Origin of the sequence: Streptomyces canarius, from assembly GCF_014650735.1 — a bacterium.
GTDB lineage: Bacteria > Actinomycetota > Actinomycetes > Streptomycetales > Streptomycetaceae > Streptomyces > Streptomyces olivaceoviridis.
Genome location: NZ_BMVN01000031.1, coordinates 57,672 through 110,121 on the forward strand (window position 1 = coordinate 57,672; position 52,450 = coordinate 110,121).

Here is a 52,450-nt window from a genome sequence, read left to right on the forward strand (position 1 = left end):
CCGACCCCAGCGCGGTCTCCTGGTGTGCGCCTGCGTAGGAGTCGCCCGGGAAGTACTCGACGACACCGGCGGGCTGGCCGCCACTGTTGGCGGGGGTGGCGTGGTTGGGGCAGCTCCCGGTGCCTTCCCACTGGTACTCACCGGTGGGCGTGGCGCAGACCATGGTGATGTCACCACCGGACATGCCGTTCTCCGCCGTGTCGTTCCCCGGGCGGGGGTCCAGACCTCCCCAGCTGAGCACGTCCATGAACCGGTCGCGGAAACCCAGGACCATCGAGCCGTCGCGGCCGAAGGCGAGGGAGGACAGCTCCGGCTGCGGGTCGATGAAGACGCTGCCCGCCTTCCGGTCGTCCCACGTGCCCAGGCTGGTGTTCCACGGGTTCCAGTGGGTGGCCTTGTCGCCGGAACCGAAGACGCTGCCGCGTTCGTACGTGAGCGGGTGGCTCAGTACCGTGGTGAACCGCTTGCCGTCGTAGGTGGAGACGTATGCCTTCAGGTCCGCGCGCTGCTGCGTGCTCTCAGCGCTGCACACGCCGCCCACGTACAGCGTGTTGTTGTGGAACTGGAGACCGAACGGCCGCCAGTCGTCGGAGCTCGCGCACCCCGGGTCCGGGATCGGGACCGTCGACTTGGGCGCCGCGGCGGTGGCCCCCGTCGCGTCGAAGCTCACCAGGCTGCGGGTCCGCAGGTTCACCGCGTACAGCGTGGAGCCGTCCTCCGACAGGGCCAGGCCGCCGATGCTCTCCTTGCCCGGTGCGTCGGTGAACCCGGCGTCCTTGATCATGTTGGCGGTGTCGTGCGCCGTCACCGTGGCGTCCGGTACGTGCGCGAACAGCTGCGGCGCGCCCGAGCCGTTGACCGGCACCGTGTAGATCGCACCTCCGCCCTGCGGCCCGTACGGGGCGTACCGGCGGGCGAACGCGCTCTGGAACAGCCGGGTCCGGTTCGTGTCGTACGCCAACCCGAACGTCGTGCCCACCTGGTCCTGCGTGGCCAGCGTGGCCGGGCACGCCACATCGGTGGGACACGTGCCCCGCACCTTCGTCCCGAACGCCACCAGCGCCCGGTTGTCGGTGCTGTTGGGGCCGCTGTGGACCGGCACGAAGTACCGCGAGTCCGGCAGCGCGTAGTCGGCCGGATCCCACACCCCCGTCACCACGGATGCGTTCTTCCCGTCCGACACGTCCACGAACGACGTGAAGCTGTCGAAGTGGTTCTCGCTCGTCGACGCGGGCGCCGCCCGCAGATAGCCGTTGTACGGCGCCGGGACACTGACGTCGACGCGGTACCGGCCGCCGCTCAGCACGGCCGACGGCGGAACCACGACCTTTCCGGTGGCATCCGTGACGCCGTTGACGACGCGCCCCTCGGGGTCGGAGATCTTGACCTTCATGCCCCGCTGCGGCACGTCCATCGTCGTGTTGATCACGCCGGTGCCGAAGAAGTCGCGCAGCACCTGAACCGTCAGCGTGCCGTCGGCGTCCGAGGCGGAGGCCGGTCCAGCCGTCGCTCCTACGGCGCCGCCCGCCAGCAAAAGAACGGATAACGCTATGCGGGCCGGCGGCTCCGCGAGCCTCCAGGGTAACCGGCGCGAGTCTCTGCCGATTCGGTTCATGGCATCACACTCCACACTTCTCTCGTCGTGGAAACGAAGGGAACGGCACGGAAGAAAAAAATGGCCCACTGCTGTTGCGTGGACCGCTTTGCGGTGATCATATGAGGAATTTGTGGGTGAGTTGTAAGCGCCGTCGGCCAGGAAGAGCGAACGCGCGTTCACGACCTCGGGCGGAACCGCCCCGCGTTGCGTGTCTTTCCAGCTCAATCACGATGCTTTCGCCCCCGCCCCCGACCTCGCCGACCGCCTTCGCGTGCAGCGCGCGATATCCTATCCCCGGAGTCTCGCCGCCACCACCAGAACCCCGGAACCCCTCGCATCCATCGGAACCCGCGATATTTTCCGAGCGCTCGGACAATGGCGACCGGAAGAATGTTCGGCAGCCAAGTGATGGCCGAATCTGGTCCGTTCAGGTCCGCGATGTCCGGATGACGCGTCCGGGACGTGCTCGTCACCCAGGGGCGTTGCGCGGTCGAAAATGGGTCCGGTTCGCTTGCTGCGCGAGGGACATGGCCGATAACTCGTATGCCGCGCCGGCTCAGCGACGATCTCGACGGCGAGGGCGACTTCGGCGCGGTGGACGGAGCCCCGGACGATCACGGGGTGTCGCCGGCCCAGTCGAAGCGGGTCGGGTCGCCGGGGCGCGGGTCGTACATCGCCCGGCCGCCGGCGCCGAACCGCCCCAGCTCGGTGGCCAGTGCGACGCCCGTGCCGACTTCTTCATGCGGCCGGCCGGTGATGTCGAGCAGCAGGCCGTCCAGCGGCCCGCCGACCAGTTCGGCGTAGCACCGGTCCGGCCGCGGGCCCGGATGGTCGTGGTCGGCGCCGTAGACCCGGCGGCGTAGCAACTGCTCCTCATAACGGTCCATCCGTTCAGCCTCGCATCCGCCACTGACAGCGCGGGCTCTCCGGCGTCAACCGCGAGCACATGAGCGCCAGTTGCCGTCGGCCCCTGGCCGAGCCGGCGCGTCCCTGGCGTCTCCGCGGGTCCACGACGGTTCGGTGAGTGCCGAACCGTCCGGCCCGTAGCGTGCGGAGTCCTGTGCGGGAGATGCCCGCGCCGATGACGCCGGAGGCCCCTATGACGGAGACGGACCTGAAGCAGCAGATCGTCGAGCGGTTCCAGGAGGTCAACGGCGACCATCCGATGACCGATGCGGATGACGTGTACGTCAGCGCGCAGTTCATCGCCCTGGAGGACCTGTGCGCGGTCCATGGCCGGGAAGCCGATGCGGTCCGCCGGCTGATGCTGGGGCGGCTTCTGCCGCTTCCGGGGTATCTGCGCTCCGACGGCGCCGAGATGGTGCCGGCCGACCTGTTCGCCCTCGCCGACGAGGCCGGCGGCGTGGACCGGCTCGAAGCGTGGTTCACCGCTCACTGGGCCGACCCGGTCACCGGTGAGGAGGAGTGGGACGCGTATCTCAGCGGACAGTACGTGTGTCTGCACTCGGTGACCCCGGCCGCCATCCAGCGCAAGGATCACCTGACGACCGCGATCGGTGCCGCGGCGAACGAACTGGACGCCGGTTCGGCGCGGTGCCCTGAGCGGCTGCACGCGCTGGTCGACGAACTCGACGCCCTGGTACCGGCGTTCACGGCCTACGACCGTCTCCGGTTCGGCGGACCCACGTCCCGCGACACCTGCGTCGACGCCATGCGCGCCCGCTTCCCGCGCCCGTGACCGGGAAGCGGTCAGGCCGGGAACCGTCTTGCGCCACAGACAGCCCTTGCCGGCCGCTGATGTGGCCGGTTCGGCCAGTTGGCCGACGCCCCGCAGGCGGCGAGCCCGGCGCGTGCTTGTTCGGCACGGGAGGATGCCATCCGCGCCGCCTTGGTGAGGGCGCCGGTGCGCGGGAGCACGGCGAGGATGTCCCGGTGCAGTGGTGCAGGACCGCCGTGGAGGCGCTGGACGCCGACGCCACCCGGTGACGCCGGAGCCGACGGCGCTCGTGAGGGCGAGGGCTTCCGGGAGCGGCCCCGCGCCCGCCGTGGAACTGGACGTCTGGCGCATGAACGCGGCGTACGACAGCCCCGCCGCCCCCGCTGCCCATGACCCGCCCGGCCGGCCGCCCTCGGCGAGGTCGGTGACGGGCACGAGGCCGGGGCGCCGGACTGCCCGCACGGGGAGCGCCGGGTGTCAGCGGCCCGCCGGCGGGTCCTCCGCGCGTGCCGGGTGCGGGCGGAGGGAGGGAAGCGTCAGCTGCCACCAGTCGGTCAGGCGGTCGGTGACGACGGCCGTGCCTTCGAGCGCCTCGGTGAGGGCGCAGAGGCCGAAGAACGCGCGCACCAGGGTCCGGGCCGTGCGGGCGGGGCGGATGTGCGCGTACAGATGGCCGGCGAGCCGGGCCTGCGCGAGCAGTCGTGTGGCGGCGGCGGTCCACAGCGCGAAGGGGTCGGGAAGGGGAGCGTTGATGGTGGCGCGCTCGGCCCACAGGCGGGCGCCGGCACGCGTCACCGGGTCCTCGGCGAGGGCACGGGCGATGTCGTAGCTGAGGGCGACGAGCCGTTCGACCGGGGGCACCGCCTCGTCCGCGTAGCGTGCGGCGAGCTGCGACCAGGTGGCGAACCGGTCCTGGACGACGGCGACGGCGATGCCCTCCTTGCCGGCGTAGTGGAAATAGACGGCGCCGCTGGTCCGGCCCGACCGGGCGCTCATGTCGTTGACGCTGGTGGCCGCGTAACCCTGTTCGGCGAAGAGCTGGGCAGCCGCTTCCAGCAGTGATCTACGGGTTTCCTTCGCCCGTTCCTGCAACGTCCCGTCCGCCCTCGCTCGGTTCTTCCACCGGCCACGAATTTAGTGCGCCAGCGTACGCCTGGCGCAGAATAGGTCACACTCGCGCGGTAATTACGCATTTCTTTCGAAGGGGAACGCGGCCGAGTGGTATGGGGCGCCGCCTCGTGCAGAGTGCCGTACGGCTGGCCGTGTGTGTCAACTGGTGCGTGATGACAGTGGTGTTGACGATGCCGATCGCCGACCGCCCGACGTGGCCGCCGCACGGCCATACGCCCGGATCCCGGTGCCGTCGAGTCACTGAAAAGAGTTATTGCCCGATTTGCCGGGACGGAAATAACGTAGTCGTCACTATCTTTCCGATTCCTGTAGATGGTCGGAAATGTCGTACGTCATGCGTGCGGACACCTAGGAGGCACCGTGAGCACCACGGCCCACGATCTTCTCGACTGGTCGCCCGAAGCCGTCGTCTTCGACTGTGACGGCACCCTGATGGACAGCGAACGCCACTGGCAGGAGGCCCGCAACCGGGCCTTCCGGGAGTTCGGGCTCCAGCCACCGCCCGGGTTCGCCGAGCAGGCCACGGGCCTGTACTACGAGGACTGCGGCCGGCTGATGGCACAGTCGGTGCGCAAGCCGGAACTGGCGGAAGGCCTGACGGCCGCGCTCCTCGACCACTTCCTGGAGCTCGTCACCGACGACCCGGTGACGATGCCGGGCGCGACCCGGCTCGTCCGGCTGCTCTCCGCCCGGCTGCCGCTGGCGGTGGCCAGCAACTGCCCGAGAGTGGTGGTGGAAGGCAGCCTGGGACGGGCCGGGCTGCTCACGCGCTTCCAGCACATCGTCGTCCCCGACACCGGGGACCGCCTGCGGCCCAAGCCGCACCCGGACCTCTACGCCCAGGCGGCCCGGCTCTGCGGTGTCCGCCCGCACCGGGCGCTGGCCGTCGAGGACTCCCTCACCGGTGTGGAAGCGGCCCGCCGCGCCGGACTGCGGGTCCTGGGCGTCGGCCCCCGGCCGCCGGGCGACGGCGCCACCCGGGCCGACTGGTGGTTACCGGCGCTGGACGCCCCCGAACTGCTGGCCTGGGCCGACGCCTGCGACACCCCCGGGGCGGCGCCGGAACCCTAGTCCGGCGGCCGGACCGGCCAGAGGTGGACCCGCGTGTGAGACCGGTGCCCGGCGGAATGTCAGGATAGGGGCATGACGACCAAGGTCTACTTCGATATCACCATCAACGACGAGCCCGCCGGGCGGATCGTCTTCAACCTGTTCGACGACGTGGTTCCGAGGACGGCGGAGAACTTCCGCGCCCTCGCGACCGGCGAGAAGGGCTTCGGTTACGCGGGCTCCTCCTTCCACCGTGTCATCCCCGCCTTCATGCTCCAGGGCGGTGACTTCACCCGGGGCGACGGCACCGGCGGCAAGAGCATCTACGGCGAGAAGTTCGCCGACGAGAACTTCACCCTCAAGCACGACCGGCCGGGCCTGCTGTCCATGGCCAACGCCGGCCCGAACACCAATGGCTCGCAGTTCTTCATCACGACCATCGTGACCGACTGGCTCGACGGCAAGCACGTGGTGTTCGGCGAGGTCGCCGACACCGCGAGCATGGACCTCGTCAAGAGGATCGAGGCGCTCGGCTCCTCCCCCAGCGGCCGTACCTCCGCGAAGATCACCATCGCCGAGTCCGGCCAGCTCTGACCCTTCCGCCCGGGGCTGCCGAGGGTCGCTCGCGCGCGACGTCCTCGGCAGTCCCGGCGGCCCGTCCCCGGGCGCCGGCCGGTACGCCCCGGCGCGATGGGGTCCTACAGGGACCCGCACAGCCGCCGGGCGTCGAGGAGCGCGGCGTGGACGTTGCGGTGGGCCACCGCGTCACCGATGCGGAACAGCTGGTAGGTCCCGCCCTCATGGGTCACCCGGTCCTGTGGCCGGCCCTCGGCCAGCGCGGTCACGTCGGTCTCGCCGAGGTTGCGGGAGCCCGCCCGCAGTTGGTGGTACAGGTCGTCGGCCGGCGTGGTGCCGTGTTCGACGACGACCTGGTCGACCGTCCGCTCGCACACCGCGTCGGTGTAGGCGTTGGCCAGCGTGGCCACCAGTGCGCCACCCTCGCGGCGGACCGCGCGCAGGAGATGGTCCGGGGTCAGCACCGTGCCGTGTGCGTACAGGGCGCGCAGGTAGTCCGGGTAGAGGGTACCGGTCACATCGGCGCCGACCGTGCGGTCGGGGGTGACGAGCTCCACGTGCGCGCCGGCGGTGGCCAGGTGCTCGGCCGCGGTCAGTGCCTGCTCCCCGCCGTGGTCGTCGAAGATCAGTACCCGGTGGCCGGGCCGGGGCCTGCGGCCGAGTACGTCCCAGGTCGAGTCGACCAGTTCCTCCCCGCTCTGGCCCACGGCGGTGTTCGGGAGCCCGCCGGTGGCCACCACCACGACGTCGGGCCGCAGAGCGAGGACGTCGGCGGGCTCCGCGAGGCAGCCGCGTCGGACGGTCACCCCCAGGTGTTCCACCTCCTTGGCCAGCCAGTGGACGATGCCGGCCTTCTCGGCGTGCCGTGGGGTGCGGGCGGCGAGGATCACCTGCCCGCCGAGCCGGTCGGCTGCCTCCAGCAGCGTGACCTGGTGACCGCGTGCCGCGCACACGCGGGCGGCCTCCAGTCCCGCCGGACCGCCGCCGACCACGACCACCCGCTTGCCGACCGGTGCGGGGCCGACCAGCTGCGGGATCACCTCTTCCCGGCCGGTGGCGGGGTTGTGCAGGCAGAAGGTCTCGACGCGGGAGGCGCAGTAGGTGGCGCCGACGCAGGGGCGGATGCGCTCCTCCTGTCCGGCGCGGAGTTTGGCCACGATGTGCGGGTCGGCGATGTGCGCCCGGGTCATGCCGACCATGTCGGCATGACCGCCGTCGAGGGCGTGCCGGGCGGTGGGCAGGTCGGCGATCCGGCCGGCGTGGAAGACCGGAATGCCGCCCGCCGCCTCGCGGATCGCCGCCGCCACCGGGAGGTGGGCGCCCAGCGGCCGGCCGAAGACGGGGATGACGTCGGCCAGTTCGCGGTCGGTGTTGCCGGAGCCGTAGACGACGGACAGGAAGTCGAGCTTGCCGGTGCCGGCCATGGCGGTGGCGATGTCGGCGCAGTCGGCGGCTGTGAGGCCGTCGGCCACGCCCTCGTCGCCGGGGACGCGCATGCCGACGACGAAGTCGTCGCCGACCTGTCTGCGGACCTCTTCGAGCACCATGTGGCCGAAGCGCAGCCGGTTCCGCAGGGTTCCGCCGAACTCGTCCGTGCGGTGGTTGGTGCGCGGCGACCAGAACTGGTCGATCAGGTGGCCGGCCATGGCCGCGATCTCGATGCCGTCCAGGCCGCCCTCGCGCGCCCTTCGTGCGGCCGTGCCGTAGGCCGTGACGATCCGTTCGATGTCGAAGTGCTCGATCTGCTTGGGGAAGCTGCGGTGGGCCCGCTCGCGCACCGGGGACGGGCCGAGGGCGGGCAGCCACTGGTCGATGTCCCACTGGGAGCGGCGGCCCAGGTGGGTGAGCTGGATCATGATGGCGGTCCCGTGCCGGTGCACCCGGCCGGCGATGGAGCGGTAGAACGGCAGGATGGCGTCGTCCCCGGCGTTGATCTGGTCGAAGACGTTGGCGGAGTCCGCCGCGACGTTGCTCGAACCCCCGATGATCGTCAGGGCGATGCCGCCCTTGGCCTTCTCCTCGTGGTACAGCTCGTACCGCAGGCCCGGCACGCCGCCGTCAAGGTAGCCGGACGGCGCGTGCCCGGTGCTGTAGATCCGGTTCTTGAGGATCAGGTTGTTGATCCGCAGGGGTTGCAGGACGGGGTCGTTGACACGCACGGGGCTGGACTCCTTCACCGGATCGATGGGGGAATGGGCGCGGGGTCAGGGCAGGCGTACGGCCTGGCCGGTGCGGGCGCTGGTACGGGCGGCGTCCAGCACGGTGGCGGTCTCCACCGCGTCCCATGGATCGACGGGCACCGCACCGGTGCCGCGGACCGCCGCGGCGAAGGCGGGGTAGAACAGGTCCCACCGGCCGCGGGCGGACGGGACGGGCTCGGCGTGCGCTCCGCACAGCACCTGTCCCCAGTGGTCCTCGGGCTCGGTCCCCCAGCGGTCGCCCTCCGACGCCGGGCGGGCGCCCGCGACCAGCAGCGCCTCCTGCCCGTCCGTCCGGTCGACGACGTAGGTGCCCGAGGTGCCGGTGGCCCGGACGCGCGGGCCCGGGGCACCCTGGCGCCAGCTTCCCCACAGGTGTGACTGCACGCCGTTGTGGTGCGTCAGCGTGATGAAGACGTCGTCGTCGAGGCCGCCTGCGTCGTCGCGGTGGTGCGTCTGCGCGTACACCCGCTGGACGGGCCCGGACAGTACGAGGGCCTGGTCGACCAGATGACTGCCGAAGTCGAGCAGGGTGCCGCCGCCCGCGGCGGGCGGGCCCGGTTCGGGCTCGAAGCGTTCGAACCGTGACTCGAACCGGATCAGCGTGCCCAGCCTCCCGTCGTCGACCAGCTGCCGCAGCGTGCGGAAGTCCGAGTCCCAGCGCCGGTTCTGATAGACCGTCAGCGGAACACCGAGCCGGTCCGCCAGCCGTACCGTCTCCCGCGCCGACTCCGCGTCGAGCGCGAACGGCTTGTCGCAGACCACCGCCAGGCCCAGCTTCAGCGCCTGCCGCGCCAGTGTCACGTGGGTGGCCGCCGGCGTGGAGATCGCGACCGCCTCGGCGCCGGCCCGGGCCAGCTCATCGAGCGAGGCGTACGCCGGCCGGTCCAGGTCGCGGGCGACCTGGGCGCGGCGCTCGGGCGACGTGGTGACCACCCCGAGGAACGCGCAGTCCCGCGCGGAGGCGATCAGCGGCGCATGGAAGTACCGGCCGCCGAAGCCGTAACCGACCAGACCGATGCGTACGGGCGTGGTCATGTGTCGTCCTTCCTGTGGTGGGGCGGTGGTCAGCGGAAGCGGCCGGGCCTGAACGCGGCCAGCAGCGGGCTGCGCTCGCCGGTGGTGATCTCGTCGGCGAGCAGTTCGCCGGCGATGAGGGCGAGGGTCGCGCCGCTGTGCGTGAACGCGACGAACAGGCCCGGGAGCTCGTCGAGTTCGCCGAGGACCGGCTCGCCGTCGCCGGGGATCGGCTTGCGGCCCACGCCGTAGGAGTCCAGCTCCAGCCGCGGACCGCCGGCCAGCACCGCCGTCGCCTCGCGCAGCAACTGCTCGACGGTGGAGTCCTTGACCTCGTAGCTGCCGTCGCCGTGGTCGACCACCTCGGCCGCCGAGGCATCGGAGTCCATCACCAGCGCCCCGCCCGGGGCGGGCCGCAGCGCCACACGCGGGGTGTTCAGCGTGGCGCGCAGGGCCGTGTCGACCGGCTTGGTGCGCACCAGCAGCGCCTGCGGCGTCGCGTCCGGGATCCGGACCCCGTAGGGGCGCACCATGCGCGGTACGTCGGCGCCCGTCGCCAGCAGGACCGCGTCGACGTCGATCCGCTCCCCCGCGCCCGTGCGCACGGCGACCGCCCGGCCGCCTTCGACGACCACGTCGGCGGCGCCGCCACCGGCACGGATCACGCCACCGGCCTCGGTGAACACACCGGCGAGGTGCCGGACGAGCGCGACCAGATCCACCCAGCCCTCACCGGGGTTGAAGATGGCGCCCTCCTCGGGGACCGCGGCCGGGTTCACGCCGGGTGCCCACCGCGGGACCTCGTCCCGGGTCAGCCACACGGCGTCGTAGCCGTTGCGCCGCATGTGCTCGAACGCCGCGCGGTGCGTGTCCTCACCCGGCGCCGCCCAGGTCAATCCGCCGTCGAACCTCAGGAAGTCGGAGGACGGGACGCGGGTGGCGAAGGTTCGGTAGCGGTCGATGCCCAGGACCCGCAGGTGGTGGTAGGCCTCGGAGCGCATTCCGCCGAAGGAGTTGAGCCAGGACAGAGAGCGGCCCGACGCCCCGTCGGCCAGTTCGGACTCGGTGACCAGGACGACCTGTGCTCCGCGGAGGGCGAGCCGCGTCGCGGTCGCCACCCCGATGACACCGCCGCCCAGGACGGCGACGCGGGGGCGGGAAAGGGAAGTACGCATGGAGAAACCTCTCGGTGTTCGGGAGAAGGGCATGGACGAGACGCCCGGGGCGCGGCGCTTGCTCGTGGGTCGGGTGCGGTGCCCCGAAGGTGTTCCGGCCGACGACTCGGGTGCGGTGGATCGGCCGGGGGCGGTACGGGGATCGGCCGGGGGCGGGGTGCGGTGGATCAGCCGGGAGTCGCGGTACGGGGATCGGCCGGGGTCGTAGTGGCTCAGCCGGGAGTCGCGGTACGGGGATCAGCCGGGGTCGGAGTGGCTCAGCCGGAATGCTCGCGCACGCCGTGGCCGTGCTCGGCGGTGCTGGAGCGGACGACCAGTTCGGTCGGCAGCACGATCCGCTCGGCCGGGCGGTCGTCGCCCTTGATCCGCTCGAAGAGGCGCACCGCGGCGGCGCGGCCCATGTCCAGCGGTGACTGGGCCACCACGGTGAGCGGCGGATCGACGAGCGTGGTCCAGTCCAGGTCGTCGAAGCCGACCAGGGAGACGTCCGCGGGGATCGCCAGTCCACGCCGGCGTGCCGCCATGAACAGGCCCTGCGTGGTGACGTTGTCGGTGGCGAAGACGGCCGTGGGCGGCTGCGGCTGCGTCAGCAGGGCCTCCGCCCTCCGCTGGGCCTGTGCCGCGTCGCTGAGCGGCGTGTACTGGATCAGCTCGGCCGAGGAGGTCGCCCGGTGGTCGTCCACGGCCGCCAGGTAGCCCCGGATACGGTCGATGGACGGGCGGGCGGCGCCCCGGACCGTCAGCCGACCGGTGCCGGTCCGCGCCACCAGTTCCGGGCCCTCCGCGGGGTCGACGCACGCGAGCAGACCGACCCGGCGGTGGCCGAGGCCGAGCAGGTGCGCGACCGCCTCGTACGCCGCCGCCTCGTTGTCGATCACCACGCTGTCCGCTTCGAGCGCACCGATGTGCCGGTCGAGCAGGACGATCGGCACGCCCAGTTCCTTCGCCCGCTCCAGGTGGGCGAGGTCGGTGACCGAGGTCGGCGCCACGACGATGCCCTCGACCTGCTTGTCCAGCAGGACGCTGACCGCGGCGCGCTCCACCTCCAGCCGGTCGTCGCTGTTGGCGAGGATGGGCTCGTAGCCCTGTTCGCGGGCCACGTCGCAGAGGCCGCGCATCGCGGTGGCGAAGTAGGGGTTGGAGATGTCGGCGCCGACGAAGCCGATGCTGCGCGTGCCGCCGGAGCGCATGCTGCGCGCCACGGCGTTGGGTGAGTACCCGAGCCGTTCCGCGGCCGCCTGCACCTGCTCGCGCAGGTCGTCCCTGACCCGGCCGTAGTTGCCCAGCGCCCGGCCGGCCGTGGCCACCGAGACACCCGCCTCGCGGGCCACGTCGGCCACCGTCGGACGCCTGCGCCCCGGCGCGGCTCCTGTGCCGGCCGGCATCACAGCACCTGCGACAGGAAGGTCTTCAGCCGCGGCGAGGAGGGCGCGTCGAAGATCTGCTCGGGCGGCCCGGACTCCACCACGACTCCCGCGTCCATGAACACCACCGTATCGGCGACCTTCCGGGCGAACCCCATCTCGTGGGTCACCACGACCATGGTCATGCCGCCCCGGGCCAAGTCTGCCATCAATTGGAGGATGCCTTTGACCAGTTCGGGGTCGAGCGCGCTGGTGACCTCGTCGAAGAGCATCACCTGCGGCTCCATGGCCAGGGCCCGCGCGATGGCGACCCGCTGCTGCTGACCGCCGGACAGCTGGGTCGGACGGTGTCCCGCGCGGTCGGCCAGGCCCACGTCCCGCAACCGCTGCCGGGCGATGGCCTCCGCCTGTTCCTGCGGCATCTTCTTCACGTGCCGCAGCGCGAGCATGACGTTCTGCGCCGCGGTCTTGTGCGGGAACAGGTTGAAGTGCTGGAAGACCATGCCGACCCGCTGGCGCAGCACGTTGATGTCCATCGTCGAGGTGTCCTCGCCGCCCAGCAGGATCCGGCCCGCCGAGCGGGTCTCCAGCCCGTTCAGGCAGCGCAGCAGCGTCGACTTGCCCGAACCGGACGGGCCGATGACGCACACCACCTCGCCGGCCGGGGCGAGGAGGTCCGCGCCGCGCAGGACCTCGACCGGCCCGAACCTCATCCGCACGTCGCGGGCTTCGAGCGAAGTCCCCTCGTAGCGGTGCGAGTGGGAGGGGACCGCCACATCCGGCGTCGTCATACCAGCGCCTCTTTCGGGTCCACGAGGGACGGTTCGTCGGTTGCCGCGGCCGGGCGGGAGCCTTCGCGCAGCCGCCGGTCGATGGAGTTGACCAAGTGGGTCAGCGGGACGGTCAGCAGCAGGTAGCACAGTCCCGTGGCCAGCAGCGGGGAGAGGTTGCCGGTCGTCATCGCGTCGTCCTGACCGATGCGGAACAGCTCCCGCTGGCTGGTGATCAGGCCCAGGAAGTACACCAGGCTGGAGTCCTTGATGATGGCGATGAACTGGTTGACCATGGCCGGCAGGACCCTGCGCACGCCCTGCGGGACCACCACCAGGCGCAGCGCCTGGCCGTGGGTGAGCCCGAGGGCCCGGCACGCCTCCCCCTGCCCCTTGTCCACGCTCTGGATGCCCGAGCGGAAGATCTCGCCGATGTACGCACCCGACATCAGGCTCATCGCCAGGATGGCCACCGGGTACGGCGAGGTCAGCCAGCTGACCTGCGCGGAGAACACCCCTTCGCCGACGATGAGGATGGTCAGGGCCGCGGGCAGACCCCGGAAGAGGTCGGTGTAGATCCGGGCGGGCAGACGCAGCCACCAGCGGTGCGACAGGCCCATGACCGCCAGGACCATGCCGATGACGCTGCCCAGCAGCGCGGAGGCCACCGCGAGGACCAGGGTGTTGCGCAGCCCGTAGGTGAGCAGGTCCGGCAGCACCTGGCCGATCAACTGCCAGTCGAAGAAGTTGTGCAGGAACGCGTTCATGGCTACCCCTTGGGGGTGTAGGGGGGCAGCTGGCTGCCGGTGGGCACCGGGTCCTGCGGGAAGTACTTCTTGTACAGCTTCAGCCAGGTGCCGTCGTCGACCAACTGCTTGAGCGCGCCGTCCAGTTCGCCGGTCAGCTCGGTGTTGCCCTTGCGCACCGCCCAGCCGGCGGGGAAGTCGGTGGCCGGGAGGGTGATGGGCTGCTTCAGGTGCAGGTCCGGGTACTTCTTGACGATGCCGAGGTTGGGCCCGAAGTCATTGAAGAATCCGGCGACCCGGTTGTTCTTCAGCGCCAGGTCGGCGGAGTTGTCGTCGGGGAACCGGACGATGTCCGCGCCCGGCAGGAACGTGCCGGCGTTGGCGTCCTCGATGGACCCCTGCAACACGGCGATGCGCTTGCCCTTCACGCTCGCGACGGAGGAGGTGATCCCGCTGTCCGGCTTGGTCAGGACGCCGAAGTAGCCGGCGAGATAGCCGTCGGAGAAGTCGACCATCTTCTTGCGCGGCGCGGTGATGCCGATCGCCGCGGCGGCCACGTCGAACTGCCGGTTGCTGACCGCCGGCAGCAGCGCCGAGAAGTCCAGGGACACGATCTGCGGCTCCAGCTTGAGCTTGCGCGCGGCTGCCGAGATGAGATCGACCTCGAAGCCGGTCAGCTTGCCGTTCTCCTCGTAGGCGTAGGGCTTCATGTTGTTCGAGGTACCGATCTTCAGTACGCCCGCTCGGCCGACCCCGTGCGCCTGTCCGGCGGAGCCCGCCCCAGCGGACGTCCCCCCGGAACCGCAACCGGTCACCGCGAGCAGCAGCACGGCCACCGCGGCAACCCCTCTCTTCGCTGGACGGGCCTTCCCCATAACTCCTCCATGCATGCCGGGACACTCGCGCGTGTGCTTGAGGTCCGGATCCGACTGACCGACCCGGACGAGAGGACAGGTGGGACAACTGCCGACGAGGCCGAAGCGATGGCACGTGCAGCACGCCCCTCCCCTGCGAGAGAACGTTCTCTCGCTGCGGAGTGAGAGAACGTTCTCACTGGCCGTCGTGAGCGTCAATACCTTCGACCGGAAACCCGGGGACGGGGCGCCGCGACAGCCGCACGCGACCGGTGCCGCGATCACCGAGGGGCGGCTCGCGCGACCACCGCGGGCGGCGGGAAAGGGTTCCGTCGCCGCGGGCCAGTGCCTCGTCGAGACGGAAGCGGTCCCCGATCACCGGCGGAGCCTCCTGTGCCGTGCCCCCTCTCCATCACCGTTGGCTCGTGACCTGGACCCGGACCCGGATCTGGACCTGGACCCGGACCTCGGCATCGACGTCGCGGTCGAGGAGCCCTACCTCCCACCGGCCACCTCACCCAAGGAGCACGCCGACCGCCTCGTCCGCGCCGAGCGGGAGCCATGGAAGCCGCCAGGCCGCGCGACCACCCCCATGTCGTCGCGGTGCACGGCGTGGTCTTCGACGACGACAAACCCTGGATGATCACGCGCCGGGTCACCGGGCGCCCGCTCCTCGAACACCTGGCCAGGCGCGGCCCGTTGTCGGCGGCGGAGGCGACGCGCGCGGCCCGTCATCCGCGCTGCCGGCGCTCCGGGCCTCGCACCGGGAAGAGATCATCCACCGCGACGTGAAGCCCGCGAACGTGATGGTCGCGGACAACGGCGAGTTCCCGCTGACCGACTTCGGCACCGCCATCCACGCCACCGACACCTCGCTCACCACCACCGGCGGATTCATCGGCTCGGGCTCGCTGGAGTACGTCGCCCCGGAGCGCGCGAACGGCGTCGACGACCGTCCGGTCAGCGACCCGTTCTCACTGGGTGCCACCCTCTACCAGGCCGTCGAGGGCGTCTCGCCGTTCCACCGGGACAGCCAGACGCGACGCTCACGGTGGTCCTGATCGAGCAGCCGGACCCGCCCCGGCACGCGGGCACGCTGACGCCGCTGATCACCGCGCTCCTAAAGCGGGCGTCGCAGGTTCGAATCCTGCCGGGGGCACAGCGTTGAACAGGGCGAAGGCCCCGGAACTCCCAGGTCAGGGAGGGTCCAGGGCCTTCTTCACGCCGTCAGTTGCCACTCTGGCTACGGTCTCACTACACCCTCACTACGCCCCCACTACGGGGCTCCGTCTCCTAAAAATCCCCTAACCGATCAAGGTGAACGCGCAGGTCAGGGCGAACGCGAGCAACCCCCGCCCTCCTATGGAGAGGCGGGGGCTGCGTGTGCCGGGCCACCACAGGGAGGGGGCACTCCAGCTTGGGACCCGGCACGCCGCGAGGACGTAGTTGCTGTACGCCACCGACTGCATGTCTAACAGCTGCCATCGTCGCAGGTAATCACCCGTTCGCGTGAACAGGTGTTCGAGTTCGGACCATACCCCCAGCCCTGCGGCATATGCCAACCGAGGGTGCACAGACTGTGTGACTTCAGTGACGGAGGGAGGTTGCCCCGCCCTTATGCCCGGAGATGGGCAGGTCACTCCGCTGCCCGTCACCCCGACTCAGCCGCCTCCGCGCGCCGAGTCGCCAGAGTCTTCCGCTCCTCGGTCACCGGACGCTCACCCGGGGCGTCCCAGGGCAACCGCCCCTCCTGTGATCAGATCTTCTGGGACGGCGCCGCCAGGTAGCCACCTGCCTGGAACATGCCACTGAAGGCTCCCGGACCATGTCGATCATCAAGCCATCGGCACAGCCTGGCCGTGTCGCCGTTGATGATGGCGGCCACGACCAGGTCATGCAGGTCTTCCGGCTCGCCCGCGCCGAACTCGGCGAGCCACCGCTCGTACCGGCGGTTCACGCCGTTCTCGTACCGGCAGAGCGAGGCCACGTAGGCGCCGGCCTCACCGCTGATCCGGGTGTCCAGGTCTCCCGGGTCCTCGGCGGCGCCGAGCTGTCCGGTCACGTCCCGGTACGCCCACCACCCCGGATCGTCCGGAGAGTCGGGACTGGTGATCCCGAACCGGCTGGCGATGTAGCGGGTGATGCGTCGGGCCTCCCGGTCGCAGGCCCCTTCCATCACGACCCCCAGGTTCCGGGTGTGGTGGGCGTCGTGCGGGTCGGCCGCCGAGTACGAGCGGCCGTCCGGCCGGCGCCAGTTGATGCCGTACTGCGTCCGCGTCACCCGGCCATCGGTGAGGACGTACCGGCGCGCCGACCCGTAGTGCAGAGAGTCGTGCGCGTAGGCCCGCACCACGTCGAGCATGGCCAGTCCCGGGTCGGCAGGAATCGCCCTCCCCATCGGCCCGTACATGGTGATGAGGGCGGCCATCTGCATGTGCCGGTACCCCTGGTTGGGGTGGTGGAAGCCGCCCCAGGCCCCGGGCCGCGCCGACTCGGCTCCGACGAGCACTCTGTTGAGTGGCAGCAGCTGGTCGAGGCCGAACTCGGCGTAGCGGATGCGGGCACGCCGCAGTCCGCTACGCACGGGCGCGGTGTCGAGGTCGGCGTCTTCCCATACGTTCAGACGTTCGGCCAGGCTGCTGAAGGTGTGGGCGGCGTGCTCGCTGCTCGCGGTCAGCAGCGATGGGTCCACGCGCCAGTCGGTGAGCGCGTCGGCGACCGCCGCCCGGTTGCCGACGAGGACCTCGTTCGGGGCGAGCAGGTTCAGGTCGCCGTGGCGCTGATGAGCTGCCGATGGGAGTCCTGCATCCCGGCCGGCAGGCTGTCCGATGTGAACCATCGGGCCTCCAAGATCTCGAAGGAGTCGAGGTTGAGGGAGCCACCGACAACGAGCGCCTCATAGGCGACCTCGATGCGCAGCTTGTAGCCGCTGGTGAGGTGCACCAGACGGCCGACCTTCACATCCAGGCCGGTCTCTTCCTTCACCTCCCGCACGACGGTCTGCGGGAACTCCTCGCCCTTGTTGGCGTAGCCCGTAGGCAGTCCCCACGGCTTCTCGGGCGGCCACATGCGGTGGCGGAGCAGGAGGACCCGACCGGTGTCGTCGCGGACGATGCCGGTCACGCCGACCATGAACTTGGCGTGGGCGAACCAGAGGACGCGCCACTGGAGCGGGCCTCGGATCGCGCGCCATACGGGGGTGATGAGTCGCTTCATCGGGGGACCTTTCCGGTAGGAGATCCGCCATATTGGCGGGTATCTCCCGGTGGTGACCAATTGCCTGCGTGGGCGGGGTGGCGGCCACCCGCGGTCATGGGGAGGGCGCGGGGTGTCCGCCTCCGCAACCAGCCGGGTGGGCGCAGCTGGCAGCGGAAGTGGGGTCTCGGGTGCCGAGTTGGTGCAGGCGCGCAAGCTCCTCGGCGATCTGAACGGAAGTCATCGGCGCGCCTCTCGCACCGCGCGGACCAGCCCCAGGCCCGTCGTGCAGAGGTTGCGGTCGTCCACGCACTGCTCGCACACCTGGCTGTGCGCCACGAGTGCGTGCATCGCCTGCTCCAGGGCGCACCGGCGGCACGCTCGGGGGAACCAACTGACCCGGCCCCCGACACGGCGCAGGCGTCGCTCGCCGAGATCGACGGCCGTTGCCGGGCTGAGCGCCGCCCCGCCGTACACGCAGGTGATACCTCGCACCTGGTCCTGCGACAGCGTGTGAAACTCAGGGAGCGGAAGGACAGCGAGCCGCTGTGTCGCGGTGGTCATCCGACCCGCTTCTCACTGGTCTGCGGGCGGAATGCGTCCTGGAGCGCCGCGGCGAGTGCGGCCGGGTCGGTGAGCCAACCGTCGTTGCCGGGGCAGATACGCCAGTGCGGTCCAGGGCCCTCCGTGCGGCGGGTCGGTGGGATGGGTACGGTCGCGCCGGCGGGGAGCGCTTCCGTGTTCCCCAGGTCCCACGTGTCGGCGGTGCCCGCGGGGGTGAAGAAGTAGATCGCGCCCCGGGTCGGGTCCTCGACCACGGCACCCGCGCGTGTGCCGAGGATCTCCCTCGCTGAGAGGCCGAGCTGTCGGGGGACGCGGACGGCGTCCCACTCGGGGGCGTCCACGGGCGGAGCGGTGGACATGGTTTCTCCTCCACGGCAGGTGTGATCGGGCACACCAGACTGGCCCTGCAATTGCATCAAGCCGAGGACTTCAATAGGTCTCTTGCGGGCCTCAAAGAGGACTTTCGTTGGGACGTCCAAGTGACGACTGGCCAAGGCGAGGGCGTACAGCGACACTTGCCGCAGCGCTCGACGATGGAGGTGCAGCAGTGGCACGCCCCACAGGAAACTTCCGGCTCAAGGCGGCCCGGGTCGCGGCCGGCTACTACTCCCAGCAGGCCCTCGCGGAAGCCCTCGGGGTCGGTGTCCGGCAGGTCCGGCGGTGGGAGTCCGAACAGCCGCCGGTTCCGCAACCGGAGGTGGCCCAGGCTCTCACACGGCTCCTCGGTCAGGACCTGGAAGCCCTGGGATTCACTCCTACTGGTGGGAGACCAGCGGGCCATGCGCGCCGCACCGTGCTCGCCGCGACCGCAGCCGCCGTTGGTCTCGCTGCCGTCCCCACCCAAGCCGTCACCATGCAACCCGCCACAGCCGCCGAGGACTTCGAAGCCGTCACCCGCTCACACCGACGCCTGTACTGGTCCGTCGCCCCGGCCACGCTGCACCCGGCCGCGATCGCGCACGCCACCCTCGGCTGCGCGCTGCTCCCGGAGGCCGCCGGACAGACGCGACAGCGGATCGCTGCGGCGCTCGCCGAGACGTGGCTCCTGGCAGGCCGGATCGAGTTCTTCGACCTGCGCGATCCGGACCAGGCCGCACACACTCTGCTGCGGGCGCTCCAGGCCGCCGGTGAGGCCGACGACCCTCTGCTCGGCGCCGGGGTCCTGGCGCACACTGCGTTCATCCCCGGCTGGGACGGCCGCCGCGAGGAGGCTGTGGAGCGGATGGTGGCCGCCCGGACATACGCCCGGCGCGGTCCTGCCTCGGCGGAGTTGCTCGCCTGGCTCGACGCGGTGGAGGCGGAGTGCGAGACCCGCTGCGGCAACCCCCGAACCGCTCTGCACCTGATTGGGCACGCCGAAGACGTCCTCGCCCAGGGCAGCGACCACGCCTCTCCTGAGTGGCTGGACTGGTTCTCCCCGGTGCGCCTGGCCGCGTTCAAGGGCAACACCCAGCTGCGCGCGGGCCATCTCCCCCAGGCCCGGACCACACTCCTCCAAGTCCTCGACACGCTCGGCCCGCAGGACGAGAAGCAGACCACCGTCATCCTCGGGGACCTGGCCGCGGTCGAGGCCGCGGCCGGCAACCCCGAGGCCGCCTGCGGCTACGCAGTCCGCGCGCTCGACCAACTGGAGCGCACCTGGTACGCGATGGGCATGGACCGGGTGCGGGAGGTGCGGCGCGCGCTGGCGCCGCACCAGCACGAGCAGTGCGTCCGCGACCTGGACGACCGCCTATATGGGTGGTCTACGACGGTCAGCGCGCTGGCTCGTTGAACCGCTGGATGAGGGGCGACAGTTCGAGGAGGCTCTCCACGCGGAACGTGGGAAGCTTTTTCGCTTCCTCCGTGTTCCACTGGATCGTCGCCCAAGGCCCGCGGTGTACCAGCGCCGTATGCATGCCGGCCTCGCGCGCGGGGCGGATGTCGTTGTCGACGCGGTCCCCGACGTACAGCATCTCGTCCGCTTCGGCGGGCACTACCTCTGCGACCCGCTCGAAGAACGCCCGGTCCGGCTTTGATGCACCCCAGTCGTCGCTCGTGCCGATCAGGTCAACGTCCGGGGTGAACAGCTCGCGGAGGATCCGGCCGGCGCGGACCGTCTGATTGCCGGCGATCCCCAGCCACAAGCCATCGGCGCGGAGCGCGGCGAGCGCGTCACGGACGTCCGGGTACAGGTCGGCCTCTCCGAACGTCTCCGGCTTCCCGGCTTCGGCGCGGCGCTCGCGCTCGGCGTACAGGTCAAAGCCGGGTCGGAACTCCTGGAACACCTCGCGGTAGTCGCGGCCCTGGGCGATGACGGCTCCGAACATCGCGGCGAAGGTGTGGCGGGGAACCTGGAGCCAGTCGGCCCAGGTGCCGTACTCGGTCGTCTCGTCTACGAGGCACTCGCCGACGTCGAAGATCACTGCGCGAATCATGCGGGCAGGGTATCGGGCATGACGAAAGGGCCCCCTCCCGCCCGAAGGCGAGAGGGGGCGTAAAAGATTACGGGTACTGCCGGCGTTGCGGGTCAAGGCCGAGTACGAGTTGCCCTGACGAAGGGCTTGGGCTCGGTCCGCCGTCGGACGGCGCCCCGTCGCGGCGGCAGACGAGAGCACTCTCGTCCCAGCTCGGGTGCTGAAGGCTGTACCCGTCAGGGCATTGCGGTCCGGCCGGACCGCGCTCTCCTGCCGGGCCCTGTGGTCCAGCCGGGCCGGGCTCACCCTGGGGTCCCGGCGGCCCCGCAGGGCCGGCCGGACCAGTAGCGCCAGCGGGCCCCGGCTCCCCGTGTGTTCCGGGTGTGTCTGGCGCGCCGATAGCGCCGTCTGAGCCGTCGGCGCCCTTCTTCCCGGGTGATCCGGACGGCCCTGGAGGACCGGACGGGCCGGGCTCCGCAGGGAGACCGGCCGTGCGGATGAGGCGGCGGGCGTGTTCGCTGATGTCGAGCTGGGCGAGTTCGGCAGCGAACTTGAGCGGGCGGTCGAGGGCGCCCGTGGCGGTCTCGGCGCCCTTGGTGGCGTACTTGGCGATGTACGCCGCTACGGCCCGCTCGGTCAGCTCCTGGCCGTCGTTGAAGTCGGCGGAACGGATGGTGCGGACGTCGAGCTGGCGGCCGAAGGTGAAGGTGTGGGCGCGGCCGACGCGCACCGCCAGGCAGCCGAACAGCAACCGTCGCGACCGGAGTCGCCCGCCAGCAGGTCCCGCGTGACCGGCTGACCAGATGAGCAGACTTCGATGACCGTCGCGCCCATAGTTCGCGCAGGAGGTCGCTTCGCCGATCAGAGGATGTGTACGAGCTGCACCTCGTCTGTGCCCTTGCGTCGAATAAGCAGCTCATTGCCATCTTAGATCTGCTGATCCACAAAGTCGTAGACACTGATGGCTCGGTTGACGACGTCGGTCGACGAATCGGCGCGGCTAAGCGGTGAATCGCCTTCGCTTCTCAAAATCTAAGCCGACTGCTGGGTTAATCAGCACCCGACAGCACGGCTGAGCCCGGTGGGGGCACAGCGGGCATACCGCGCCTGATCGGTCGGCGCACCCGCCATCGTGGCTGACTGTCGTCGGCTGTGGTTCGTGCCACAACCGTGCCAGATGCAGGGGTCAGCCACGGTCAACGCCGGTGCCCCGCGGTCGAGTAGCCGCCCACTGCCTCGGCCAGCGAAGTCGCAGCTCAGCCCGCAGATCACCCAGCCTCTCTCCTGGAGAGGGACCCCGACGAACGGCCGACGGTCGAGAAGGCCCTGGCACTCCTCGACGCTCCCCCGTACGAAGGGCACGGGCGGGACGGCGCGGACAAAGGTCACGGGCGGGACGGCAAGACGAAGGCGGCGGGCAGGGACGGCAAGACGAAGGAAGCGGGGACCGGAGGCACGTCGGGGAGGACGTCCCGCATCGGCGCGACCCCGGCTGCCCGGGAACGCACGGCCCTGAAGGGCGTCGACCTGGCCACGGTGAAGGGCACCGGCAGGGGCGGGCGGATCACCGTGCAGGACGTCTGCGCCGCCGAGCGGACCACGTCGGGCCACCAGGCGTCGGCCTGGCCGTTCGTCGCCGTACTCGCCGTCCTCGCACTCGTCTTCGGCTCGAAGATCATCGAGGCCGCGAAGAAGGAACAAGTCGAACACGGGCTCCCAGCCGGCCTCCACGTACACTCCCTACGCGTCACCGGCCGCGGAATCCCACGACGTCTCGGACCCGGCCGCCGAGGAGGCGCAGCCGGATCCCGTCCCCGGCCCGGCCTGCCGGGTGGCGACCGACACGCTCCCTGGCCGCATCGACCTGATCCCCAACCCGGTCACCAGCGACGACGTCGACTCGGCCGGCGCCACCCACCAGGACCTGGCATCCAGCCTGGACCGCGCCGTGTCCGACGCGGACGCCCCGGACGCTCGGCCGTCAGTACCCTCGCCGCCGACGCCAGGGCGATGGGCGCGAGCCTCAGGGACCCGGGCAACTCCAGTCTCCACGTGGTACGGGACGGGATGTCCTCGGACCTGGAGGACCTGAGCAGCGCCTGCGAGGGCTCGTCGCAGTCCTGAGCGCGGGGAGCGCCGCCGAGGGGTGGACATGGGCCCCGCCCCTGCGGGCGAGGGGTGCCGGGCGCGGTCAGTGCGACCCGTGGATCACTCGCCCGACGCTCCGCTGCCAGGTGATCTCGCCGTCGTGCCACTCGTCGGTGGGGCCGAGTCCGGCGGCAGCGGCGACGGCGGCGGATGCCCGGTGTTCGGGGTGGATGTGGGCGATGACGGTGTGCACCGGCTGCGAGCCGAGCCAGTCGACGAGTTCCCGGGCCGCTTCGGTGGCGATGCCCCGCCCCTGCCACGGGGTCCCCACCACCCAGGCGATCTCGGCGACGGGGCCCTGGCCGGAGGCGCTGATCGTGGCCTGGACGGTGCCCGTCAGGCAGGATTCCGCACGGAGCCGGATCACCCAGTTGAGCCAGGACACGGTGGGGTCGGGAGAGCCCGCGGTCAGGCGCTGGTAGCGCGAGCGCAGGGCTTGCGGGGTGTCCGGAGTGCCGCCGATGAAGGTGTGCAGGGCCGGGTCGGACAGCACCGCGGCCATCTCCTCTGCGTGCTCGACGCGCAGCGGCAGCAGGTCCAGCCGCCTGGTGCCGAGGGCCTGGGCCGCGAGGGCGCTCACGCCGCGACCGCCTCGGGGTGTCCGACGAGCCGGCCGTGTCGGAAGCGGGCTCCGGCACGGACGGGGGCGACGCGGTGGGGTGGCACGACATCCCGGCTCCGGTGACGGCCGCGGACCGCCAGGCGCTGCCCCTGCTCGTCGCGCTCATCGGCCAACTCGGCCCGGTGAGCGCCGACTTCGGTCTCCAGCGCGGCCGGCGTCCGCCGTGGGCCGTCCCGAACAGTCTCAGCCAGCGGCGAACCGCCGCTCGGCGTCGTACGGTCCTCGTCGACCAGCGTACGCATCGGCGTGCCTTCCCGACCGACGCGGCGACATCGGCCTTGTTCGATGACCTGTCGATCGACCCGTCGGAAAGATACACCTCGAAGGGGCGACGCGGTGGGGTGCGTCCACGACATCCCGGCTCCGGTGACCGCCGCGGACCGCCAGGCGCTGCCCCTGCTCGTCGCGCTCATCGGCCAACTCGGCCCGGTGAGCGCCGACTTCGGTCTCCAGCGCGGCCGGCGTCCGCCGTGGGCCGTCCCGAACAGTCTCAGCCAGCGGCGAACCGCCGCTCGGCGTCGTACGGTCCTCGTCGACCAGCGTACGCATCGGCGTGCCTTCCCGACCGACGCGGCGACATCGGCCTTGTTCGATGACCTGTCGATCGACCCGTCGGAAAGGTACACCTCGAAGGGGCGACGCCGGACGGCCCGATGTGCCCGGGGACGGCCGGGCGCATCAGGCCCGCACGGGCCGGGTCCGGGAACTCAGATACGGCTCAGAGTGTCGACGAGGTCGGCGGCGACCTGCCTGTCGATGGACGCCGGCACCGCCTGTACGCCGGGTTCGAGTGAGGGGCTGTGGCCGGTGGCGATCGCGGCGAGGCTGCGTGCCTGGAGGGTCAGACCGAGGTCCATGGCCTCGATCGGATTGCCCTTGGCCGCCGTCAGGTTGATCATCTTCGTGTCCGCGAGGATCACGATCTCGCGGCCGTCGCGCAGTCGGTGCACGGCGCGTTCCTGTCCGCTGGGCCCGGAGCGGTGTACGGAGACGGTGTGTTCGGCGAGCGCGTTCGCGTCCACTTCCCAGGGCATGTGTCCGACCCCGGCGACGACGGTGCCGTCCCGCAGCGCCCCGATCTCCGCGGCACCGATGACGCCGGGATGGCCGGTGGCCAGGAAGAGCAGTTGCGTGCGGGGCAGCAGGTCGACGAGTGAGCCGACCCGGTGGCCTGCCATCACGGCCTCCAGCGCACGGTAGGGGTCCGTGTCGGCGACCGCCACGCGTGCGCCCAGGTGGGCGAGCGTGTCCGCGACGCCGCGTCCGCAGGGGCCGTAGCCGACGACGGTGGCACGGGCTCCCGGGATCATGAGGTTGGTGGCGTTCATGAAGCCCTGGACGACGCTCTGGCCGACACCGAACTCGTTCTCCACCAGCAGTTTGAGGCGGCTGTCGTTGATGACGATCACCGGGAAGTCCGGCCGGCGGTCCCAGGAGCGGATGCGCAGGCCCCCGGTGGTCGTCTCCTCCGTGGCGCCGACGAGGCCGGGCAGGCCGCCACGGGCGAGGACGCCCTCGATGAGATCGGCGCCGTTGTCGAGGATGAGGTCGGGCCGTGAGTCCAGGACGCGCGCGATGTTCTCGCGGTGCCGGGCGAGGTCGTCGGAGCGGTGGCCGACGACGGTGATGCCGTAGTCGCGCAGCGCGTCCGCGGTGTCCTCCTGCGTGGTGCCGGGCGACCCGGTGAGGACGATCTCGGCGCCCGCCTGGGCGAGGTGGCCGACCAGCACGGCGGTCTTGGGTTCGATGTGCAGGCAGATGCCGATACGGCGGCCGGCGAACGCGGACGCGTGCGTCCGCATCGTGGCTGCCAGCATCGGCATGTGGCGGGCGGCCCACTGGGTGCCGTCGTGCGGGACCGGGCAGCGGGCAGGGGTGAGCTGGGACATGGCGAAGTTCCTTGGCCGAGAGGGAGGGAGACAGGGCACCTCGGGTGCCGTCGAGCCGGGTCGAGGGCACACCTGTCCCCTCGACGCGAAGCCTCTTGTCAGCCGTAGAAATCGCTGCGGAAGGAATGGTCACCGAAGATCCACAGGTGGCGGCTCGCCTGACTCGTGTTCATCGGTGACCTCCTCTCTGTACCGGGGCGACGCGGGGAAACTGCTCCCCCGGGGGCAAGTTATACGCATAACCTCACTCGGGCAAGAGGTGCCCGACAGGGCGCCCTCCCGAGTTCGGTGCCCCGGCGCCCTGCGGCCCGTTACGCGCCGGCGCCGTCGGGCACCAGGAGAACGGGGATGCCGCTGACGTGTGTCACCGCGTCGCTCACCCGGGGTGTGAACCAGGCGGTGAACATGTTCCGCTTGTGCGGGGTGATCACCAGCAGGTCCGCGCCGAGGTCCCGAACCGTGTCGGTGATGATGCCGGGCACCTCACCGACCGTCCCTGCCGCGAGGTGTCCTTCGGAGCGGACTCCGGCGTCGGCGACCGACTTGACCGCGATGTCGAGGACCTGCCGCGCCGCGCCGGTGTCCTCCAGACGCACGACGGTCTGGTGCTCGATGTCCGTGACGGCGATGTGGAGCACGTGCACGACGCCGCCCGAGACCTGCGCCAGACGAGTGGCCGTGCGCAGGGCGACCGTGTCGCCCGCGCTGGAATCGACGGCGACCACGATGTTCTCGAACATGAGTCACTCCTTCGGAAGTTGAGGTGTTCTGGGAAGTTGGGATGTTCTGGGGGCAGGAGAGGGCCGCGGCGTCCACGCGAGCGGCATGGGTCCGGTGGGGAACCGGGGGTGGAGGACGAGGCCGCCCCTGTCGGGGTCGTGGGTGAGGGGCGCTCGGGATCGGCGCGCAGCCGGCGTCAGGGCGTGGCGACGGGGTTCGCACCGGTCGCGGTCGCCACGTCGGGGGTGGGGAAGTGCGGCAGCACCGTCTCGGCGAGTTCCCGGAGGACCTCCTCGACGGGCCGGTCGCCGGGCCGCAGGTTGAAGGAGACGTGGCTGACGCCGAGCCCGCCCATCTCCCGCAGGTGGTCGACCAGCGCCTCACGTCCGGTGCGCAGGCCGAGCCGGATCGCGGTCGCGGCGACGGCCGGGTCCTCGGTGAGGTCCAGTTGCATCGGCGTGAGGTACGGCTTGGGGGCCCCGGCGGTGAGCTGCTGCCACTCGCGGGTCTTCAGCCGCAGGGCGCCCAGGGGGCGGGGGTAGTTGAGGGAGGCGTCGGCGTTGCGTGAGATCCACTCCGCGGACTGCTGCGCGTGCCCCGCGATGGCGAGGGGAACGGTCCGACCCGTCGGCTTGGGCAGCACATCGAGGTTGCGATCGGCGCCGAGTCCGATGTCGGGCAGGCTGATGCCCTGCCCGCTCGCACGGGTGGCCCAGGCCTCGCGCAGGATCTCCACGCCCTTGCGGAACGTGGCACCGCGCGCCTCGAAGTCCTCGCCGAACAGGGGGTACTCCACCGGCCGGTCGCCGCTGGCCAGCCCGAGAACGAACCGGCCGCCGGAGAGGACGTCCACCGTGGCCGCGGCCTTCGCGACGAGCAGCGGCTGCCGCAGCGGCAGCACGATGGCGCCGGTCCCGAGCACGACCCGCTCGGTGACGGCTGCGAGGTGACCCAGATGTGTGAAGGCCTCGAAGACGGAGCCGGCGTCGCCGAACTGCTCGGGGTCGTACAGGGGCACGTCCCGGACCCACAGGGCCGCGAAGCCCAGGGTGTCGGCGAGGCGCGCCAGTTCGGCGTGACGGGTCAGGTCGGGGACACCGAAGGGACGGCCGGCGGCCCGGTCGGCGCGCAGGCGCGTGTGGCCCCAGTCGTTGTCGAGGGGGAGCTCAAGGCCCAGGGTCGGCAGACCCGCGGGGTTCACGAGCCGCTCCAGGGCAGTGGGAGTAGGGGACATCGGATGGACACCTTTCAAGGTCGGTTCGGCGGCTCGTACGGGCGGGTCCGCCCGCCGCGTCCGCGCGGTCCGGGACAGTCCGTGCGGGACGGTGCCAAGCGCTCCCGCCCGGGTCGGCCAAGAGGGACTAGTGGAGGCTGTCCGGGTGCGGACCGGTGCGCAGACCGCGGTCGAGGGCGGCGATCGCGGCCATCTCCTCGTCCGACAGGGTGAAGTCGAAGACGTCGAGGTTCTCGCGCATGCGGGCGGGCGTCACGGACTTGGGGATGACGATGTTGCCGAGCTGGAGGTGCCAGCGCAGGACGGCCTGCGCGGGCGACTTGCCGTGCCGCGCGGCGATGGCGGTGATCGCCTCGTCACCGAGGACGGCGCCCTGCGCCAGCGGACTCCACGCCTCGGTGGCGATACCGAGGTCGGCGTGCAGGGCGCGCAGCTCGCTCTGCTGGAGGCCGGGGTGCAGCTCGATCTGGTTGACCACCGGCACCAGGTCGGCGCCGTCCAGCAGTCGCTTCAGGTGCGCCGGCTGGAAGTTGGAGACGCCCGCGGCCCTGATCCGTCCGTCGGCGGCCAGCTTCTCGATGGCCTTCCATGACTCCCGGTACAGGTCACGGGCCGGGGTCGGCCAGTGGATCAAGTAGAGGTCGACGTAGTCCAGTCCCAGCCTTTCCAGGCCGGTGTCGAAGGCCCTGAGCGTGGCGTCGTACCCCTGGTCGGCGTTCCACAGCTTGGTCGTGACGAACAGGTCGTCGCGGGGGATGCCGGAGCCGGCGAGGGCCTTGCCGACCCCGGATTCGTTGCCGTAGATCGCGGCGGTATCGATGGAGCGGTAGCCGGCCTCCAGAGCGGCCGAGACGGCCGCGGCCGTCTCGGCGTCGGGGACCTGGAAGACGCCGAAGCCGAGCTGGGGGATCTCGACGCCGTTGTGGAGCGTGACGGTGGGGACGGGGGCGGTCATGCGCGGGAGTTCCTTGCGTGGTGACGGGTGGTGCCGGGCAGGGCCCCTCCGGTGCGGCCGGAGTGCGCCCTGACCTGTCGTGGTGCGGGCCCGGCCGATCCGTTCCGGTGGTCGGGCGCCGGGCCGGCACTGCCGGCCGGATGTCCTCAGGCACGGGATGTCCTCAGGCGAGGGCCTCAGGCGAGCGATGTCCTCAGGCGAGGGTGCCAAGTGCCGTGGCGGCGAACCCGTGGTCCTGCTCGGGGGTGCCGCCGCCGACACCGATGGCACCGATGAGGCGGCCGTCGCGGTGGACGGGCAGGCCGCCGGCGATGAACAGCAGCGGCCGGTCGAGGGCGGTGGGCAGGGTGTGGAACGGGCCGCCGGGGTTGACCAGGTCGACGAGGTCGGCGGTCGGGGCGTTGAGCTGGAGCGCGGTGTACGCCTTGCGGGTGCTGGTCTCCCCGGAGATCAGCACGGCGCGGTCGTCGCGGCGGAAGGCGATGAGGTGACCGCCGGCGTCGAGCACGGTGACGCTGACGGTGACCCCGGCCGCCTCCGCGGCACGACGGGCGGCGGTGATCAGAGCCTCCGCGTCCTGGGTGGTCAGGGGGGCGACGGTGGCGGGGGTGCTCATGGTGTGGTGCTCGCTTCGTTCGGGGCGTCGGGTCTGGTCCGGCCGGGTGGGGGGTTGGTGTGCGGGGGGCCAGTGGCCGGGGGGCAGTGACCGAGTGGGTAGGTGGTCAGTGCCGGGTGGGGGGTTGGTGCCTGGCGAGGAGTCAGTGCCCGGTGGGGGCAATGCCGGGTGGGGGTCAGTGCCGGGTGAACGGGGGGTCAGTGGCCGATCGGGGTGCTGGTCGGCTGGGCCTGCGGGTGCGGGGAGCCGGCCGTGACGCTGTCGGAGGCCCGGCGTGTACGGCGGTCGAGGAACGCGGCGAGGAAGGACAGCAGCAGGGCTGTGCCGGAGAGCAGGGCACCGACCCAGTTCGGCGAGGTGTAGCCGAGGCCGCCCGCGATCACCACACCGCCGAGCCAGGCGGCCAGCGCGTTGCCGAGGTTGAAGGCGCCGATGTTGGCGGCCGAGGCCAGGGTCGGGGCGGCCGAGGCCTGGTCGAGGACCCACTTCTGCAACGGGGGCACCGTGGCGAAGCCGAGCGCGCCGATCAGGGTGAGCGTGATGGCGGCGAGGACCTTGTTGTGGGCGGTCGCGGTGAACAGCAGCAGTACCGCGGCCAGGGCCGCCAGGGTGGTGAAGAGCATCGGCATCAGGGCCCGGTCGGCGAACTTGCCGCCGAGCAGGTTGCCGAGGAACATGCCGACGCCGAACAGGACGAGCAGCCAGGTCACGGCGCCCTCCGTGTAGCCGGCCACCCGGGTCATCATCGGAGTGATGTAGGTGATGGCCGCGAAGACACCGCCGTAGCCGAGGACGGTCATCGCCATGGCGAGCCAGACCTGGACGTTCCTGAAGGCGGCGAATTCGGCACGGACGTTCCCGGCCCTGGGCTTGCCCTGCTCGGGGACGAGCTTGGCGACGCCGAGGAGTCCGATGACGCCGAGGGCGGCGACGAGGGTGAAGGTGAGGCGCCAGCCGGCGACCTGTCCGATGTAGGTGCCGCCGGGGACGCCGACGATGTTGGCGACGGTCAGGCCCATGAACATCAGGGAGATGGCGGAGGCCTTCTTCTCGGGGGCGACCAGGTCGGCGGCGACCACCGAGCCGATGCCGAAGAACGCGCCGTGCGCGAGGGAGGCGATGACCCGGCCGATGAGCATGAGGCCGAAGCTCGGGGCGGCGGCCGAGAGGGCGTTGCCCACGATGAACAGGCCCATGAGGAACATGAGCATCTTCTTGCGGGACACCCTGGTGCCGAGCACGGTGAGCAGCGGGGCACCGATGACGACGCCGAGCGCGTAGCCGGACACCAGCCAGCCGGCGGTGGGGATGCTGACACCGAAGTCGTCCGCGACCTGGGGCAGCACGCCCATGATCACGAATTCGGTGGTGCCGATCCCGAAGGCCCCGATGGCCAGGGCCAGGAGCGCGAGAGGCATGGGGAGAGACCTTCCGAGCGATTGCATGGAACGCTTACGTGCGACCACAATAGTTGCAGACGCTGCATATACGCAAACGCGGTGTGCCTGTGCTTGCAATAGACATTGCGTGCAAGTATGCTGGCCTTCGACTGGCCCGCCGCCGAAGGAGGCTCCTGTGACCGCCACCGCCCCAGCGCTCTCCGTCCTGGCTCAGGGCTGGTGCGCCCTCTCCCTGCTGCACGGCAAGATCGAGACACACCTCGAACGCGCCCTGGAAACGGGTCACGGCCTGAGCGCCCGCGAGTACGCGCTGCTCGACGTGCTCAGCCGGCAGCACGACGGAGACGGAGGGCACTTGCAGATGAAACAGGTCGCCGACGCCGTCGTCCTCAGCCAGAGCGCCACCACGCGTCTGGTCACCCGTCTGGAGGACCGCGGACTGCTGTCCCGCTACCTGTGCCCCACCGACCGCCGCGGGATCTACACCAACGTCACCGACGCCGGTACGGAGCTGCTTGAGGCAGCGCGCCCCACGCACGACACCGCCCTGCGGGCGGCGCTCGCCGAGGCAGCTCAGGACGCCAGGCTCGAACCGCTGGTCCGGGCGTTGCAGTCGTCGCCCACCCCGATCGCGGTCGCCGCCTGAAAGGAGCACGTCCGTCCATGAAAGCCATGGCACTGCGCCGGTACGGTCGTACCGAAGACCTCGAATGGACAGAGCTGCCGGACCCCAAAGTGGCACCCGGTGAAGTCCTCGTCCGTGTGAAGGCGGCCGGGGTCAACCCGGTCGACTGGAAGCTCGCCGAAGGACGGCTCGACGCCGTCATGGAGACCGGCTTCCCGCTGGTTCCCGGCTGGGACGTGGCCGGCGTCGTCGAGCGAGTGGGGTTCGACGTCACCGAGTTCGCCCCCGGCGACGAGGTCTTCGGCTACATCCGCAAGGACTGGGCCCAGTTCGGCGCCTATGCCGAACTGGTCTCCGCCCACGTGCGCCTGCTGGCCCCCAAGCCCGCCGCGCTCACCTGGGAGGAAGCGGCGGGCGTACCCCTCGCGGGGCTCACCGCCTACCAGGCCGTCCAGCGCACCGGCCTCCAGCCGGGCGAGACGGTGCTCGTTCACGGCGCGGCCGGGGGTGTCGGCTCGTTCGGAGTCCAGATCGCCGCCGCCCTCGGGGCACGGGTCATCGCGACGGCGAGCGAACGCAACCACGATTTCCTCCGCTCCCTGGGCGCCGTCCCCGTGACCTACGGGGACGGCCTGCGCGACCGTGTCCGTGAGCTGGCCCCCCAAGGGGTGGACGCCGCTGTGGACTTCGCCGGGCACGACGCGGTGGAGGTCTCGCTCGACCTGCTCGACGACCCCGGCCGGCTGGCCTCCGTCGTCGACCCGGAAGCCGCCGCCAAGGGCGGGCACTACGTATGGGTGCGGCCGGACCGGGCCGATCTCACCGTCCTGGCCGCCCTGGCCGACGACGGCCGGCTGACCGTCCATCTCGACCGAGTACTGCCCCTCCATGAGGCCGCGGAAGCGTGGCGCATCAACCAGGGCGGTCACACCAGGGGAAAGCTCGTCCTGTCGGTCCCCGGGCGCTGAACGGCCCCGGCCCCTGTGCGAAGGAGCACGTCATGACAACAGCCACCCCATCGGATCACCGTCGTCCGCAGGAGGTGTTCGCCGACCACGGTGCGCGGCTGGGGACGGGAGATCTCGACCGCATCGCCGCCAACTACGCCGAGGACGCCGTGTTCATCACACCGTCCGGCACCCTGCACGGCCGCGAAGGGGTGAAAGAGGCGATCGGCAGGCTGCTGGCCGATCTCCCGGATGCCGACTGGGAACTGAAGCCGCAGTTCGCAGGCGACGTACTGTTCCTCGAATGGTCCGCGGCCAGCCCGACAGGGCGCCGTGTGGAAGACGGCGTCGACACCTTCGTCTTCCGTGACGGGCTCATCCAGGCCCAGACCGTCCGCTACACACTGATCACTGATCACTGACCGGCCCAAGGGTCCGGCACCGGACGACGGCGTGTGGAAAGTGCCGTTACCAGCGAAGCGGACGCCCGTGGTCCGAGGCCCGGGTGCCCGGCGCCGGGCTTCGCGCGGGCGAGGCCCGGCGTACGCCGGTGCGGACGGTTCACCCCCGCCGCCGGGGACGGTTCACCTCCCCCGGCGCGGGAGGCAGGCTGCTCGGACGCGGTCCATGGGCTGGTCGAGGTGGTGCGGCCGGTGCCGGACACTCCGGCCACCCCCGCAGGACCCGGCGGCGTCCGGCGGCACTGATCCGGCGCCGTGCGACCGGGGCGCATCCCGGCGGCCTCGTCCGGGTCGACACCGCCGCGACCTCCCCGGTCCACTCGCCGACGGCAGAACCAGTGCCTGGCGGCTGGTCGAGAGCGGCCTGGCCGGGTTCATGCACCTCGGCCTCGACCACTTCCTCACCGGACGCCGGGAGTAGGACAGCACCTCACCGGCGAGGGTCCGGCCCTGCGGCGATCCGGCGACCCCGTGTACCTTCCGGGCATGGCGAGCAACGGCACCCGGAACCGGTCGGCATGACGTGCCGTACCCGCCACGAAGGCGAGCGGACCGCCGGACGGGCCCACCTGCCTAGGCGATCTCGTCGACGTGGTCCTCCACCCAGTTCCGCAGCTGGGCGAGCGGCCGGGCCACGCTGCGTCCCAGGTCCGTGAGCGCGTATTCCACGTGCAGGGGCACCGCGGGGTAGATGGTCCGGTCCACGAACCCCTTCTCCTCCAGGCGGCGGAGCGTGGAGGTGAGCACCTTGGGGCTGACGCCCTCCAGACGCCGCTGGAGCGCTCCGAAGCGCTGCGGCCCCTCCTCCATCGCCCCGATCGCCAGCGCCGACCACTTGTTGGCCAGCAGGTCCAGCACCTCCCGGCAGGGGCACTGGGCCGCGTAGACGTCGTGGTGGTCGTGTCGTTCGGATGCGCATGTCGTCGCCAACGGTCGCGTCCCTCCGCTCGTGGATCGCCTTCTACCAGCTTACTTCCCAATGGGAAGTAGGTTCCGTTGAAGGTTACTACCTCCCCCGAGCTACGTTATCGCCGCAGCCAGCACCTACGGCACAACAGGAGCGAGAGATGAGTGAGATCCCCACCACCATGCCGGCGGTCGCCTACCGCAAGAGCCTTCCCGTGGACGACACGGAGAGCCTGGTCGACGTCACGCTGCCGGTGCCGCGGCCCGGCCTCCGCGACCTGCTCGTACGGGTCGAGGCCATCGCGGTCAACCCGGTGGACTACAAGGTGCGGCAGAACAACGATCCGGGCGGCGAGCCCAAGGTCCTCGGGTGGGACGCCGCGGGCACGGTCGTCGCCGTCGGCGACGAGGTGGAGGCGTTCGAGGTCGGCGACGAGGTCTTCTACGCCGGCGCCATCGACCGGCCCGGTGCCAACGCCCTCTTCCACACCGTGGACGAGCGCATCGTCGGCCACAAGCCGGCCACCCTCTCCTTCGCCGAGGCGGCGGCCCTGCCGCTGACGTCGCTCACCGCGTGGGAGGGCCTCTTCGAGCACCTCGGCCTGCGCGAGGGCGCCCTGGAGAAGACCGGCACCCTGCTGGTCACCGCCGCCGCGGGCGGTGTCGGTGCCATGGTGGCCCAGCTGGCGCGCGCCCTGACCAGCCTGACGGTGATCGGTACCGCCTCCCGCCCGGAGACCGCCGAGTTCGCCCGCCGCATGGGGGTGTCCCATGTCGTCGATCACCGCAGGCCCCTGCCCCCGCAGGTGGCCGAGGTGGCACCGGACGGGGTGGACCTCGTCTTCAGCACCGCCGGCACGGACCGGAACCTGACCGCCTACGCGGACATCCTCAAGCCGCTCGGACGGCTCGTCGCCATCGACGACTTCGGCCCGGTCGAGATCGGCGTGCTCAAGTCCAAGAGCATTTCGTTCCACTGGGAGTTCATGTTCACCCGCTCGCTCCACCAGACGCCCGACCAGGCGGTGCAGCGGCACATCCTCGACCAGATCGCCCGCCTGGTCGACGCGGGAATCCTCACCACCACCGCCACCACCGATCTCGGCACGATCAACGCCGAGCACCTGCGCGAGGCGCACCGCGTCCTGGAATCGGGCAAGGCGATCGGCAAGATCACGATGACCGGCTTCTGAGCACGGCCCCGCACGGCCGGCCCGGCGGGCACCGTCCCACCGGGCACCGTCCCGGCGGGCACCGTCCCGGCGGGCACCGTCCCACCGGGCACCGTCCCACCGGGCACCGTCCCACCGGGCACCGTCCCGGCGGGCACCGTCCCGGCGGCGCGGCGGCGGATCGGGCGCCTGGCGGTGGCCGACCGGTGCGCGGACGTCGCCGGGAACTGGCGCGCGAAAACCGCCGGGAACCGGCGCGCAGAGGCTGCCAGGAGCTGGTGCGCGAAGGCCGCCAGGTGCCCCGAAACGGACCCCACTAAGTATCCACAAACGGCGGTCATGCTGGTCGGGCCGGCAGCGAGAGGCCCGACGACCCGTGACCGTGGCGGGGACCGGATGAGAGGCGCCGACGGGTCACGCACGGCGTCGTGGTCGCCGGTGGGACGCCGGCCGGGCACGCGCCGCCGCGGGTTCCTCGCCGGCGCGGTGATGCCACCCGCACAGACAACGCGGCACCTCCACGGTGCCGGGGGCCGCCCCGACCGCGGGCGGCCCGGACGAGAAAGGCAGCGAGACATGGACACCATCTCAGCGGAGTCATCGGGGTCGTTCGCCCTCGGCGGTGAGTTCGTGGTCAACCGACTCGCTTACGGGACCATGCAGTTGACGGGTCCCGGAGTGTGGGGTCCCTTCCCCGACCGGGACAGGGGTGTGCGTGTCCTGCGCCGCGCCGTGGAACTGGGCGTGACCCTGTTCGACACCGCCGACTCCTACGGACCCGAGACGGCCGAACAGCTCCTGCGCGAGGCGCTGCACCCGTACCCGGAGAACCTGGTCATCGCCACCAAGGCCGGGTTCACCCGGCCCGGCCCCGGGGAGTGGCGGACGAACGGCCGGCCCGAGTACCTGCGCCGGCAGGCGGAGTCCAGCCTCCGCAGGCTGGGTCTGGAGCGCATTCCGCTCTTCCAGCTGCACCGCATCGACCCCTCGGTACCCTTCGAGGACCAGATCGGTGTCCTCAAGGAGCTGCGCGACGAGGGCAAGATCGCCCACGTCGGGCTCTCCGAGGTCGGCGTCGAGGAGCTGGAGCGGGCCCGTGCCATCGTGCCCATCGCCTCCGTGCAGAACCTGTACAACATCGCCCAGCGCGACTCCGAGGACGTCCTGCGGTACGCAGAGGCGAACGACATCGCGTTCCTGCCCTGGTTCCCGCTGGCCACCGGGCAGTTGGCCCGGCCGGGCGGTCCGCTCGCCCGCGTCGCGGCCCGCCTGGCTGCCTCACCCTCCCAGGTGGCGCTCGCCTGGCTCCTGCACCGCTCGCCCGTCGTCCTGCCGATCCCCGGCACCTCGTCGGTCGAGCACCTGGAGGAGAACGTGGCGGCTGCCGCACTGAAGCTGACGCAGGCCGACTACGAGGCCCTGGGCAGCCCGTTCGCCCGGGGCTGAGAGCCCCACCCGAAGCCGGCGCCCGCGGAACCGCGCCACGCGGCTTCGCCGTGCGAACCGGCCGACCGGCCCGGTTCCTCAGGAGGCGTCACCGTCGAACGACCGCGACGCCCCTCCCAGGGCCGGAAGGCACGCGGCCTGCCCCTCCCCCCAAAGCACTCACTCTCACACTCCCCCAAAGCATTCACTCTCACAGGAGCTTCCATGTCCGAATCGTCCTCCGCCCGCCCGTCCGTCGCCGTCGCCTACCACTCCGGCTACGGACACACGGCCGTGCTCGCCGAAGCGGTCCGCCGCGGGGCCGCGCAGGCCGGCGCCGACGTCCTCTTCGTGGACGTGACCGCCGTGACCGACGAACAGTGGCAGGGGCTGGACCACGCCGACGCGATCATCTTCGGATCGCCCACCTACATGGGCGGCGCCTCGGCCGGCTTCCACGCCTTCGCCGAAGCGACCAGTGGCCGCTGGGCCGAGGGGCGGTGGGCGGACAAGCTGGCGGCGGGATTCACCAACTCGGCCTCCAAGAGCGGCGACAAGAACAACACCCTCGCGTTCTTCGCCGCCTTCGCCGCCCAGCACCGGATGCTCTGGGTCAGCCTGGGCCTGGCTCCGGGCTGGAACTCCACCAGCGCCTCCGAGCACGACCTGAACCGCCTCGGCTTCTGGAGCGGAGCGGGCGCGCAGACGCCGATGGACGGCGGGACGGACACCGTCCACGGCGCGGACGTCGCCACGGCCGAACACCTGGGCGCGCGCGTGGCCCGGCAGGCGGCTGTGATCAGCGCCGGACACCAGGCGCTCGCCGCCGCGGTCTGAGCGCCGGTGTGACCTCGCGGGTCGGCACCCGTCCGACCCGTCCGGAACAAGCGGCCCGAGGAGACGCCGTGAAGCTGTCTTCAGTCCCTTCCTCACACCAGACCCCGGCGCCCTCCTCGGACCCGGCTTCGCCCTCCGGGCGCGGTCGGCCGCTGGCCACCGCCGGCGTGGTGGTCGCCTCGATCGCCGTCGCCTTCGGGGCCGGCGCCGGCAGCCCGCTCTTCGTGCTCTACCAGCGCGAGTGGGGCTTCCCCGCCTGGCAGCTCACCACGGCGTTCACCGTGTACGCGGTCACGCTTCTGGCCACCCTGCTCGTGGCCGGTTCCGTATCGGACCACATCGGCCGCCGGCCGGTGCTGGTCGGCGCCATGCTCCTGTTGCTGGTCACCAGCGCGCTGTTCCTGGCCGCCGACGGCATCGGCTGGATCATCGCCGCGCGGGCCGTGCAGGGCATGGCCACGGGAGCGGCCACCAGTACGTTCACGGCGGCGATCATCGAGCTCGCCGCCCCGCGGCACCGGCCGGTCATGACGGTGCTGACCAGCGCCGCCCCGGTGGGCGGACTGGCCCTCGGAGCCCTCTTCGCGGGCCTGGCCGTCCAGTCCAGCACCCACCCGACGGCCGTCGTGTTCCTCGGCCTGACGGTGGTCCTCGTCTACGGCATCGCCTCCGTACTGGCCGCCCCGGAGACGGCGGACCGGCACCCCGGTGTGCTGGCCTCGCTGCGCCCGAGGCTGAGCGTCGTCCGGACGGCCCGCGGATGGTTCTGGTCCCTGGCCCCCCTGATCGCCGCCGGCTGGATGTTCTCCGGCCTCTTCCTCGGCCTGGCGCCGTCCTTCGACGCGTCGGTCTTCGGCATCCGCAACGCGGCGGTGAACGGTGCGATCGTCGCCGTCCAGCCGATGGCGGCGGCGGTGGCCGGCATCGGCTTCGGGCGGCTGTCCGCCGGGCGGGCCACTCGCATCGGCGCGCTCCTGGTGTTCGCCGGTGCCGTCCTCACGGTCACCGGCGTCGTGACAGCCAGGCTGCCGCTCGTCGTCGTCGGCGCGCTGCTGGGCGGCTCCGGGCAGGGTGCGGCCTTCGGCTCTTCCCTGCGCATCCTGGGCCCGCTCGCGGACAACGCGAGCCGGGGCGGCCTCTTCGCCGCGGTCTACCTCGTCGCCTACACGGCGTACGGCGCGCCGGTCCTCGTAGCGGGCATCGCCAGCGACTTCGTCCCGCTGACCGTCACCGTCGCCGGCTACGGCCTGGTGGTGGCCCTTCTCGCCGCGAGCGCGGTCCTCTCGCTGGCCCTGCGGTCACGCCGTGACGACCGCGCGCGGCTCGCCCAGGGGGTCTGACAGGCCGCGAGCACGTCTGCGGAACCGGTGACCGAGCCTGAGCACCCCGGCAACGCTTTCCCCGCCAGGGGACACAACAGCGCGGGCGGCGGGCGTACGAACGGCCACCGGGAAGGGCCCCGACCGCCGGCGGACCCACGGTCGAGGGAACGCACGACGGGCCGGAGCACGGCTGACCGGCTCACCGGCCGGCGTGGCCGTCTTCCCGCTCGACCTGCTGGCGGGCGCCACCCGACGCGCCCGCGCCGAAGACCGCCGATGGCCGCGGCCACCAAGCACCGTGACGCGCTGGGCGCGCCGGATGCCCCGTCCCATGGCACCCGTTCACCGACCGGGCCGGCCGGATGGGGCGTGCCGAAGGGCGGACCCGGGCCACGGGTTCCGCGTCATGGTGCCTCGGCGGCGGTCACGGGCTCGGCGGACACCTCACCGGCCGCGACGGGAAGCGTCGCGGCCGGTGAGGTGTCGGGGCTTCAGTCGACCTGCCAGGGGCTTCAGTCGACGGAGAAGCGGGCGGTGACGACCGCCCGGGCCAGCGTGTGGCCCGAGAGGTTGAAGCCGAGGAAGGCCGGTGGAACGCCGTGGTCGAGGCCCAGGGTCTCCACGTCCACGGCGTGTACGGCGATGTAGTAGGTGTGTTCGCCGCTGCCGGCGGGCGGAGCGGCTCCCACGTACCGCTTCAGACCGGCGTCGTTGGCGAGCTGCCAGGCCTTCTCCGGCAGTCCGGCACCCGACTCGTCCCCGGCCCCGGCGGGCAGCTCGCTGACCGTGGCCGGGATGTCGGCGACGGCCCAGTGCCAGAAACCGCTGCCGGTCGGGGCGGTGGGGTCGTAGACGGTGACGGCGAAACTACGGGTCTCCTCGGGGAAGCCCGCCCAGCTCAGCTGGGGCGAGGTGTCGGTGCCGCCGGCGCCGAAGACACCGCTCGCCTGAGGAAGCGCAAGCCTTCCGCCGTCGGTGAAGTCGGTACTGGTGAGCGTGAAGGAAGGAACTTCCGCTATGAGGTCGTACGGGGTGGACATGGGATTCCTCTCGGTGTGCGCGGTGACCCGGAGTGTGGGCGCGTGCCGCCCCGTGCCTCGGTACACGGGCACGCGCTCCGGCCCGGCCGACCGTCGTCGGACGCGTGGTCGCGGTTGCCGCGGCCGACATCCATCGTCGTGAGCGGACCGGGAGCGGTGATCCGTCGATTGACTGACGCGGACGCAGAGGTGACGAGTGCGGCCCTCGCGGGCGTTCGCGCGCGGAGGAGGTGATGGTCGCGGTGGGAGGGGTCAGACCGCGATCGTCTTGTACTCGGCGTACTGGGTCAGGCCGGCCGCGCCGAACTCCCTGCCGATGCCGCTGCTCTTGAACCCGCCGAAGGGGGCGTCGAAGGAGAACGGCGCGCCGTTGACGGAGAAGGTGCCGGTGCGGATGCGCCGGGCGATCTCCAGGGCGCGGTCCTCGTCGGCCGTCCACACGCCGCCGCCGAGGCCGTACGGGGAGTCGTTGGCGATGCGGACCGCGTGGTCGTCGTCGTCGAACGGGATGACCACGAGCACCGGGCCGAAGATCTCCTCCTGTGCGATGCGCATGGAGTTGTCGACGTCGGCGAAGAGGGTGGGGGTGACGTAGTAGCCGTCCTCCAGACCGGCGGGGACCTCGGGGCCGCCGGTGACGAGCCGGGCGCCCTCGCGGATTCCCGTCTCGATGTACGACCGCACGCGCTCCTGCTGGTCCGCCCTGACCATCGGCCCGATGAAGGTGGCGGGGTCGGAGGGATCGCCGACGGTCAGCGACTCGATGAGGTCCTTCAGCCTGGCCACGGCCTCGTCGTAGCGGCTGCGGTGCACGAGGATCCGCGTGTGCGCGACGCAGGCTTCGGCGTTGTTGGCGAAGGAGAGGAACTTCAGGCCCTCCGCCATCGCGTCGAGGTCGGCGTCCTCCAGCACGATGGCGGCGGACTTGCCGCCGAGCTCCAGGCTCACCCGCTTGAGCTGCCGGCCGGCGATGGCCGCGATGGTGCGTCCGGCGCCCGTCGAACCGGTGAACGCGATCTTGTCGATGCCGGGATGGGAGATGAGGTACTCGCTGGTGGCGCGGTCGGCCGGCAGGATGCTGACCACGCCCTCCGGCACGCCCGCGGCGGTGAGGATCTCCCCCAGCAGCAGCGTGACGAGGGCGTTCTCGGGTGATGCCTTGAGCACGACGGTGCAGCCCGCCAGGAGGGCGGGGACGATCTTGACGAGCGCGGACTGGTGCGGGGCGTTCCAGGGGATGACGGCCGCCACGACACCGACCGGTTCGCGGCGTACCAGGACGCGGCCCGGGGCGCCGTCGGTCCGCGGCAGTTCCTCCTCCCACGGCAGGACGGCCGCGGCACGCAGGAAGGCGTCGGTCTGCTGGGGCAGGGCGGCGGCGGTCCAGCCGGTGAACCAGCGCGCGCTGCCGTTCTCGGCGGTGGTGAGGTCCGCGATCTCCTCGGTGCGCTTGGCGTAGAGGTCGTTGAAGCGGGCGATGACGTCCTGGCGTTCGGCCGGGGACAGGCGCGGCCAGGGACCTTCGTCGAAGGCCTTGCGGGCGGCGTCGACGGCGAGGTCCACATCGGGCTTCGTGGCCTCGGCGGCCAGCCCGACCAGGGACCGGTCGTGCGGGGAGCGGACCTCCAGCAGGTCCTTCTTGGCGGGATCGGTCCAGCGTCCGCCGATGTACAGCTTGTCGTAAGTGATCACTGAGAGTCCTTCTCGCGGGGTGCCGCCCGGAAGCGGGAGAGGTCCGCCAACTTAAGAGAACAGCGTTCTCTTAGTCAAGAGAACAGCGTTTCGTTAAGCTTGATTCCCGCGACGGGCGCCCACCCGACCCGAGCATGTACATGCCGCCATGGCCGAAAAGAGCCGTATAGTACGGTTGATCGACTTGCAGCGAGCGCATGTCGCAACACATCGGTACGGGTGGCTACGTGATAGGGCGGGAATCCGAGTTCGAGCAGCTGACCGCCCTCATCGATGCCGCGCGGGAGGGACACGGCGCCTCGGCACTCGTGCACGGGGAAGCGGGTATCGGGAAGAGCAGGCTGGCCTCCGCGGTCGTCGAAGCCGCGTCCTCAGCAGGCTTCACGGTTCTTTCCTGCCACGGCATCCGTGGCGCCGGCGCGGCCGGTTTCGAGGGGCTGCACGAACTGCTGCTGCCCCTGCTCGGCCGCATCGACGCTCTGCCGCCACGTCAGCGCATGGCCCTCAAGGTCGCGTTCGGGGCGGAGGGGGAACCGGCGGACCGGTTCATCACCGGCCTCGCCGCCTTCGGGCTGCTGGAGGAAGCCGCGGCACGGGGCCCCCTCGTGCTGCTGATCGAGGACCTGCACTGGCTCGACCGGTCGACGGCCGACGTCGTCACCTTCCTCGCGGCCCGCATGAGCGTCATGCCGGCACTGCTCCTGGCCACCAGCCGGACCGACCGCGTCTACCCCGACCGCAAACTGCACTTCGAGCACCACGTGTATGTGACCCCGCTCGGACAGGAGGACGCGCTGAAGCTGGTCGCCCTGCACGCGCCCGCACTGACGCTGCCGCAACGCCGCCGTCTGGTCGAGCGCGCGCTGGGCAACCCGCTCGCCCTGACCGAGTGGTCGACCAACCCGTCCTGGGCCGACGGGCCGCCTTCCGCCGACGGGAGCCGGGTTCCGATGGGCAGGCGCCTGGAGGACTCGTTCCTGGCCGAGGTCGCCCTGTTGCCGCCGGCGACGCAGCACGCTCTCCTCGTCGCCGCCGCGGCAGAGGATGCGAGCAGCTACGAAGTGCTCGCGGCGGCCCGCAATCTGGGCCTGGAGCAAGGCGACTTCGCGCCGGCCGAGAAGTTCGGACTGCTCACCCTCACCCGTGGCACGTACAAGTTCCGCCACCCGTTGGTGGGTTCGGCCGTGTACGACAACGCCGACTTCGGCGCACGGGCGCGCGTGCACACCGAACTGGCGGCGGTCATCGTCGATGCCGCACGCGCCGTCCAGCACCGGGCCGCGGCAGTCGCCGGATGGGACGAGGACGTCGCCGCCGAACTCGAAGCACTCGCCGTGACGGCAGGCCGGCGGGGTGCGCGGACCGAAGCCGCCGCCGCCTGGCGACGCGCGGCCACGCTGACCCCGGTCGCGGCGGACCGGGCGCGACGCACGGTGATGGCAGCGGAAATGGCCCGGCAGGCCGGCTCGACGGCGGACGCCGTCGCGCTGCTCACCGAGGCGAAGCCGATCGTCGACGACGAAGCGTCGACGGTGCAGTTCGCTCGTACCGAATGGATGCTCGCCGGCACCAGCTCGACACTCCTGGGGCGCGGCGGCGACGAACTCGTCGCGATGTCGCGGAGGCTGAGCGATCCGGCCGACCGGATCGAGGTCCTCACCTGGGCCGCGGTGCGCAGCTACCTCCGCCAGGACACATCCCCCGACCTCGCGGCAGCCGTCGCGGACGAGCTGCGGCGAGCCGACGCCGCCACCGAGCCACAGCAGGTGCTCCGGGACATCGGCCTGGCCCTGGTCAGCCCGGCGGACCGGATCAGCTCCGTCGAGAAGGCGCTGTCGTTCATGCAGCGGGAGGCCCGCGAGGCGTACGCGACGCTGCTGAACTGCCTCGCGTTCGCCGTCGAGGACACCCACGACCTCCCCCTCGCCGACCGCGTCTGGGGCGCCGGGGTCGACATGTTCCACCAGGCGGCACGGGTCGGCGACGTGGCGGTGGCCCTCTCCGGACGCAGCACCGTCCGCGTGACCGCCAACACGATCGCCGCCGGCCTCACCGACGCGGAACTCGCACTGCGCCTCAGCTACGACCTGGACGTGCCCGTGGTCGGGGCCCTGGCCACCGCGAACATCGCACGCGTACGTGCGTGGCGCGGCGAACACGAGCAGGCGACCGCCGCCCTGAACACCTGTGCCGAACTGTCCGGGCCCACCCCGGTCCCCAGGGTGGCGGCGGTGGCATCCTGGGCGTCCGCCCAGGTGGCGGCGAACGAGGGCCGCGCCGACGAGGCGGTCGCCCACTTGCTGGCATGCGTCGAGCACCCGCCCATCGGCGTGTGGGCGGGCGGCGACATCGCCGACACGGCCGTGCGGGCCGGCCGGCCGGAGCTGGTGGGGGGCTGGCTCGACATGGCTACGGCCGCCCTCGCGTCCAGCGACTCCGACCATCTCGCGATGCTCATCGAACGGTCGCGGGCCCTGCTGGTGCAGGGGAGCGACGCACGCGGTCACTTCGAGCGGGCGATAGAACGCGGTGAGGGAACCACCGCGTTCCTCGACCTGGCCAAGACCCGGTTGTTCTTCGGCGAGTGGCTGCGCCGGGAACGCCGCATCGTGGAGGCGCGCGGCCACCTGTCCGCGGCGCTGCACGTCTTCGAGTCACACCACGCGGCACCGCTCGTACGGCGAACGGCACGGGAGCTGGGCGCCGCCGGCAGTGATGTGCAGCGGACACAGCCGGGCCCGGCCTTCGACGCCGGCACCGTGCTCACCGCGCAGGAACTGCACGTCGCCCGGCTGGCCGCCCAGGGGTACACGAACAGGCAGATCGCCGACCAGCTGTACCTCTCCCACCGCACTGTCGGAGCGCATCTGTACAAGGTCTACGCGAAGTTGCAGATCAACCGGCGCTCGCAGCTCGCCGCCGCCCTCGCGTCCGACACCCTCGACTGACCCGGAGCACGGCCCACGACCGCCGGGGGTCCCGGCACGGCCGGGGCACCGGCCGCCCTGCGGGTGCCGGCGCTACGCCAGGCGTGCGCCGCCGTCGACGTGCAGCACCGTTCCGGTGACGTAGGGGTTGTCCATGGCGAAGAGCACCGCCTTGACGACGTCGTCCGCCGTTCCGACGCGCCGTACGGGGTTGTTGTCGGCGATCTGCCGGAGGAATCCCGGCTTGGCGTCACCGAGCTTGTCCCAGGCGCCGCTGTCGATGATGCCGGGGGACACGGCGTTCACGCGCAGCGGGGCGATCTCGACGGCCAGGGCGTGGACGAGGAAGGCCAGGGCGCCGTTGGTGGTCGCCATGACCGTGCGCCCGGACGCCGGGCGCCAGGCGGCAACCCCGGAGAAGAAGGTGAAGGAACCACCCTCGCGTGCCTGGCCGGCCAGGTGCTTGGCGAGGAACAGCGGACCGGTCACCTTCGCCGCGAAGGCCCGTCGGACGTCGACCGGGTCGAGTTCGGCCAGCGGCCCGTTGGCGGGAACCGCCGCCGTCGACACCAGGTGGTCGAAGGGGCCGACCTCGTCCGCCAACCGCGCGGCGGACGCGTCGTCGGTGATGTCGAACTCCACGGTTCGCCACGGGCCGGTCAGTTCACCGGCCGTGTCCTTCAGCTTGCCGAGGTCCGGTCCGGCGAGGACCAGCTCGGCGCCCTCGGCCGAGGCCGTGCGTGCGAGGTGCCGTCCGATCGCGGAGCCGGCTCCGATGACGACGATGCGCTGTCCGGAACGTTCCTGCGTGGTCATGTGGATCTCCTTGGGTGAGGCGCCGTGGCGCGGCCGATGGGGCACGGCCGTCACTCTTCTCCTCCGCACGCCAATGAGGCCAATGACTGTTTTCGTCGCTCCCCATAAGTTCCGCTCATGACGTTCCGTTCATGACGCACGGACGGCTCACCGTTCCGTTCATGACGCACGGGCAGCTCACCGTCCGCGCTACCGGCTTCCCCCCTTGCGCAGGCGTCTGGCGACGTGCCCGGGCATCAGCGGGGCGTGTTCCCCGAGGGTCTCCAGGAAGGACGAGGTGACCGGGTCCGGGCTGGTGCGGGTGTATCCGGTCAGCTGCCGGCGCAGGGGCGGGTCCGGACGCAGGAACGCGCCGGCGAAATGCGGCGGGATGCTGTTGGCGGGCACGAGTGTGGGCCCGAGCCCGGCCGCCGCGTACCCGATGGCCGACGCGGCCTGTTCGGTACGCACCGCGACCCGGGGCCGGAAACCGGCGGCGCCACAGGCCCGTTCGAGGATGTCGGACAGGCCGCTGTCGGGGGTGAAGTGCACCCACTCCCGCTCGGCGAGGTCGGACAGCCGGACGTCCGGCGCGCGGTCGGAGAGCGCCACCGGGTCGTCGGACCCGGTGACGACCAGGAACTCCTCGGCGCCGATGTGCCGGGCGGTGCCCTCCCAGTCCTCCGGCAGCGGTCCCACGGCGACGTCGGCCTGGCCCGCGGCCATGGCCTGCGCCAGCTCGTCGCTGCGCCGGTGTTCGAACAACCGGATGCGCACGCCCGGGTGCTTGCGGCGCCACAGCCCCAGGACGGTGGGCAGCACGCCCGAGCTGACCGAGTAGAGCGTGGCCAGGTGCAGTTCCCCGGTGGAGACGCCGGCGGCGCGGCGGGCGGAGACGGTGGCCCGGCCGGCCTCGGCCAGCGCGGCCCGGGCGTGGGGCAGCATCGACCGGCCGGCCGGGGTGAGCCGCACGCCGCGCGGCAGCCGCTCCAGCAACGGCCCGCCGACCTCCCGTTCCAGTGCCTGGAACTGGTGGGAGAGTCCGGGCTGGGTGACGTTGAGGCTTTCCGCGGCGCGGGTGAACGATCCCTCGTCCACGATGGCCACCAGGTACTCCAGTTGTCGCAATGTCGCCATGCTCTCAGCTTATAGAAAGAATGCCAAAGAGTTCTTGGACTTATGGACCGGTGCCGGAGCACGATGAGTGCGTGCCGGGGACCGGACGGCCCGAAGGGGTCGGAAGACTCCGGACGCCCGGTCATACATGGCGGAGTTTCCGCAGCTCAGGCCCCCAGGTCCAAGGAGTCATCATGTCCGCCTCCCGCTCGGAGCCGACCATCACCGTGGGCAACGTCGCCCTGTCGTTCCACCGTGCCGCCGCCGCGGTCACGCGCCGCGTCCTGGAGGCCCACGGGCACCGGGTGGACAGCGTGGAGGCACCGCACGAGCAGTTGTTCCGGCTCCAGGAGGAGGGCGGCATCGACGTCCTGGTCTCCGCGTGGCTGCCCTCCAGCCACGACACGTACCTCTCCCGCTACCGGGACCGGGTCCGGGTGCTGACGCCGCACTACCGGCCGTACTGCGTGTGGGCGGTGCCGCCCTACGTCCCCGAGGACGAGGTGCGTCAGGTCGCCGACCTGACGCGGCGGGAAGTGGCCGAGCGGATGACGAAGGCCGTCGACGGCATCAACCCGGGCGCCGGCATCAGCCGCTTCTCCGCCCGGATGGTGCACGCGTACGGCCTGGACGAGCTCAGCTACACCTTCACCCCGGGCACCGAGTCGGGGTTCCTCTCCCGGGTGGAGCGCGGCATCGCCGCACGGGAGTGGTTCGTCGTCCCGCTGTGGCGCCCGCAGTACCTCAACCGCCTGTACGGCCTGCGCCCCCTTCACGAGCCCAAGGGCCTGCTGGGCACCGTGGACGACGCCAGTCCGGTCGTCCGGCTCGACGCGCTGGACCACCTGCACCCCGACGCGGTGGCCCGGCTGGACAGCCTGCACCTGGGCAATGACGGTGTCGAGGAGATCGACGCCCTGATCAACGTGGACGGCCTCACGCCGTTGCAGGCCGCCGACCGCTACCTCGCGCGGCACGGCCACACCCTGACGGTGTGACCCGCCCGGCGACGACGCGGCGGCACGCCCGTACCCGACGACCTACCCGTTCGAGCAGCACACGGAAAGCGAAGATCCTCCCATGAACAAGACCACCATGCGGGCCGTCGGCTACCGCGAGAGCCTCCCCGTCAGCGACCCGGAGAGCCTGGTCGACGTGGAACTGCCCGTCCCCGAGCCCGGCCCGCACGACCTGCTGGTGAAGGTCGAGGCCGTGGCGGTCAACCCCGTCGACTACAAGATCCGGCAGAGCAACGACCCGGGCGGCGGGACCAAGGTGCTCGGCTGGGACGCGGCGGGCACCGTGGTCGCGGTCGGCGAGAAGGTCGAGACGTTCAGGACGGGCGACGAGGTGTACTACGCCGGCGCTCTGGACCGGGCCGGCGCCAACGCCGAGTACCACACGGTCGACGAGCGCATCGTGGCCCTCAAGCCCGCCACGTTGTCCTTCCCGGAAGCCGCGGCCCTGCCGCTGACCTCGCTGACCGCCTGGGAGGGGCTGTTCGAACACCTCGGCCTGGAGAACGGCGGCCTGAACCAGGACGGCGCCCTGCTGATCACCGCCGCGGCCGGAGGCGTCGGTTCCATCACGGCCCAGCTGGCCCGCGCCCTGACCAGCCTGACCGTCATCGGCACCGCCTCCCGTCCGGAGACCGTCGAGTTCGCCACCCGCATGGGTGTGCGGCACATCGTGGACCACCGCGAGCCCCTGGCCCCCCAGGTCGCCGAGGTGGCACCGGACGGCCTGACACACGTGTTCAGCACCGCCAACACCGACGGCAACCTCGGCGCCTACGCGGAAGCCCTGCGGCCCTTCGGCAGGATCGTCGCCATCGACGACTTCGACTCCCTGCCCATCGGCGTGCTGAAGGCCAAGAGCATCTCCTACCACTGGGAGTTCATGTTCACCCGCTCCCTGTTCCAGACTCCCGACCAGGACCGGCAGCGGCACATCCTGACCCAGATCGCCCGCCTGGTGGACGCGGGCATCATCACCACCACCGCCGTGAAGGACCTCGGCAGGATCGACGCGGCGAACCTCCGCGAGGCGCACCGCGTCATGGAGTCCGGCACCGCCATCGGCAAGATCACCCTCACCGGCTTCTGAGCCGCCCCCACACGCCGGCCGGCCGCGCAACACTGCCCCCGGGCGCCCATTACCTGCGTTCACGGGCATCGGCGACCGGAATCACGTGTCCGACCGGCCCGCGGTGACGACAGTTGTTCCGGACCGCGGTGACGACAGTTGTTCCGGACCGCGGCCGGCCGTGCGCGGCCCGCGCGGACGCGCACGGCCGCTTCCGGCCCCCAGGGCCACCCGACGACCTACGGAGAACGCCATGACCCATCCCGAGAACGGGCCCATCGTCCTCGTCGCGCGCATGCAGGCGCGTCCCGGCAAGGAGCAGGAGCTGCGGGACGCGCTGCCCGCTCTGGTGGCCGCCACCCGGCAGGAGGACGGTTGCCTCACCTACGTGCCGCACCAGGGCCTGGACGACCTCGGGCTGCTGGTGATGCACGAGGTGTGGCAGAGCGAGGAGCACCTGCGCGCCCACTCGGGCAGCGACCACCTGCGGCGGTTCGCGGAGCTCGCACAGACGCTGACGGTGGGCGGCATCCGGATCGAGCGGCTGACCGAGCTGGCCGTGTAGAGGGGGCGTCCGGGCCGGCCCACCGGGCCGGGATCAGGTCCTCGGCCGCGGGGCGCTAGCGTTGCTCACCGTTCGCGCCCCGCCCGGGGCGCACCGAGGTTGGGACCCCGATGTTCACCAGCGTTCTTCTGATCGAGCAGCAGCTGTCGGCGGCGGACGTCAAGTTCGTCACCACGCTCCACGACGACGAGACGTTCTTCGTCGTCCTCATGCAGCCACGGGGCTCCGAGAACCGGCTGCTGCGCTCTCTGGACGACATCGCGCTCGGTGAACTGGAGCAGGCCGTCCACGAAGGCGGGGAGCCGGAGGGCGAGGAAGCCCGGCAGGCCGCCCTGGCACTGGAGCACTCGGTCCAGAGCCTGCGGGCGGCCGGCAGCGAGTGCGTCGGACAACTGGCCGGTGGCCACCCCCTGACCCTGCTGCGATCGGTGGTCGAGCAGACGCATGCCGATGAGGTGATCGTCCTGACCGCTCCGCATCTCGTGGAGGAACTCCTCCACCTCGACTGGGCCGGCCGGGCCCGTCACACGGTGGGCGTTCCCGTACTGAAGCTGTACGCACACGACGACGAGAGGTGACCGGCCGCGCGCACGCCTGCTCGCGCGTCAGTCGAACGACCGATGCCTGGACGCGTCACCGGTGACACGCTCCGAACGGCCCGGCCCCCACCCGGGCCGGCGCGCACCACGGCGGTGCGGCGGAGGAAAGGAAACCCATCATGACCACCGCGTCCACGGCTTCGGCACCGATCGGTCTCGTTCTCATCGACACGGTCAACGAGATCTTCTCCGAGGAGGGGAAGGGATATCCCGGCTTCAAGGCCGAGTTCGAGCGGATCGGCACCCTGGGCAACCTGCGCCGCCTGCTCGCCGGCTTCCGGGACATGGGCTACCCCGCGTTCTTCTCGCCGATGTCGTACACCGACGAGGAGTACGCGAACTGGCGGCACAGTCCGGCATCCACCACATGATGTTCGACAACCGCATGTTCGAGGCGGGTAGTTGGGGTGCCGAGTTCCACCCCGACCTCACACCCGGCCCGAACGACGTGACCATCGCCCCGCACAAGAACCTCGATGTCTTCGCGACGACCGATCTCGACATCCAGTTGAAGCGGCGCGGTGTCGAACACGTCGTCGTGGCGGGCATGATCGGCACGATGTGCGTGGAGTCGACGGCACGCAGCGCCATGGAACGCGGATACCGGGTGACCCTGGTCCCGGATGCCACGGCCCCCGACGGCGGACCGGACTCCTACGAGCAGATGCTGCGGCGCTACGCGCTGATCGCGCACGAGGTGCTGACCACCGACGAACTGCTGGCGACGGGACCGTTCCACAGCCGCTGACCCGGTGTGCCGGGGCCGTCGCCGTGGCGGGACCGGCGGTCAGTCCGCCTCCGGCTCCCTGCTGCCGGTCCGGAAGACGGCGGTGACGGCTTTGCCTTCGAGCGCCGGACGGGTGTGCCAGGAGTCGGCGAGGGCGGCGACGAGGTGCAGGCCCCGGCCGGACTCGGCCAGCGGGTCCGCCTCGGCCGCGTGGGGCCAGCTCGTCGTCCCGCCCTTGTCGTAGACCGTCAGCGAGGTGGCGTTCCGGTCGTGGTGGAGCATCAGGCCCCGGACACCGGCCGTGTGGGAGGCCGCGTTCGCCACCAGCTCCGTGATGACGAGGAGCGCGTCCGGCAGCCTCGCTCCGAGGAACTCCGAGCAGGTGTTCCGCACCGCTTCCCGAGCCCGCTGCTCCGCCCGGCCGGAACCGGCGAGGCTGATCACCCGGCAGGCGCCCGCCGAGGGCCGCACCTCCACCGACACGCCTTCTCGGTCAGGGCTGAGTGTTCTGTTCACGATCGGTGTCCTCCCACGCAAGAACCGCTGTTCAGGCCAACCGATCCATTGAGTTGGATATTCCAACTAACCGACCCGCCGCACGAGTTGTCCGACGGGCGGGACGGTCGCGCGCGTTGAGGCAGAAGGGCTGCCCCAACGGCTCGCCCCCGTCTCCCCGCCCGCCGTTTCCGAGCCCGGCGGCAGCAGGATGAGGGGCGGCGGGTCATGGATGACTCGCACGGAGGGGAACGCGGCAGCGCCCGTTCCCCTCCACCCGCGACCCAGGTGAGAGGAACGACGATGACGTCCCTGGCCCATGCCGTACACGTCAGTCCGATCCAGCCGTTGGCGCCGACCGCCCTGCCTCCCCGGCCGGACGGCGGCCCGCTGCTGTGGTCCCCGCTGTCCACGACTCTCGTCTACGGCCCCCGCGAAGCCGTTCTGGTGGACCCGGGGTTGACCACGGAGCAGGGGGTCGCCGTCGCGGAGTGGGCCGCCGGTTTCGACCGTACGATCACCGGCGTCTACGTCACGCACGCGCACGGCGACCACTGGTACGCGACGGCGCCCGTGCGGGAGCGGTTCCCGGACCTGAAGGTGTGGGCCACGGCCGACACGGTCGCGGAGATGGAGCGGACCACCCCCGGCGGCCGGCCTAACCCGTTCTGGGGAGCGGCGTTCCCCGGTCTGATCGGCGAGACCCCGGTCATCGCCGAGGCCGTCCCGGAAGGCGGCCTCCAGGTGGACGGGCAGCCGCTCGTCCCCCATGCCGCCGGGCACACCGACACCGATCACACGACGTTCCTGCACGTGCCGTCCTTGGACCTGGTCGTCGGCGGCGACGTCATCTACAACCAGGTGCACCAGTACCTCTCCGAGGCCGGTGCCCACGGCATCGACAGCTGGCTCGGCGCGATCGACGCCGTGGCCGCCGTCAACCCGACCACCGTCGTGGCCGGGCACAAGAATCCCGAGCGCGACGATCCGGCGTCCGTCATCGACGAGACCCGCGCCTACCTGCGTGCGGCCATGGAGGTCTTCGCCGCCGGCAGCCGGGCGGAGTACTTCGAGGGGATGACACAGAGGTTCCCTGCGTGGCTGAACCCGAGCATCGCGTGGCTCACCGCGGTGGGGCGCTGGGCCGAGTGAGGCCGGGCACCGGGGTATCCTCCTAATGACCGCCCGGTCATTAGGGCCTGACGGCGCATCTACTCGTCGGGAGTCGGGACGGCATGTCCGAAGACAGGGAACCCACGCGTCACCAGGTGGTCATCGTCGGCGGCGGCCCCGTCGGCCTGTGGACCGCTCATGAACTGGCCCTCGCGGGAGTGCGCCCCCTCGTCCTGGAGCGGGACGAGCAGCGCAGCCCGCATTCCAAGGCCCTGGGTGTGCACGCCCGCACGATCGAGGTACTGGCCATGCGCGGGCGTCACGAGGAGATGCTGGCCGGCGGCCGGCCCGTGCCGAACTGGCATTTCGGCATGCTGGACAACCGTCTGGACTTGCGGTCGCTGCCCACACCCTTCCCGTTCATGCTGACCTTCCCGCAGTCGGCCACCGAGGAACTGCTGGAGCGGTACGCGGTCGAGTCGGGCGCGGAGGTACGGCGGGGACACGAGGTGGTCTCCCTGACCCAGGACGACGCGGCCGTCACGCTCCAGGTCCGGGGCCCCGCCGACACCTACGAGGTGACCGCCCGGTACGTCGTCGGCGCCGACGGCACCCACAGCACCGTGCGCCGCCAGGCGGGTGTCGACTTCCCCGGGACCGCGACCTCCGCGTACGCATACCTCGGCGAGGTCGTGCTGGACAGTCCACCGCCGGCCGGGTTCCAGGCCCTGAACGAGGCCGGTCGCCTCCTGGTGGTGCCGCTCCCGCACGGCAGGTACCGCGTCACCGGGTACGACCCGCTCAACCAGCACCGCGATCCGCTCACGCTGGACGAACTCCGGGACACCGCACGGCGCATCGCCGGCACCGACTTCGGCATGCGCGACCCGTCCTGGCTGACCCGGTTCGGCAACGCCACGCGCGTGGCCGCGTCCTACCGCGCCGGCCGGGTGCTGCTGGCTGGGGACGCCGCGCACAGCCACTTCCCCGCGGGCGGGGTCGGTCTCAACGTCGGGCTCCAGGACGCCATGAACCTCGGCTGGAAACTGGCCGCCGTCGCACAGGGCAGGGCCGGCTCGGAGCTGCTCGACACCTATCACTGCGAACGGCACGCGGTGGGCGGGGAACTCGCGGAGCACACGCTGGCGCAGAGCGCGCTGATCACGGGGCTCACCCCGGACGTCACCGCGCTGCGGTCCCTGCTGAGCGACGCGATCGCCGACGAACCGGGCCTCTCCAGGATGCTCGCCGGCAAGCTCTCGGGACTCGACACGGCCTACCCGCCGGCCGACGCGGACGCCCATCCCCTCACCGGCGTCCGGGCCTACGACCCCGAGGGCCAGGGCATCCTCCCGCTGCTGCACGACGGCCGTCCGGTGCTGCTGACCATGGGTGACACCCCGGTCCCCGCGGAGGTGGCCGAACGGGCGGCGACGGCCGGCGTCGCGGTCCACCGCAGCCGGCTCTCCACCACCGGCGGGGACCACTGGGCGGGTGTGACCGCGGCACTGCTGCGGCCCGACGGACACGTGTGGTGGGCGACCGAACAGCCCGCCGACACGGCCGACTACGCCGGCGAGACGGTCAAGGCCCTGGACACCCTGCCCGCGCGGTTCTGAGACGATCGGGGTCCGCGCGGGGGCGTGAGGGGCGGGAATGCATCGCGGGGTGGTGGTGTTGAGAGAACTGTCTGACATGTTCGAGTC

General features: G+C 71.5%; 50 protein-coding genes and 1 pseudogene (1 of these 51 running past the window's edge). 23 read left to right on the forward strand and 28 right to left on the reverse strand.

What is annotated here, in order from left to right; all coding sequences use genetic code 11:
• Both IE294_RS32660 and IE294_RS32665 read right to left on the reverse strand, forming a co-directional pair.
• Window positions 1–1,534: the 5' portion of an SdrD B-like domain-containing protein gene (locus IE294_RS32660; protein ID WP_189892091.1), read on the reverse strand. It extends 914 nt beyond the left edge of the window; only the first 1,534 of its 2,448 coding nucleotides appear in the window; the start codon lies at window positions 1,532–1,534; its stop codon lies beyond the left edge, outside the window.
• 677 nt (window positions 1,535–2,211) lie between these two features.
• Entirely contained in the window at window positions 2,212–2,484 is a 273-nt protein-coding gene (locus IE294_RS32665; protein ID WP_189892093.1) for a hypothetical protein, read from the reverse strand.
• A gap of 212 nt (window positions 2,485–2,696) precedes the next feature.
• Here IE294_RS32665 and IE294_RS32670 point away from each other — a divergent pair, with 212 nt between their 5' ends.
• Window positions 2,697–3,296: a DUF6058 family natural product biosynthesis protein gene (locus IE294_RS32670; protein WP_189892094.1), complete on the forward strand. Its 600-nt coding sequence runs from the start codon at window positions 2,697–2,699 to the stop codon at window positions 3,294–3,296.
• A gap of 456 nt (window positions 3,297–3,752) precedes the next feature.
• Here IE294_RS32670 and IE294_RS32675 read toward each other — a convergent pair whose 3' ends face one another.
• Complete coding sequence (locus IE294_RS32675; protein ID WP_189892096.1) at window positions 3,753–4,367, reverse strand: ScbR family autoregulator-binding transcription factor; 615 nt, start codon at window positions 4,365–4,367, stop codon at window positions 3,753–3,755.
• Between the two features lie 399 nt (window positions 4,368–4,766).
• Between IE294_RS32675 and IE294_RS32680 the strand changes: the two genes are divergently transcribed.
• Together IE294_RS32680 and IE294_RS32685 are read left to right on the forward strand one after the other, a co-directional pair.
• On the forward strand, window positions 4,767–5,477 hold the full coding sequence (locus IE294_RS32680) for an HAD family hydrolase (RefSeq protein ID WP_189892098.1): 711 nt from the start codon (window positions 4,767–4,769) through the stop codon (window positions 5,475–5,477).
• Between the two features lie 72 nt (window positions 5,478–5,549).
• Window positions 5,550–6,050 (forward strand): peptidylprolyl isomerase, encoded by a 501-nt coding sequence (locus IE294_RS32685; protein WP_189818288.1) that lies wholly within the window; start codon window positions 5,550–5,552, stop codon window positions 6,048–6,050.
• 104 nt (window positions 6,051–6,154) lie between these two features.
• Here IE294_RS32685 and IE294_RS32690 read toward each other — a convergent pair whose 3' ends face one another.
• The 7 genes from IE294_RS32690 to IE294_RS32720 form a co-directional block, all read right to left on the reverse strand.
• Window positions 6,155–8,191 (reverse strand): oxidoreductase, encoded by a 2,037-nt coding sequence (locus IE294_RS32690; protein WP_189892100.1) that lies wholly within the window; start codon window positions 8,189–8,191, stop codon window positions 6,155–6,157.
• A gap of 45 nt (window positions 8,192–8,236) precedes the next feature.
• Window positions 8,237–9,268 (reverse strand): Gfo/Idh/MocA family protein, encoded by a 1,032-nt coding sequence (locus IE294_RS32695; RefSeq protein WP_189892102.1) that lies wholly within the window; start codon window positions 9,266–9,268, stop codon window positions 8,237–8,239.
• A gap of 29 nt (window positions 9,269–9,297) precedes the next feature.
• Entirely contained in the window at window positions 9,298–10,422 is a 1,125-nt protein-coding gene (locus tag IE294_RS32700) for an NAD(P)/FAD-dependent oxidoreductase (protein WP_189892104.1), read from the reverse strand.
• Between the two features lie 257 nt (window positions 10,423–10,679).
• Entirely contained in the window at window positions 10,680–11,807 is a 1,128-nt protein-coding gene (locus IE294_RS32705) for a LacI family DNA-binding transcriptional regulator (RefSeq protein ID WP_229917499.1), read from the reverse strand.
• Window positions 11,807–12,577 (reverse strand): amino acid ABC transporter ATP-binding protein, encoded by a 771-nt coding sequence (locus IE294_RS32710; protein WP_306433487.1) that lies wholly within the window; start codon window positions 12,575–12,577, stop codon window positions 11,807–11,809. The genes IE294_RS32705 and IE294_RS32710 overlap by 1 nt, the downstream gene beginning before the upstream one ends.
• Window positions 12,574–13,323: an amino acid ABC transporter permease gene (locus tag IE294_RS32715; RefSeq protein ID WP_189892106.1), complete on the reverse strand. Its 750-nt coding sequence runs from the start codon at window positions 13,321–13,323 to the stop codon at window positions 12,574–12,576. The genes IE294_RS32710 and IE294_RS32715 overlap by 4 nt, the downstream gene beginning before the upstream one ends.
• A 2-nt stretch (window positions 13,324–13,325) precedes the next feature.
• Window positions 13,326–14,192, reverse strand: a complete 867-nt coding sequence (locus tag IE294_RS32720) for an ABC transporter substrate-binding protein (protein WP_306433488.1) — start codon at window positions 14,190–14,192, stop codon at window positions 13,326–13,328.
• Between the two features lie 525 nt (window positions 14,193–14,717).
• Between IE294_RS32720 and IE294_RS48000 the strand changes: the two genes are divergently transcribed.
• Window positions 14,718–14,948 (forward strand): hypothetical protein, encoded by a 231-nt coding sequence (locus tag IE294_RS48000; protein WP_229917500.1) that lies wholly within the window; start codon window positions 14,718–14,720, stop codon window positions 14,946–14,948.
• Window positions 14,945–15,217 carry a protein kinase domain-containing protein gene (locus tag IE294_RS48005; protein ID WP_229917502.1) on the forward strand — a complete coding sequence of 91 codons (273 nt, stop codon included), beginning with the start codon at window positions 14,945–14,947 and terminating at the stop codon, window positions 15,215–15,217. The genes IE294_RS48000 and IE294_RS48005 overlap by 4 nt, the downstream gene beginning before the upstream one ends.
• A gap of 695 nt (window positions 15,218–15,912) precedes the next feature.
• Here the strand turns inward: IE294_RS48005 and IE294_RS32730 are convergent.
• The 3 genes from IE294_RS32730 to IE294_RS32740 form a co-directional block, all read right to left on the reverse strand.
• On the reverse strand, window positions 15,913–16,995 hold the full coding sequence (locus IE294_RS32730) for a hypothetical protein (RefSeq protein WP_229917504.1): 1,083 nt from the start codon (window positions 16,993–16,995) through the stop codon (window positions 15,913–15,915).
• On the reverse strand, window positions 16,920–17,372 hold the full coding sequence (locus IE294_RS32735; RefSeq protein ID WP_189892110.1) for an NUDIX domain-containing protein: 453 nt from the start codon (window positions 17,370–17,372) through the stop codon (window positions 16,920–16,922). Before IE294_RS32735 ends, IE294_RS32730 begins: the two co-directional genes overlap by 76 nt.
• Before the next feature lie 539 nt (window positions 17,373–17,911).
• A complete protein-coding gene (locus tag IE294_RS32740) occupies window positions 17,912–18,274 on the reverse strand; it encodes a hypothetical protein (protein ID WP_189892112.1) in 363 nt (120 codons plus the stop codon).
• Window positions 18,275–18,462: 188 nt separating this feature from the next.
• On the opposite strand from IE294_RS32740, the gene IE294_RS32745 reads away from it, so the two are divergent.
• Window positions 18,463–19,689 (forward strand): helix-turn-helix transcriptional regulator, encoded by a 1,227-nt coding sequence (locus tag IE294_RS32745; protein ID WP_189892114.1) that lies wholly within the window; start codon window positions 18,463–18,465, stop codon window positions 19,687–19,689.
• Here IE294_RS32745 and IE294_RS32750 read toward each other — a convergent pair.
• Window positions 19,670–20,332, reverse strand: coding sequence for an HAD family hydrolase (locus tag IE294_RS32750; RefSeq protein WP_189892116.1), 663 nt, complete (start codon window positions 20,330–20,332; stop codon window positions 19,670–19,672). The two genes, IE294_RS32745 and IE294_RS32750, sit on opposite strands and share 20 nt — an antisense overlap.
• Window positions 20,333–20,798: 466 nt before the next feature.
• A pseudogene (locus IE294_RS48010) lies at window positions 20,799–21,032 on the reverse strand (replication initiator); the annotation flags it as partial.
• A gap of 806 nt (window positions 21,033–21,838) precedes the next feature.
• Between IE294_RS48010 and IE294_RS48015 the strand changes: the two are divergent.
• Window positions 21,839–22,435 (forward strand): hypothetical protein, encoded by a 597-nt coding sequence (locus tag IE294_RS48015; protein WP_229917514.1) that lies wholly within the window; start codon window positions 21,839–21,841, stop codon window positions 22,433–22,435.
• A gap of 67 nt (window positions 22,436–22,502) precedes the next feature.
• Here the strand turns inward: IE294_RS48015 and IE294_RS32765 are convergent, their stop codons facing one another.
• The 7 genes from IE294_RS32765 to IE294_RS32795 form a co-directional block, all read right to left on the reverse strand.
• Window positions 22,503–23,039 carry a GNAT family N-acetyltransferase gene (locus tag IE294_RS32765; RefSeq protein ID WP_189892120.1) on the reverse strand — a complete coding sequence of 179 codons (537 nt, stop codon included), beginning with the start codon at window positions 23,037–23,039 and terminating at the stop codon, window positions 22,503–22,505.
• 749 nt (window positions 23,040–23,788) lie between these two features.
• A complete protein-coding gene (locus IE294_RS32770; protein WP_189892122.1) occupies window positions 23,789–24,970 on the reverse strand; it encodes an adenosylhomocysteinase in 1,182 nt (393 codons plus the stop codon).
• A 311-nt stretch (window positions 24,971–25,281) separates the two neighbouring features.
• The gene (locus IE294_RS32775) at window positions 25,282–25,710 is read right to left on the reverse strand and encodes a universal stress protein (protein WP_189892124.1); all 429 of its coding nucleotides are present in this window, start codon (window positions 25,708–25,710) and stop codon (window positions 25,282–25,284) included.
• A 176-nt stretch (window positions 25,711–25,886) separates the two neighbouring features.
• On the reverse strand, window positions 25,887–26,924 hold the full coding sequence (locus tag IE294_RS32780) for an LLM class oxidoreductase (RefSeq protein WP_189892125.1): 1,038 nt from the start codon (window positions 26,922–26,924) through the stop codon (window positions 25,887–25,889).
• 127 nt (window positions 26,925–27,051) lie between these two features.
• Window positions 27,052–27,879, reverse strand: coding sequence for an aldo/keto reductase (locus IE294_RS32785; RefSeq protein WP_189892127.1), 828 nt, complete (start codon window positions 27,877–27,879; stop codon window positions 27,052–27,054).
• Window positions 27,880–28,072: 193 nt separating this feature from the next.
• Entirely contained in the window at window positions 28,073–28,495 is a 423-nt protein-coding gene (locus tag IE294_RS32790) for a GlcG/HbpS family heme-binding protein (protein ID WP_189892129.1), read from the reverse strand.
• A 197-nt stretch (window positions 28,496–28,692) separates the two neighbouring features.
• Entirely contained in the window at window positions 28,693–29,913 is a 1,221-nt protein-coding gene (locus IE294_RS32795) for an MFS transporter (RefSeq protein WP_189892131.1), read from the reverse strand.
• 157 nt (window positions 29,914–30,070) lie between these two features.
• Between IE294_RS32795 and IE294_RS32800 the strand changes: the two genes are divergently transcribed.
• The 3 genes from IE294_RS32800 to IE294_RS32810 are packed head-to-tail and all read left to right on the forward strand — an operon-like array spanning window position 30,071 to window position 31,889.
• Complete coding sequence (locus tag IE294_RS32800; protein WP_189892133.1) at window positions 30,071–30,541, forward strand: MarR family winged helix-turn-helix transcriptional regulator; 471 nt, start codon at window positions 30,071–30,073, stop codon at window positions 30,539–30,541.
• 17 nt (window positions 30,542–30,558) lie between these two features.
• The gene (locus tag IE294_RS32805; RefSeq protein WP_189892135.1) at window positions 30,559–31,488 is read left to right on the forward strand and encodes an NADP-dependent oxidoreductase; all 930 of its coding nucleotides are present in this window, start codon (window positions 30,559–30,561) and stop codon (window positions 31,486–31,488) included.
• A 32-nt stretch (window positions 31,489–31,520) separates the two neighbouring features.
• The gene (locus tag IE294_RS32810; RefSeq protein ID WP_189892137.1) at window positions 31,521–31,889 is read left to right on the forward strand and encodes a nuclear transport factor 2 family protein; all 369 of its coding nucleotides are present in this window, start codon (window positions 31,521–31,523) and stop codon (window positions 31,887–31,889) included.
• 612 nt (window positions 31,890–32,501) lie between these two features.
• On the opposite strand, the gene IE294_RS32815 is transcribed toward IE294_RS32810, so the two are convergent.
• Window positions 32,502–32,858: a winged helix-turn-helix transcriptional regulator gene (locus IE294_RS32815; RefSeq protein ID WP_189892139.1), complete on the reverse strand. Its 357-nt coding sequence runs from the start codon at window positions 32,856–32,858 to the stop codon at window positions 32,502–32,504.
• 137 nt (window positions 32,859–32,995) lie between these two features.
• Between IE294_RS32815 and IE294_RS32820 the strand changes: the two genes are divergently transcribed.
• The 4 genes from IE294_RS32820 (at window position 32,996) to IE294_RS32835 (ending at window position 37,608) form a co-directional block, all read left to right on the forward strand.
• Window positions 32,996–34,027, forward strand: coding sequence for a zinc-binding alcohol dehydrogenase family protein (locus tag IE294_RS32820; RefSeq protein ID WP_189892141.1), 1,032 nt, complete (start codon window positions 32,996–32,998; stop codon window positions 34,025–34,027).
• Between the two features lie 555 nt (window positions 34,028–34,582).
• Entirely contained in the window at window positions 34,583–35,452 is an 870-nt protein-coding gene (locus tag IE294_RS32825; protein WP_189892143.1) for an aldo/keto reductase, read from the forward strand.
• Between the two features lie 204 nt (window positions 35,453–35,656).
• Entirely contained in the window at window positions 35,657–36,268 is a 612-nt protein-coding gene (locus tag IE294_RS32830) for a flavodoxin family protein (RefSeq protein ID WP_189892144.1), read from the forward strand.
• A 68-nt stretch (window positions 36,269–36,336) separates the two neighbouring features.
• On the forward strand, window positions 36,337–37,608 hold the full coding sequence (locus IE294_RS32835) for an MFS transporter (protein WP_229917506.1): 1,272 nt from the start codon (window positions 36,337–36,339) through the stop codon (window positions 37,606–37,608).
• A gap of 494 nt (window positions 37,609–38,102) precedes the next feature.
• Here the strand turns inward: IE294_RS32835 and IE294_RS32840 are convergent, their stop codons facing one another.
• Together IE294_RS32840 and IE294_RS32845 are read right to left on the reverse strand one after the other, a co-directional pair.
• Window positions 38,103–38,630, reverse strand: a complete 528-nt coding sequence (locus IE294_RS32840) for a YbhB/YbcL family Raf kinase inhibitor-like protein (RefSeq protein WP_189892146.1) — start codon at window positions 38,628–38,630, stop codon at window positions 38,103–38,105.
• 252 nt (window positions 38,631–38,882) lie between these two features.
• A complete protein-coding gene (locus IE294_RS32845) occupies window positions 38,883–40,322 on the reverse strand; it encodes an aldehyde dehydrogenase (protein WP_189892148.1) in 1,440 nt (479 codons plus the stop codon).
• A gap of 197 nt (window positions 40,323–40,519) precedes the next feature.
• On the opposite strand from IE294_RS32845, the gene IE294_RS32850 reads away from it, so the two are divergent.
• Window positions 40,520–43,270 carry an AAA family ATPase gene (locus IE294_RS32850; protein WP_189892150.1) on the forward strand — a complete coding sequence of 917 codons (2,751 nt, stop codon included), beginning with the start codon at window positions 40,520–40,522 and terminating at the stop codon, window positions 43,268–43,270.
• A gap of 72 nt (window positions 43,271–43,342) precedes the next feature.
• Here the strand turns inward: IE294_RS32850 and IE294_RS32855 are convergent, their stop codons facing one another.
• Entirely contained in the window at window positions 43,343–44,065 is a 723-nt protein-coding gene (locus IE294_RS32855) for an SDR family oxidoreductase (RefSeq protein WP_189892152.1), read from the reverse strand.
• A 189-nt stretch (window positions 44,066–44,254) separates the two neighbouring features.
• Complete coding sequence (locus IE294_RS32860) at window positions 44,255–45,181, reverse strand: LysR family transcriptional regulator (protein WP_189892153.1); 927 nt, start codon at window positions 45,179–45,181, stop codon at window positions 44,255–44,257.
• Window positions 45,182–45,354: 173 nt separating this feature from the next.
• Here IE294_RS32860 and IE294_RS32865 point away from each other — a divergent pair, with 173 nt between their 5' ends.
• From IE294_RS32865 to IE294_RS48025, 6 genes are all read left to right on the forward strand, one after another.
• Complete coding sequence (locus tag IE294_RS32865) at window positions 45,355–46,158, forward strand: glycine betaine ABC transporter substrate-binding protein (RefSeq protein ID WP_189892155.1); 804 nt, start codon at window positions 45,355–45,357, stop codon at window positions 46,156–46,158.
• An 82-nt stretch (window positions 46,159–46,240) separates the two neighbouring features.
• On the forward strand, window positions 46,241–47,266 hold the full coding sequence (locus tag IE294_RS32870; protein ID WP_189892157.1) for a zinc-binding alcohol dehydrogenase family protein: 1,026 nt from the start codon (window positions 46,241–46,243) through the stop codon (window positions 47,264–47,266).
• Window positions 47,267–47,498: 232 nt separating this feature from the next.
• Window positions 47,499–47,810, forward strand: coding sequence for a putative quinol monooxygenase (locus IE294_RS32875; RefSeq protein ID WP_189892159.1), 312 nt, complete (start codon window positions 47,499–47,501; stop codon window positions 47,808–47,810).
• Window positions 47,811–47,920: 110 nt separating this feature from the next.
• Window positions 47,921–48,388 (forward strand): indole-3-glycerol phosphate synthase, encoded by a 468-nt coding sequence (locus IE294_RS32880; RefSeq protein ID WP_189892161.1) that lies wholly within the window; start codon window positions 47,921–47,923, stop codon window positions 48,386–48,388.
• Between the two features lie 140 nt (window positions 48,389–48,528).
• Entirely contained in the window at window positions 48,529–48,780 is a 252-nt protein-coding gene (locus IE294_RS48020) for a hypothetical protein (RefSeq protein ID WP_229917508.1), read from the forward strand.
• Complete coding sequence (locus IE294_RS48025) at window positions 48,777–49,157, forward strand: cysteine hydrolase family protein (protein ID WP_229917510.1); 381 nt, start codon at window positions 48,777–48,779, stop codon at window positions 49,155–49,157. Before IE294_RS48020 ends, IE294_RS48025 begins: the two co-directional genes overlap by 4 nt.
• A gap of 39 nt (window positions 49,158–49,196) precedes the next feature.
• On the opposite strand, the gene IE294_RS32890 is transcribed toward IE294_RS48025, so the two are convergent.
• The gene (locus IE294_RS32890) at window positions 49,197–49,652 is read right to left on the reverse strand and encodes an ATP-binding protein (protein ID WP_229917512.1); all 456 of its coding nucleotides are present in this window, start codon (window positions 49,650–49,652) and stop codon (window positions 49,197–49,199) included.
• 282 nt (window positions 49,653–49,934) lie between these two features.
• Between IE294_RS32890 and IE294_RS32895 the strand changes: the two genes are divergently transcribed.
• Both IE294_RS32895 and IE294_RS32900 read left to right on the forward strand, forming a co-directional pair.
• Window positions 49,935–50,783 (forward strand): MBL fold metallo-hydrolase, encoded by an 849-nt coding sequence (locus tag IE294_RS32895; RefSeq protein ID WP_189892163.1) that lies wholly within the window; start codon window positions 49,935–49,937, stop codon window positions 50,781–50,783.
• A gap of 83 nt (window positions 50,784–50,866) precedes the next feature.
• Window positions 50,867–52,363, forward strand: a complete 1,497-nt coding sequence (locus IE294_RS32900) for an FAD-dependent oxidoreductase (RefSeq protein WP_189892165.1) — start codon at window positions 50,867–50,869, stop codon at window positions 52,361–52,363.
• Window positions 52,364–52,450 lie beyond the last annotated feature (87 nt).

What these genes read in the sequence shown, in the direction of transcription:
- IE294_RS32865 (WP_189892155.1), top strand. Translation starts at nt 45,355, where the DNA reads ATGTCCGCCTCCCGCTCGGAGCCGACCATCACCGTGGGCAACGTCGCC.
- IE294_RS32825 (WP_189892143.1), top strand. Translation starts at nt 34,583, where the DNA reads ATGGACACCATCTCAGCGGAGTCATCGGGGTCGTTCGCCCTCGGCGGT.
- IE294_RS32900 (WP_189892165.1), top strand. Translation starts at nt 50,867, where the DNA reads ATGTCCGAAGACAGGGAACCCACGCGTCACCAGGTGGTCATCGTCGGC.
- IE294_RS32730 (WP_229917504.1), bottom strand. Translation starts at nt 16,995, where the DNA reads ATGGTTCACATCGGACAGCCTGCCGGCCGGGATGCAGGACTCCCATCG.
- IE294_RS32735 (WP_189892110.1), bottom strand. Translation starts at nt 17,372, where the DNA reads ATGAAGCGACTCATCACCCCCGTATGGCGCGCGATCCGAGGCCCGCTC.
- IE294_RS32695 (WP_189892102.1), bottom strand. Translation starts at nt 9,268, where the DNA reads ATGACCACGCCCGTACGCATCGGTCTGGTCGGTTACGGCTTCGGCGGC.
- IE294_RS32795 (WP_189892131.1), bottom strand. Translation starts at nt 29,913, where the DNA reads ATGCCTCTCGCGCTCCTGGCCCTGGCCATCGGGGCCTTCGGGATCGGC.
- IE294_RS32785 (WP_189892127.1), bottom strand. Translation starts at nt 27,879, where the DNA reads ATGACCGCCCCCGTCCCCACCGTCACGCTCCACAACGGCGTCGAGATC.
- IE294_RS32840 (WP_189892146.1), bottom strand. Translation starts at nt 38,630, where the DNA reads ATGTCCACCCCGTACGACCTCATAGCGGAAGTTCCTTCCTTCACGCTC.
- IE294_RS32805 (WP_189892135.1), top strand. Translation starts at nt 30,559, where the DNA reads ATGAAAGCCATGGCACTGCGCCGGTACGGTCGTACCGAAGACCTCGAA.
- IE294_RS32870 (WP_189892157.1), top strand. Translation starts at nt 46,241, where the DNA reads ATGAACAAGACCACCATGCGGGCCGTCGGCTACCGCGAGAGCCTCCCC.
- IE294_RS32780 (WP_189892125.1), bottom strand. Translation starts at nt 26,924, where the DNA reads ATGTCCCCTACTCCCACTGCCCTGGAGCGGCTCGTGAACCCCGCGGGT.
- IE294_RS32775 (WP_189892124.1), bottom strand. Translation starts at nt 25,710, where the DNA reads ATGTTCGAGAACATCGTGGTCGCCGTCGATTCCAGCGCGGGCGACACG.
- IE294_RS32810 (WP_189892137.1), top strand. Translation starts at nt 31,521, where the DNA reads ATGACAACAGCCACCCCATCGGATCACCGTCGTCCGCAGGAGGTGTTC.
- IE294_RS48020 (WP_229917508.1), top strand. Translation starts at nt 48,529, where the DNA reads ATGACCACCGCGTCCACGGCTTCGGCACCGATCGGTCTCGTTCTCATC.
- IE294_RS32770 (WP_189892122.1), bottom strand. Translation starts at nt 24,970, where the DNA reads ATGTCCCAGCTCACCCCTGCCCGCTGCCCGGTCCCGCACGACGGCACC.
- IE294_RS32750 (WP_189892116.1), bottom strand. Translation starts at nt 20,332, where the DNA reads ATGATTCGCGCAGTGATCTTCGACGTCGGCGAGTGCCTCGTAGACGAG.
- IE294_RS48000 (WP_229917500.1), top strand. Translation starts at nt 14,718, where the DNA reads ATGGAAGCCGCCAGGCCGCGCGACCACCCCCATGTCGTCGCGGTGCAC.
- IE294_RS32880 (WP_189892161.1), top strand. Translation starts at nt 47,921, where the DNA reads ATGTTCACCAGCGTTCTTCTGATCGAGCAGCAGCTGTCGGCGGCGGAC.
- IE294_RS32855 (WP_189892152.1), bottom strand. Translation starts at nt 44,065, where the DNA reads ATGACCACGCAGGAACGTTCCGGACAGCGCATCGTCGTCATCGGAGCC.
- IE294_RS32685 (WP_189818288.1), top strand. Translation starts at nt 5,550, where the DNA reads ATGACGACCAAGGTCTACTTCGATATCACCATCAACGACGAGCCCGCC.
- IE294_RS32705 (WP_229917499.1), bottom strand. Translation starts at nt 11,807, where the DNA reads ATGCCGGCCGGCACAGGAGCCGCGCCGGGGCGCAGGCGTCCGACGGTG.
- IE294_RS32670 (WP_189892094.1), top strand. Translation starts at nt 2,697, where the DNA reads ATGACGGAGACGGACCTGAAGCAGCAGATCGTCGAGCGGTTCCAGGAG.
- IE294_RS48025 (WP_229917510.1), top strand. Translation starts at nt 48,777, where the DNA reads ATGATGTTCGACAACCGCATGTTCGAGGCGGGTAGTTGGGGTGCCGAG.
- IE294_RS32740 (WP_189892112.1), bottom strand. Translation starts at nt 18,274, where the DNA reads ATGTCCACCGCTCCGCCCGTGGACGCCCCCGAGTGGGACGCCGTCCGC.
- IE294_RS32860 (WP_189892153.1), bottom strand. Translation starts at nt 45,181, where the DNA reads ATGGCGACATTGCGACAACTGGAGTACCTGGTGGCCATCGTGGACGAG.
- IE294_RS32895 (WP_189892163.1), top strand. Translation starts at nt 49,935, where the DNA reads ATGACGTCCCTGGCCCATGCCGTACACGTCAGTCCGATCCAGCCGTTG.
- IE294_RS32665 (WP_189892093.1), bottom strand. Translation starts at nt 2,484, where the DNA reads ATGGACCGTTATGAGGAGCAGTTGCTACGCCGCCGGGTCTACGGCGCC.
- IE294_RS32700 (WP_189892104.1), bottom strand. Translation starts at nt 10,422, where the DNA reads ATGCGTACTTCCCTTTCCCGCCCCCGCGTCGCCGTCCTGGGCGGCGGT.
- IE294_RS32715 (WP_189892106.1), bottom strand. Translation starts at nt 13,323, where the DNA reads ATGAACGCGTTCCTGCACAACTTCTTCGACTGGCAGTTGATCGGCCAG.
- IE294_RS32850 (WP_189892150.1), top strand. Translation starts at nt 40,520, where the DNA reads ATGTCGCAACACATCGGTACGGGTGGCTACGTGATAGGGCGGGAATCC.
- IE294_RS32790 (WP_189892129.1), bottom strand. Translation starts at nt 28,495, where the DNA reads ATGAGCACCCCCGCCACCGTCGCCCCCCTGACCACCCAGGACGCGGAG.
- IE294_RS32720 (WP_306433488.1), bottom strand. Translation starts at nt 14,192, where the DNA reads ATGCATGGAGGAGTTATGGGGAAGGCCCGTCCAGCGAAGAGAGGGGTT.
- IE294_RS32820 (WP_189892141.1), top strand. Translation starts at nt 32,996, where the DNA reads ATGAGTGAGATCCCCACCACCATGCCGGCGGTCGCCTACCGCAAGAGC.
- IE294_RS32875 (WP_189892159.1), top strand. Translation starts at nt 47,499, where the DNA reads ATGACCCATCCCGAGAACGGGCCCATCGTCCTCGTCGCGCGCATGCAG.
- IE294_RS32710 (WP_306433487.1), bottom strand. Translation starts at nt 12,577, where the DNA reads ATGACGACGCCGGATGTGGCGGTCCCCTCCCACTCGCACCGCTACGAG.
- IE294_RS32830 (WP_189892144.1), top strand. Translation starts at nt 35,657, where the DNA reads ATGTCCGAATCGTCCTCCGCCCGCCCGTCCGTCGCCGTCGCCTACCAC.